Source organism: Flavobacterium sp. Leaf82, assembly GCF_001422725.1.
In the GTDB taxonomy this organism is placed as follows: domain Bacteria; phylum Bacteroidota; class Bacteroidia; order Flavobacteriales; family Flavobacteriaceae; genus Flavobacterium.
Map to the genome: position 1 here is coordinate 403,698 of NZ_LMMA01000001.1, position 57,671 is coordinate 461,368.

Sequence of the window (57,671 nt, forward strand, 5' to 3'; positions counted from 1 at the left end):
ACCGCAATATTGGGAAAAGCCTTTCTTAACGGAAAGGCTTTTTTGCCCAAATACGGTATCTAAGATTAGTTGTGTTGTTTTGCTACGACTTTGTAACTCGTAGCTGGTTTAGTAGTTAGACCAATGAAAAGCTTTCCACTTTTGTGGATGGCTTTTTTGATTTACGACACTTTTGGTTTAACGCAAAGAGCGCTAAGATTTACGCAAAGTCCGCAAAGTTTTTTATAAGCTTTGCGGATTTTTTTTGGTTTTATACTAAGTGTAGTTTGTCATTTCGACCGAAGGAAGAAATCACACAAGAAACTCCGTAAAGTATATTTTCAATCTATCTCGATCAACTAGGGTGATTTCTCACTTCGATCGAAATGACAAGATTGTAAATCGTGTTATATTTCAATTATAGCCCAAGGTTTCAACCTTGGGAAAACGGATGATTGTAATTGTGAAAAATGTTTTTCGTCCCAATCGTTGAAACCATTGACAATGTTTTAAAAAAGATGTTATTATTTGTGTGAAAATAATTAATAAAAAAGATGAACTTTGAGAAAGCAGCCAAGATTTGATTAGAATTTTTAATTTTTATGCTTTGGAATTTATTTAAAATCAGTTCATTAAAAAATTCTCAATTTTTATTCCTAAAAACCCTTGTATAATCCAACTTCTGTTGTATTTTTGCACTCACAATAACGCAGTTGGTTTGGTAGTTCAGTTGGTTAGAATACATGCCTGTCACGCATGGGGTCGCGGGTTCGAGTCCCGTCCAGACCGCAATATTGGAAGAAGCCTTTCTTAACGGAAAGGCTTTTTTGTTTTTATAGCTATTTGAAGTTTAACCGCAAAGAGCGCTAAGATTTAATTTACTTTACGCATAGAAAATACAAAGTTCGCAAAGCTAGATCAACACAAAGCTTTGCGAACTTTGTGTTTTCTAAAAAGCATACTTTGAAAAACTTTGCGGACTTTGCGGTTAAATCACCGCTATTTTAAACCTCAAACTATTTATTTCTTCTTATATTTATATGTCACTATTACTTCAATGGAACATTCCGGTCAGAAACTAGATAAGTATTACATCAAAAAAGTAGATGCTGATAAAAAAAGCATTTATTGTCACCACGATTTAATGGGAGAATTGTTTGTGCCTACACATAAACACGACAAAGCGCAATTATTATATGCCGAAGGCGATGTGGTTTTTGTAACAACAGAAACGAAAACTTACTTTTTGCCGGCAAGACATTTTATCTGGATCCCAAGTGGTGTTGCGCACAGCATCGAACCCAAATCTGAAAGTGTGACAATGCGAAATTTATATTTTCCGGTTGAAAAAGACGAAGACGTTTTTTATAAAAGTGAAGGTATTTATCCGGTCAATAATTTATTGTTGCAAATGATGCTTTTTACGAATAGGTGGAATGGCGATCTTAAAAAAGGAAGTCCGAATTTTGCGATTGCTAAAGCGATTAAGGCAATATTACCTCAAATTTGCCTGACCAATTTGCCTTTAGAATTACCACAACCAAAAGACCCGCGTTTGGGTAAAATTTTAAGACATATCGAGAATAATTTGGGTGAAACTATTTTGTTTGCTGAGGTTGCGCATGAATTTGGATATAGCGAACGATCTCTATATCGCTTGTTTCAAAAAGATCTTAAAATGTCTTTTATTCAATATTATACTATTCGAAGAATTTTAAAAGCGATTGAACTTTTGCTTGACAGAAAACTTTCGGTCAAAGAAGTTGCGCAGGAAGTAGGATATAGTAGTGTACCAACGTTTAGTAATACTTTCTTTAAATTTCTGGGACAAAGACCTTCTGATTACTTAAATGGAGAAGATATCTTGAGAACTAAATAGAAAGTTTTTTGCCCACGGATTTTACTGATTTAAACAGATTTCCACCAGTTTATTTTATAATATCTGTAAAATCAGCTTTAATTTTTTTTAAATCTGCGTGAAACCCCAATTTATATAATTTTTTACAACTTATTGTTTTTCAATGTTTTAATATATCGTTTTCGGGAAATAAAATTTTAACATTTGTCCGAAATGAATATGTTATTGACTTTTTAGAATTATCAGTCAATGAAAAAATGCAGGAACTTTGCAGTATTAAAATATTTATATATTCATGTTCCTTAAAACAACAAATTCTACAGAAGATTGTTTTCTCAAAACCGTGTTGATATTTCTAATCATATTAACATTCAGTAATTTACAGGCTCAGGAAATTCATTCGGTTTCGTTAAGCGAAGCGGTGAAACTGGCTAAAGAAAACAATAAAAAAATCCTTAGATCTCAGTTAGAGACTACGCTCTCTGAGCAAAATATCAAAGAAAGAAAAGAACTCCGTTTGCCGGATATCGAATTAAACGGTGAATATTCCAGAATTACCAATATTACGGAATTTAAAGGAAATGGTTTCCTGAATGGAAAAGAGGTCACGAAAGCAATTCCTGAAATTTACGAGGTCAACTCGACTTTTAAAATGCCAATTTATGCCGGTAATAAGATCAACAACGCCATTAAAATTGCCAATCAGGAAAACGAAATTGCCAAAATAAAAACCGAAAAGACTCAAAATGATATCGAGCTTGAAGTTGTGGCCAATTATTTGGCGATTTATAAAATGATGGAACTTCAGAAGATTTTTGATGAAAACATTAAAGAAGAAAAAAGCCGATTAAAAGAAGTTCAGTCGTTGCAAAAACACGGAACAGTAACCAAAAACGAAGTGATTAGAGCCGAGTTGCAGCTTTCTGATCGTGAATTGAGCGCTTTGACGAATTCAAAAAACATAAAAATCGCGCTGCATGATTTAAAAACTCTGATTCAGATTCCGGAAAATGAAGAAGTGGCAATTGATACAACGGCTAATATCGATGAAATGAAAGGTCTGGATCCGTATGATTATTATTTAGAAAAAGCTTTTCAGAATGAAGAAATGCGAATGGCCAGTCAGGAGTTGAACATCAAGAAAACAGAACTAAAACTGGTTAAAGCCAATTATCTGCCAACGGTAAATTTCTTCGGGAATTATGGATTTTATTACCCGAACTATAAATTCTTTCCGCCAAATCCATACTTGTATACTTTAGGGCAAATTGGTATTGAAGCGCATTTTGATCTTTCGGCTTTATATAAAAACAAAACCAAAGTAGAACAGGCGAATACCAAAATCGAATGGCAGAAAATGCAAACCGAAATTGTAAAAGATGAAATTCAGGATAAGCTTTTTAAAGACCATACGCAATATCAGGAAATCCTCGAGAAGTTTGTGGTTGTAGACAAAGCGTTGGATCTGGCCAATGAAAATTACCGAATCGTAAAGCTGAAATACTTAAACCAATTGGTTTTAATAACAGAAATGGTCGATGCTGATAATGCTTTGCTACAGGCGAAATACAACAAAATATCGACAAGATTAGATGCGATCTTAAAACATTACGAATTGCTGCATACTGCGGGGATAATGCCGGATCAGATTTAGAAGTCTAGAAGGAAGAGAATAGAGGCAAGAAGCTAGAAGCAAGAGAATAGATTTTAGAAAATAGAACAAAGAAAATAGATATAAAGTATATGGTTAAGATAAAAAATGAAACTAGAAGAGACAGAACGTTTCATATATTAATAACAATTATCGCTTGCATATTGGTAGCAAGCGGGATCATTTTGGGAATTTGGTTTTATGTGTTTAACAGAAATCACGAAGAAACCAATGACGCTCAGGTAGAACAATATGTAACGCCTATTATGTCGAGAATTACAGGTTATGTACAAGAAGTTCGTTTTGAAGAAAATCAGTTTGTGCATAAAGGAGATACTTTGGTAATTATTGATAACAGAGAGTATCAGTCAAAATTGAATGTGGCTCTTGCCGATGTTCAAAGTGCAAAACAAAGCAGCGTTGTGGCCGAGAAAAATGTAGCTACAACTGCAAGTTCAACTGCAATTGGAGAATCACAATTGGCTGCTGCTAAAACCAACCTTTGGAAATCGAAATTAGAATACGACAGATACAAAGCTTTGGTAAAAGACGAAGCAGCGACTTCGCAACAATTAGAAAAAGTAAAAGCCGATTATGAATCAGCGCAAGCTCATTTTCAGGAAATGCAAGACAGAATTCAGTCTTCAAATTTGAGCACTTCGCAAGCGGAGGCAAATGTTCCTGCAACGCAAACTAATATTGCTTCAAAACAAGCTGTTGCAGATAATGCAGCATTGTTTCTTTCGTACACCATAATTACCGCGCCTTATGATGGCTGGGTAGCCAAAAGAACGATTCAGCCGGGACAAATGGTAAAAGAAGGTCAATCATTGCTTTCGATAGTAAGTAAAGAAAAATGGATTACGGCCAATTTTAAAGAAACGCAATTGCAATATTTAACCGTAGGACAGGAAGTAAAAATTCAGGCCGACGCTATAAATGGCAAAGAATTTACAGGAATTGTAATGTCATTATCTCCGGCAAGTGGCGCGAGATTTTCGTTATTGCCTCCGGATAATGCAACAGGAAACTTCGTGAAAATCGAACAAAGAATCCCGGTTCGTATTCAGTTAAAAGATGCCGATAAACAAGCTGATTTTTTAAGAGCCGGAATGAATATTACCGTTATTGCCGAGCACAAATAAAATGGAAGATAAAAGTATTTTTAAATCTTGGGTTCCCAAATGGGCAATCATTATTATTTTGTTTGTCTGTTTGCTACATTCCATGATTTTATTGGGAGTTTACACTTCAAACGTAACCTATGCGGCAAGTTTTCTTGACATTGAGCCAGAAGATTTGCAGTTTGCAATGTGCGTTACCTACGGAACTTTGCTGGCAACGATTTTGATCGAAAGTAGATTTTCGAGTTTTTTTCCGGCAAAAAATTACCTCATGGCGGTCTATTCCGTAATCGGGATTACTATTATTTCATCGGCGTATATTACTAATTTTTATCTTTTTTTATTGCTAAGAGTTGCCGAGGGAATCCTGATGGCGCTTCCGGTAATCACAATCAGGCAATTATTGATAGAACAGTTCAATTCTAAAAACGCCATCATAATAGGTTTTTCATTCTACTACGGTTCGTTATTATTATCAACGCCGTTTATTATGAATATTGCCGTTTGGTTTCTGGATCATTACGACTGGAAATACATGTTGTATGTATCAGGCGGACTTCAGGTTTTAAACGTCTTTTTGATCCTGATCACTTTTCGCGGACACAGAATTAACAAGAAAATCCCTTTGTATCAAATCGACTGGATCAGTTATATATTGGTTTTAACAGCGATTCTCTGTGGCGCTTACTTTTTTGTGTATGCCGAAAAAAAATATTGGTTCGAGTCTTCGCACATGGTTTTAATGCTCATGATTGCCCTGATTACAGGAGGGTTATTCATCTTTAAAGAACTCTTGGTAAAAAGACCCACTTTTGATTTCGAAGTCTTTAAATACGCCAATCTCCGAATCGGATTTTTATTATTTTTTCTCTTTTATATCAGTAGAGCAACGCTCAGTCTTTGTCACTCGGCAATGTTCTCGATCTGGAACTGGGATCCGTCCCGAGTTGCCGGAGTACAATACATCAACGGATTAGGAAACGTAATAGGATTAATTTTAGCCGCTTTTTTTCTCATGAAATCCGTTTCGACGAAAATCATTTTTATAATTGGTTTTTCGCTTATTGCGTTATTTCATTTTTGGTTTACGTTTCTTTTTGTGCCCGATGTAGCATTGTCAGATATTATCATTCCGTATGTTTTACAAGGAATCGGTGTTGGATTTTTATTTGTGCCTTTAATATTATTTACTACATCATCTGTTCCGGCAAAAATGGCAGTTTCTTCGGGAATTGTTGGCGTTTCCGGACGTTTTTGGGGAAGCACAATTGGATTTTGTGTGATGCAGAATGCGATGGTTTTTCTAAATAAAAAACACTTTCTGAAACTTTGCCAATTTGTAACCGGCGATAATCCCGAAGCACAGCAAACAATCGCTTCAACAGCGCAGAGTTTTATGGCCAAAGGATATTCGGCAGATAATGCGAATACTTTGGCTCTCAAAAAACTTTTTGGAACCATCACCAAACAATCAACTTTATTGGCCGATATGGAAATTTATACCATCGTAGGTTACGGTCTTGTGGTTTTGATTATTCTCATTGCATGTAATCAGCATTTGAGACAAACAATGACTTTGGTTAAAAGTAAAATTTGGATTGGGTAAAGGTTTTTGTTTCAGGTTTCAAGTTTCAGGTTAAAGGTTGATCGCGCAGAGTTTTTGTTGTCAATCTTTGTCGGTTTTAATCTCGCGAAGTCGCAGAGTTTTTATTTTTAAAGCCACAGATTAATAAGATTTTAAGGATTTTTTTCTCGCAGATTTGGCAGATTGAGCAGATTTAATTTTAATAATTATCTGCGTTTATCTGCTTAAATTTTTTTAAATCTGCGTGAAACAAAAACTTTGCGACTCTGCGACTTTGCGAGATTCTATAAAAAATCCTCCGCAGAAAAACTTATCTTGCAATCGTTAAAAAACAAAATACAATGAAGCAGCAATGTGTTATTTTTGATATGGATGGAGTGATTTCTCACACGAATCCGCATCATGTGAAGGCTTTCGAGGCGTTTTTCGATAAATATCAAATTCCCTATACTAATGAAGAATTTGAAGAACATATGTACGGAAAACACAATAGTTATATTATGACGCATTTCTTCAAGTGCCCAATTGCTGGAGAAGAACTTATAAAACTTGAAGACGAAAAAGAAGCAATGTTTCGCGAAATTTACAAAGACAAAGTCGATACGATTCCGCATTATTTGGACTTTTTAAGCGAGTTGAAATCTCGAGGATTTAAAACTGCTGTTGCAACATCGGCGCCACGTGCGAATCTTGATTTGATTATAAGCACCTTAAAAATAGCTGACAAAATGGATTCTATGATGTCAAGCGAAGACGTAACGTTTCATAAACCGAATCCCGAAGTATATCTAAAATCTGCAGAACGTGTTGGAGTTTCTCCGTCGGATTGTGTGGTTTTCGAAGATTCTTTTTCGGGCGTTACAGCGGGACTAAATGCTGGAATGAAAGTCGTTGGCGTATTAAGTACACATACAAAAGAATATTTGCCTCCGTGTAGTTTTTATATCAACGATTATAGCGAAATTAATGTCGATAAAGTTTTAGAGCTTTTGGGTGAAAAGTAAAATGTGAATTGTGAAGATTTAAACCATACAAGTAATATAAGTTCATTTAAATAAAATGTGCATAATTTGAATAGCCTTCAGTTTTAACTGGAGGTTTTTTTGTGTTTTGAAAGAAAGGCTTTAGCCGAAATTTAAAATTATCTATTCTTTATCTTCAAAAACACTTCGTTTCTAAACCAATTTTCATCTTCTGGAGTTTCAAAAATTCGTTTTGGAAGGAATAATGTTTGACCTTTTGAAATGTATAAAAGATAAAGATCTTTTAATTCGAAAACTTTTACAAAATTTTGTATGGGAATTGTACTGTTAGATATTTTTCCCATTCCAGAAATAATTCTATCTGGAAATATTTCATGTTGCCTTTCGTAGAAAATAACCTTATTATCTTTTGAATTTGCAAAATTCCAATATTTATAAATCGTAAGAACAGGATACATAAATCCAACAACTATAATAAAAATGCTAAAAGAATCTTTCTTTCCAGTAAAAAGAACGAAAGTAGAAAACATCCACATAAAAGCAAAGAACCATCCTCGTCTTTTTAATTCAAGTCTAACAAGGAAGATGAAATATTCTTTTTTGGTAAGATGAAATTTTTTGGTTTTAATCATTGTTGTTTAATGGAAAATGGATTTTTAAGTTTTTTATTTTAAAGGAAAATCAAACAATTCTTTAGGTTCGACATGTAAAGCATTGGCAATTTTCACAAGAGTTTTTACAGTAGTATTTACTTTTGCTCTTTCTATTCTTGCTACTTGGGATTTAGGAATGCCTGAGTCATTAGCTAAGTCTTGTTGGGACATATTTTTCTTTTCACGCATTTGTCTGACGTGAATCCCAAGATTTGCAATAAAAGTTTCTTCCGAAATATCCATATTTCAAAAGTCACAAGATTTATTTTTCATTTGGGTTCATATATGAGCCCAAAAGTATTATATTTGACGGATCTAAAAAATAAGACAATGACTACAGAAATCCTTTCGAAGGAAGAAGAAAAAAGACTGATAGATTTTTTTAATAAAACTGTAAATGCAAAAGATCTGGCAAAGACAATACGACGCCTAAATTATATAATTGCTTTAGGAATAATGAGAAAAGATGAAACTCTAAAATTAGAAGTTGTCAAGATAGAAGAGGGTTTTTACTGGCTAAATGAATTTGCAGAAATTTTAGATCCTTATTTGGAGGTTGATTCGAAATAAGGATTGCGTTAAACCCGACAGGTTTTTTAAAACCTGTCGGGTTTAGAACTACATTGTGGTTACGTTGTGTTCAATGGATTGAAATCCCTTGCTACAAAATAAATCATTCCTCCGGAATTTTATAAAGCGTTCCAGAGGAACAAAATATATTGTAGGGATGGATTTTAATCCATTCTACGCAATTATAATCAAATTTTTGCTTTTCGACTAAAGGAGAATTTCAATTTTATTCTAAATCAGGAATATTACTTTTTATATCTTCGGGTAAAAATTCACGAATTACTTTATAACCGTCTTTTAGTAGTGTGCGGTTTTCAGAATCTTTTGTCCACTTGAATACCTTAGTTGTAAAACTTTTTAACCATCCTTTTTTCTTAAATGAATGTATGGTTTGTTTTAAAGTGTCAATGTCATTATGAAGATTTTCAAATTGCTTTTCAAATTCCTTTTTGTTATCTTGATTTTGTTTAATTTGTTCTTTTAGAGTTTCTTCTAATTTATCAAGTTTTTTACGCAATTCTTTTGCTTCGTCTTCTGAAAAATATTCATCTTTTATTGATTCAAATCTTTCAAATATTTCCTCAATCTGTTGCTGTTGAAATTCTACTTTCTTTACTATTGGGTTTGAAGAGAGTTCTTCCCAGATACAGTTTAGCCAAGTTGTAATTTGTGTAAAAATTCCTGTATCTCCTTTAAAAGAAAAATTTTCTTCATATGCTAATGGACCAGGACAAACGTTTCCGGAAATAGCATAATATACACTATAGCCTTCTTTATCACTAGTTTTTGAAGTCGGAATTTGAAAAATAATTTTATACTTTGGTTCCATACTATATGTAATAGTTAGCAAAGTGTATGAACTTGATTTGTCCTTATTAGGCTCTATTTTAAAGTCTGAGCTTTCAAATCTTGAATGTTTATCTAGAGTATTATTAATGTCTTTATAAACCTTTTCTCTTATCATGATTTTTAATTTTTAAATATGGAATTATCAAATATAGAAAGAATCCTGTTAATTGGTTGAAATAATATTTACAATACTTTTTTGACTATAAGATTTAGAAGTTTTTTAAAAGTCAAGATAAAAATAGCTGTAAAAACAAAAAAGCTTCTGATTTCTCAGAAGCTTTTTTAGTGCGGATAATAGGACTCGAACCTACACGCCTTGCGGCACCAGATCCTAAGTCTGGCATGTCTACCAATTTCACCATATCCGCTCAATTGTGGGTGCAAAGATAAACATAACTTCTAGATTTCAAAACATTTTTTGCAAAAAAATATTAATTCTCTTTTTTGTATTTTTGAATTTCTATAAAAATAATTTAAATGGAAAACATTAAGTCATACGTTCAACAACATAAAGATCGGTTTATCAATGAATTGATCGAATTATTGAAAATTCCGTCGGTAAGTGCCGACACTGCATATTCGCAAGATGTGATCGATACTGCAGAAGCTGTTAAGGAAAGTTTAACAAATGCAGGGTGTGATTTTGTCGAAATTTGCGATACTCCGGGGTATCCAATCATTTATGGAGAGAAAATAATCGACCCAAATTTACCTACAGTTCTAGTTTACGGACATTATGATGTTCAACCACCAGATCCTATCGAATTATGGACATCGCCACCATTCGAACCCGTAATCAAAAAAACAGAAATTCACCCAGAAGGCGCAATTTTTGCTCGTGGAGCATGCGATGACAAAGGACAAATGTACATGCACGTAAAAGCACTTGAACTTATGGTGCAAACCAATACTTTGCCTTGTAACGTAAAATTCATGATCGAAGGCGAAGAAGAAGTAGGTTCAGCAAGTTTGGCTTGGTTTGTAGAACGCAACCAAGAGAAACTGAAAAACGACGTAATCCTAATTTCAGATACCGGAATGATCTCTAACCAACAACCGTCGATCACGACAGGTTTACGTGGTTTGAGTTATGTAGAGGTAGAAGTTACAGGTCCAAATCGTGATTTGCATTCAGGATTATACGGTGGAGCAGTGGCAAACCCAATAAATGTTTTGGCAAAAATGATCGCTTCTTTGCATGACGAAGACAATCATATTACCATTCCTGGTTTTTACGATAATGTACAGGAATTATCTCTTGAAGAAAGAGCCGAAATGGCAAAAGCGCCTTTCAGCCTAGAAAAATATAAAAAAGCCTTAGACCTAAACGATGTTTATGGCGAAAAAGGATATGTAACCAACGAACGCAACTCGATTCGTCCAACACTAGATGTGAACGGAATCTGGGGCGGATATCAAGGCGAAGGAGCAAAAACGGTTATTGCGAGCAAAGCTTTTGCTAAAATCTCAATGCGTTTGGTTCCTAATCAGGATTGGCATGAAATCACGGAGCTTTTTACTAAACATTTCACAAGTATTGCGCCATCTGGAGTTACTGTAAAAGTAACGCCACATCACGGTGGTCAAGGTTATGTTACGCCAATTGATAGCGTTGGATATCAGGCAGCAAACAAAGCTTACACAGAGACTTTTGGAGTTCCTGCAATTCCGGTTCGTTCAGGCGGAAGTATTCCAATTGTAGCGTTGTTCGAAAAAGAATTAAAAAGCAAAACCATCCTTATGGGCTTCGGTTTAGACAGCGACGCGATTCACTCGCCAAACGAGCACTTCGGAATCTTCAATTTCTTAAAAGGAATCGAAACTATTCCGTTGTTTTACAAATATTTTGTAGAGCTTTCTAAGTAAATTCTATTATCCTAACAGGTTTTCAAAACCTGTTAGGTATAAAATACAATCCGTTTATTCTTTTTAGAGTAAGCGGATTTTTTTTTGGAATTTGGAGTTTAATTAGAATATTAAAACTTTGGAATTTAATATGTTTTTGGGCGTTCCCTTCGGTCGGGCTTTCGGCTATATTCCCGATTAACAAAAACTACGGCTAAAAAGCCTTGTTTTTCTAAATCGGGAGATACCGCCTCTATCCCTAACGCTTAAAAAAGGTTCAAAGGTTTCTTGTAGAGACGCAAATTAGTGCGTTTAAAGGTTCAAAGGGACAAAGGTTTTTTACATTAGAATTGAATAGCCTCCAGCTTCAGCTGGAGTTTTTTGTGAAAAGAGTAATTGGCTTTAGCCGAATTCTTTAATGTTTTATAAGCGTATTTATTCGGCTAAAGCCATTTCCTAAACATTTATTCTAAACCCCAGCTAAAGCTGGAGCCTATTGAAAACCTTTGCCGCTTTGCATCTCTGCACCTTTGAACCTAAAAAAATCGGCTAAAGCCATTTGCTTCGCATTAATTCTAAACCCCAGTTAAAGCTGAAGCCTATTCAAAACCTTTGTCCCTTTGTATCTCTGCACCTTTGAACCTGAAAAAAAGAAACCTCAGAACCTCAGCAACTTAGAATCTTAGTAACTTTTTTTTGGTTATTAAAAAAATAACTCTACATTTGTAGAGCAACATCTATAATTGTAGAGTTAATTCGAAAAATATGAAAAACCTTCTTTTGCTGTTTTTTTGCGGAATCATGCTTTTAAGTTGTAAAAGCAAACCCATCAATCAAAAAATTGATAAAAAGAAAGAAGGTCTTTGGATTGATAATTACCAACAGGATAGTATTACATACAAATCATTAGAATATTACAAAAGCGATCAACCCATAAAAAAATGGAAATCCTACATTAACGGAAAAATCTACAAAACCGAAAAATACAAAAACGGAATCTGCATCGTAAAATATTATTATGAAAACGGAAAACTACAATCAAAAGGAAAAACAAAGATCGAAGTCGATGCAGTCGAAACACATTGGTTTTATTTTGGAGTCTGGAAATTTTACTCTGATAAAGGAAAACTAACAGAAATCAAGAACTATAAAAATGGCGATTTAATTTCAGAAGAAGAAATACAGTAGTTTACTTTTTTTAGAATATAGAATATAGAATATAGAATATAGAATATAGAATATAGAATATAGAATATAGATTGTTCTTAATCATAAAAAAAACTCAGCAACTTAGAATCTCAGAACCTTAGCACCTTAAAAATAAAAACATGCAACTATCAAACTCAGAAGAACAATTAATGGAACATCTTTGGAAGCTTGAAAAAGCTTTTATGAAAGATTTACTCGAAGCATATCCGGAACCGAAACCGGCAACAACAACTGTTGCCACGCTTTTGAAACGAATGATCGATAAGAAATTTGTAGCTTATAACGAATTCGGAAATTCGAGAGAATATTATCCTTTGGTCGAAAAAACTGTTTATTTTTCGAAACACGTAAACGGATTAATCAGCAGTTTTTTTAATAATTCGGCATCACAATTTGCTTCCTTTTTTACGAAAGAAACTAATTTAACCACTTCAGAATTAGAAGAACTTAGAAAAATAATTGATTCAGAAATTCAAAAAAAGAAAAAATGATACTCTATCTTTTAAAATCAGGAATACTGCTTTTAATTTTTTATGCAGTATATAAAATGTGGTTAGAAAACGAAAAAATGTTTCGTTTTAATCGTGCTTATTTGTTAGCGAGTTTGGTTTTTAGTTTTGTGATTCCGCTGCAAATTATTTCGTTCCAAACAACTTTGTCCAATAAAATAGGATTGATTCAATTGAACGAATTAGTCATCCGGAAAAGCAATGAAAATCTATCAGCAATTTCGTTTAATGATTTTTTGATGGTTTTAATTACAATAGTGTATGCTTTTGGAATTTTATTTTTAACGACAAGGTTTCTTTACGGCTTGTTTTCATTTTATAAGAAAACAAAAAATAGTGAAATTCAATTTATTAAAGGAGAAAAAATAGTTTTAGTTGAAGAAGCTATTTTACCTCATTCTTTTTGGAAATCAATTTTTATAAATGAAAAAGAGTTCGAAAACGGTAAAATTCCATCTGAATTAATTGCACATGAAAAAGCGCATTTACAACAAAAACATACCTTGGATATTCTTTTTATAGAAGTTTTACAAATTGCTTTTTGGTTTAATCCAATGCTTTTGCTTTACAAAAAAGCCATTAAACTTAATCATGAATTTCTGGCTGATGAAGCTGTAAATAAACAGTTTGGTTCTGTTAAGAGTTATCAAGCTCTATTATTAGATTTTGTTTCAAATAAAAATACGATTGCTCTGGCGAGTAATATCAATTATTTAATAACTAAAAAACGTTTACTTATGATGACCAAAAAAGAATCTCCAGTTAAAATTGTTCTAAAAGTATTTTCTGTAGGTGTAGTTTATGCTTTACTATTGTTTGTTTTTAGTACAAATGCAATGGCTCAAAAAGTCTCTAATAAAGCCGATGTAAAAGAAAATGATCTTTATGTATTAAAAGATGTCGAAAAATTGCCTGAGTTTCCGGGTGGCATGAATGAGTTCTATAAATTTATTGGTACAAATTTTAAAATGCCCGCAGCAGTTGGCAAAAATAAAATAGAAGGAAAAGCATATATTCAGTTTATCATTGAAAAAGATGGAAGCTTGTCAGATATCATTACGATAAAAGATCCCGGTTACGGAATAGGTGACGAGGCAATTCGCGTTTTAAAACTTTCTCCCAAATGGACTGCTGCTACTCAAAGAGGAAAAACTGTTCGAGTAATGTACAGCTTGCCAATTACGCTTCAGGCAGAAAAATAGGTTTTTTTGAAGGTTCAAAGGTTCAAAGTGGCAAAGGTTCAGAGGTTTCTTTTGGACATGAATATCTGAACTTATTTGAACACGTTTGAAATTTTGCACTTTCTTAACTTAAAAAAAAAATCCGCTTCTAAATTTAGAAGCGGATAAAATAAAAAACTAAAAAAAAATTCTAAAAAACAAATAAATCCCAACCTAAAACAAGTCTGGATTATATCCAAAATAGGGCATATTTTGTTCGTTAAAAATCACCCCATATTCTTCTAACTCTTTTAAAATGGGTAGATATACTTCTTTCTTTATAGGAAGCTGTACGCCGGGAGTTGTAATTTTTCCGTTCAAAATCAATAATGTTGCCATTGCAACAGGTAATCCAACTGTTTTTGCCATTGCAGTATACGTTTGATCGTCGCCAGTGCAAACCATTTTTGAATCTATTTGCTGTTTTTTGCCATTTAGTTCGTATCCAAATTTGTGATACATAACAATCATATCTTTATCGTTGGGTTCCAGAGTCCAACTGTCTGATAATATTTTCTCTAATATTTGAGCAGGAGTTGCATTTGGTAAATTCACTTTTTTGTCCGGATTAAATAAATCCAATTCCAGAAGTTTATCCCACATAATGTCGTCCTGATCAATTTTTAAAATCAATCTCGTTTTAATTTCTACAGAATCCGTTGGATGATATGGCAAAAAAGAATTCACGAACTCACGGTAACTCATGTTTTCTGAACCTTCCATGATGTAACTATCATCAGTCATACCTAATTGCACAAACATATTCCATGCTTTCGAGTAACCTACTCTTCTAATTGTTCCTCGATATAACGTCAGGATATCATCTAAACCGTAAATCGATCTGTATTTGAGTGAGTCTCTATTAGAATATGCTTCGAATTTTCCGTAACCTTCAACTTCCAGAAATTCGGTTCTACGAAATACAGTTCCGTATGGGATATATTTGTAAGTACCTTCCTGAATAAATTTTGCTGCGCCTCCTTGTCCCGCCAGAACTACATTTCTGGGAGCCCAGGTAAATTTGTAATTCCATAAATTATTATCGCATTCCGGAGCGACTAATCCTCCGCAAAATGATTCAAAAAGCAACATATTGCCTCCTTTTGCTCTAATCTCGTCAATAACTTTCATGGCACTCATATGATCGATTCCGGGATCAAGGCCAATTTCGTTCATGAAAATCAAATTATTTTTCTTGGCCTCTTCATCTAAGGCTTGCATAGCATCACTTATATAAGATGCTGTAACAAGGTGTTTTTTAAATTCAAGGCAATCTTTGGCAATTTCGATATGTAAATGAGCAGGTAGCATCGAGATCACGATAGACGCTTTTTCTATAGCAGCTTTTCTTTCATCAGTTTCAAAAATATTTAAGGCAATTGGAGTTGCATTGGGGTGATTCTGTGTCTTTTTTTCGGCTAATGCCAAAGACAAGTCAGCTACAACAAGATGTAGGTTTTCGCTTTCTGATTTTGATAATAAATAACGTATCAGCGACGATGCAGATCTCCCGGCTCCAATGATTAAAATACTTCTCATGTTTTTAAATATATAACACAAATATATTAAATTGTTAAATATGTAACAATTTAAATTTCTAAAAAATACATTATTTTTTATTTTGAAGCCAAATTGTAGTGAAAATCGATTTCTGGAAAAGATTTTAGAAATCTAAAATGCTTTTTAAAATGTATTGAAGTATTTTTGTTGGAGAATAAAAAAGTATAGAAAATATGAAAAGAAGAATTGTATTAGCAGGAGCTTTTATTGGGATGTTAGCCATCATTTTGGGGGCTTTTGGTGCACATTTACTAAAAAAATATTTATCTGTAGACGAATTGAATACTTTTGAAGTTGGGGTTCGTTACCAAATGTATCATGCTTTGTTTTTACTGTTTCTATCGACCAGAAAAGATATAGCTGAAAAAACCTTAAAAACAATCTATAATCTAGTTGTTGCCGGTGTATTACTTTTTAGCGGTTCGATCTATTTATTAGCGACAAAAAGTCTTACAGTTTTTGATTTTAAAATTATCGTATTCGCAACTCCTTTGGGAGGTTTTCTATTAATTATTGCTTGGGCGGTATTATTTGTTACTATTTTGAGGAGAAAATCATAAAATCCCGAATAAAAAATTCTATCTAAAAATTAATCTTTAATTTTGTCTCATAAATAACATATAATCTTATTTATGTGAATTTATCTTGTTTTTTACTTTAATACGTAAATTATATAACAAATTCATTTAGTGGATTATAAGAAAACAAATTAGAAGCTGTTATTTTTTACTTTATTGAATTTTAAGATCAAATTTTACTTTATTGATATAAATAAAAGTGAAATTTAAATATTTTAAAGGTTTGATAATAAATTTATAATTTTGCTTTTTAAATCAATATCACACACAACTAAAAATTTATGGACAGTCACACAGTTTTCACGCAATCGATTTCGTTAAATGAATTAGGAATTGAAAATGCAAAAGTTCGCTACCAATTATCTGCTGATGAATTGCATGCGATCACTTTGCAAACAGGCCAAGGTGTTGAGAACTCTACAGGCGCATTGGCAATTAATACAGGCGAATTTACAGGACGTTCTCCTCAAGATCGTTTTATTGTAAAAGACAGTATTACAGAAGACAAAGTTTGGTGGGGGAATGTAAATATTCCGTTTTCATCAGAAGCTTTTGATAAACTATACAATAAGGTAACTCAGTTTTTATCAAATAAAGAAGTTTTTGTTCGTGATTCTTATGTTTGTTCTGATGACAATTATAGATTAAATGTTCGCGTTGTTACAGAAACTGCATGGTCTAATTTGTTTTGCTACAATATGTTTTTAAGACCCGAAGAATCTGAATTAGCCAACTTTACTCCGGAATGGACTGTAATTTGTATACCTAGTTTTATGGCAGATCCTGCTGTAGACGGAACACGTCAGTCTAATTTTGCGATTTTAGATTTTACTAAAAAAGTTGCACTTATTGGAGGAACGGGTTATACAGGAGAAATGAAAAAAGGAATTTTCTCGGCTTTAAATTTCATCTTACCGGTTTTCAAAAATACTTTACCAATGCATTGTAGTGCCAATGTTGGTGAAGCCGGAGATACTGCGATTTTCTTTGGATTATCAGGAACCGGAAAAACAACTTTATCAGCAGATCCTGCACGTAAATTAATTGGAGATGATGAGCACGGTTGGACAGCAGAAAATACAGTTTTTAACTTTGAAGGTGGTTGTTATGCAAAGGTGATTAATTTGACTGAAGAGAATGAACCGGACATTTTTAGAGCAATCAAAAAAGGAGCACTTTTAGAAAATGTGGTTTTCAAAGCAGGAACAAACGAAGTTGACTATGATGATGTTTCAATCACTCAAAATACGCGTGTAAGTTATCCAATAACACACATCGATAATATTCAACCAGGTTCTATTGGTCATAATCCTAAAAATATATTTTTCTTAACGGCAGATTCTTTCGGAATTTTGCCTCCAATCTCAAAACTAACTCCGGGTCAGGCAGCTTACCATTTTATCTCAGGATATACTGCTAAAGTTGCAGGAACAGAAGCAGGAGTTACAGAACCACAACCTAATTTCTCAGCTTGTTTTGGAGCACCATTTATGCCATTACACCCAACACGTTATGCCGAAATGCTAACGAAAAAAATGAAAGACGCAGACGTAAAAGTTTGGTTAATCAATACAGGTTGGACAGGCGGAGCATACGGAACAGGAACTCGTATGAAACTAAAATATACTCGTGCCATGATTACCGCTGCGTTAAACGGAGAATTGGATAATGTAGAATATAAAAATCATGCAGTATTTGGAATCGCAAAACCACAATCTTGCCCAAATGTTCCAACCGAAATTTTAAATCCTAGAAATACTTGGGAAGACAAAGATTTATACGATAAAAAAGCAATCGAATTGGCTCAGAAATTCAAAGCTAATTTCGCCAAATTTGAAGAGTTTGCAAACGCTGAAATTTTAGCCGGAGCACCGATTACAGAATAAGGAAGATTACTAATTCAAACTAAAAAAAGCTGTTCAGTGATGAACAGCTTTTTTGTTTTAAGTTTTTTGTTCCAGGTTTCAAGTTTCAAGTTCAAACTAAAACTTGAAACCTGAAACAAAAAAGCAACTATTTCTTATCGTCGATACGTTTCTGGATTAAATCCCAGGCATAATAATGAAACGTCATTCCGTTGCTCATGGCTACGAAAAGTCCGTTTTTAAAATTTCCGCCTAAATTTACACTGGTAACATCTGCACCATCACATTCAATAGTCGATGTTGGAATTTCTGCCAATAAAGGATAATCGTTTGGATTGCCCTTTGAGCCTTCTCTAGGATAAACCATAAAAGTATTGGCTTGTTGGTTAGATACTAAAATATAACCGGTAGAATCTGTTTTTTTGTAGATTGCAATTCCTTCATTATCGGCTTTGAAACCTGTTTTTCCAAAAAGAGCCATTTCTTTATTATCATTTAAAGCAGGATCGGCTTTGTATTTTCTAATTCCGAATTGTTCGTCACAATATAAAACAGTTCCTAACTCGTTGTCAACTGCAATGGCTTCGATTTCTTTTTTTCCGCTGTAAGCGCCAAACTTTCTAACCACTTTTGCTGAGGCAAATTTGCCGTTTCCTGAAAGTTCGTATTGCCATAAATAGCTTCCTGATGGTCCTGATTTTCTACCTACAATAGCAAAGATTTTTCCATCACTTTTTCGAGTGTACAAAGCAATTCCCATTGGGTCGCGTAATTCTTCACCTTCAAAAACAGCAATTCCGCCGTTGTCAATTGCTTTTAAATCAGGTAAACTAAAAATTCTTATTTTATTCGATTCACGTTCTGTCGTAACGGCAACGTCAACTTTTTTTCCGTCGATTAGTAAACCGTAAGCGATATCAACATTGTTTGGGCGTTTTAAAACTTCAGATTTTGCAACGATCTTTCCTTTTAAGTCAAAAGCATATAATGCTCCGTCTGTATCTTTATCTGTTCCCACAACAATACTTTTAGAAGAATCTGTTGGATGAATCCATATCGACGGATCATCTGTATCGTGAGGTAAAGCTTCAGTAACAATTGTTGGTTTTACTGCATTTGCAGCAACTGGTGCTAGTTTATCATCTTTACAAGCTATGAATAAAGTACTTAAAAGTAAAAAAGCTATTATAGATTTATTTTTCATTATAGATTTCATTTTAATAAAATTAGACAGAACCGCTAAGTTCTGTCTAATTTAAGAATTTTATAAATGTATTATTACAAGTCAAGTTTCAGACCAAAATTGTATCGTGCCTGATAGTATTCTGCTTGTTTAGTATGTGCTTCAACACCTTGGTAATAGCGTAATGGCTGATTTGTTAAGTTATTGGCTTCGGCAAAAACGCGAAGTTTTTTTGTAATTTTGTAAGAAGCATTTGCATCTAAGAAAAATTGTTTATCGTAATAACTGTCCTTGTAAGATTCTGAACCTAATTCATCTAAATAATCTGAAGTGAAATTAGTTGAAACTCTGGCAGAAAAACGTTTGTTCTCCCACGATAAAGATCCATTAAACATATGCGGAGTTGTTCCCGGAAGACTAATGTTATTTCTTTCGTTTCCGTCGTCGTCGGCAATTCCTTTTGCTTTAGATTTTGTGTAAGTATAGTTCAAATAGATACCAAATCCTTTCAGAAATTTACCAGGAAGAAAATCTAACTGACGTTGAAACGCAACTTCAAAACCATAAACATCAACTGTATCTCCGTTTCTGGATTGCAGGAATGACCAGTTTTCTCCAGCTGGAATTGGGTTTACCTGATTAGGGAAATCAGCGGCAAATTTTGCATCTGTATATTGATTATCGCTATAATTGTAAATGAAATTATCTAATCTTTTATAGAAAACCCCTCCAGAAATCAAACCAACAGATTTAAAATAGTTTTCGGCCATGAAATCATAATTGTAAGAGTAGGTTGCATCAAGATCCGGATTTCCGGCTGTAATTTCTTTATCAGCAGCAATGTTATTTACGTAAGGAGCCAATGCATAATAATTTGGTCTTGCCAATGCAGTCGTAACAGCAGCTCTTAAAACTAAATCTTTTGTAGCATTATATTGAAACGAAATACTAGGCAATAAATTAGTATATGAATTTGTCGTGTTGATCTCGCTCTCTAATTCTTCTTCATCTAAAACGCGATTTCCGGTGTAATCAATATGAGTATTTTCTACACGAAAACCCAAAACCATAGAAAGTTTGTCATTAAAATCCTGATCCCATCTTACGTAAGCAGCAGAGATTCTTTCTTTAGCATTATAATTTACGGCTAAAAATTCTGCAGGATCTGATGATTTATCAAATAATGCAGCATTATTTAAATCTAAACTTCCTAAAAAGTTTGCCGAAGCAAAACTTCCCGGAACATATTTACTTCCCGGATTAAAGTTTTTCCCGTCATAATAACTGTTAGGAACTTCAGATAATAATTCCATTCCGTCGTTGATTGGCTCGTAAGAATAGAAGCTGTTATTTCTTTCTTTTTCTTTCAATCGAAGTCTAAGTCCGGTTCTTAATCTTCCTTTTTCAGAAGGAATAATAGTAAATGGAAAACGGATATTAACTTTTGCTCCAAATTCACTTTCGCTCGTTTCATCTGTATTTTCGGTAACCGAATCAAATTTGAATTCATCTGTAGATTCTCCGGTTGTTGTCATTAAAGGAAATCTGATATCAGATAAATCTTCGGTCATTTCCAGTCCTTTCTGACGGTATTCGATATAACGTTCCTGCGGACGATATTCTCTGGCTTTTGCATAATTAGCAGACCAGTCTAAATCTAGTTTAGAGTTGATTAAATGTTCTCCGCGAATCGAATAATTCTGAACACGCTGATCTTCTAATCTTCTGTTTTTATTACGATTATTATCAACTCCGCCTTTTGTCTGACGTTTTACACGACCTTCAAAGCCTGTAATTTGTTCCCCGTTATAAATAGGTTCGATATCATCATAAGTGGTTCTGAAACGGTTTTCTCTATCGTCTCTCCAGTTGTAAATAGCGTTGGCAAAAATGGTGTTGTTTTCGTCAAATTTATAGTCTAACGCTACAGATCCGCTACGGCGAATACGCTGTACATCGTATTTTCTAATTTCTGAAGCTTGCAGATATTCATTTCCAAATTCATCTTTTACCCATTCGTTTTCGATATTATCAGATCCGTAATCTACATTATTATACGATCCGCTAAAAACGGCGCCAAGTTTATTGTCTAAAAAGCGATTTCCGTAAACTAAACCTGCAGTATAGGTAGCGTGTTCGCGAATTGGCATATAACCGCCAGCAAGAGTTGCTGAAATTCTTTCACCATTTGGCGTCGCTCTTGTAACTAAGTTTACAGAACCTCCAATCGCATCAGCATCCATGTCTGAGGTTAAGGTTTTGTTGACTTCGATGGTAGAAATCATATCAGACGGAATCAAATCCATTTGTACGTTTCTATTATCTCCCTCTGCAGAAGGGATTCTGTCACCATTTAAAGTTACTGAGTTTAAAGATGGAGCCAAACCTCTAATAATAATGTTACGGGCTTCACCCTGATCGTTTTGCATCGTGATACCCGGAACACGTTTTAAGGCGTCTCCAACATTGGCATCCGGAAAACGTCCCATTTGATCAGATGAAATTATGTTTCCAATATTTTTGCTGTTTTTTTGTTGATTCAAAGCTTTCGCCTGACCTTTTAGAATGTCTCCAACAACTACTTCGTTCAGCTCTGTTCCTGAAGTTTTAAGGCTAAAATCCAGTACATTGTTTTTGCCTTGCTCAACTGTAATTTCATGAGTTATGGCAGTATATCCTATATATTTTACTTCTACTTTATAAGTTCCAACATTAATATTAAGTAATTCAAAACGACCATTGTAATCTGAAACCGTGTATTTATTTTCACCTACTATTTGAATCATCGCTCCCGGTAGCGGAAGTTTGTCGTCAATATCTAATACTTTTCCTGAAATTATGGCTTTTTGAGCATAACCCGAAAAGGCTAATAGCATGAATGTTACTACTAAATAAATTTTTTTCATTGTGTTTTAATTTGATTTCCTGCGAAACTAGAACCTTAATGTTACTAAAGCCGTTAGAAAAAATTAACATAGTGTTATGATTCCTCTTTTATATTTAAAATTGATTAATGTTTAAATAACGTTTAATGAAAAAAGAATTTTTATAAGCCGCAACTAAAAACAAATCAACTATTTACCTCAGAATTAAATTTTTGGCGCTAAATTTGCCCTATCAATCACAATCAAAAATCATCAATCATGTTAAAACAATTTTTTATCGTATGTTCCGGGGCAGATCGGGATTTACTCGAAGGCTGCTCAGAAGGCGAGCAAACCAAATATGTAGGTATTGGCGCCACCGTTTTTTTTACCGCAGTTATGGCTTTCCTTGCCAGTGCTTATGCACTTTTTACTGTTTTTGACTCTATTTATCCCGCTTTAATTTTTGGGTTTGTATGGAGTTTACTTATTTTTAACCTGGACCGATTTATTGTTTCTACAATCAAAAAAAGAGATCGTTTTTTTGATGAATTTCTACAAGCAACGCCTCGTATTATGTTGGCGGTTATTATTGCAATTGTAATTTCGAAACCTTTAGAAATTAAAATTTTCGAAAAAGAAATCAATACCGTTTTATTGAAAGAGAAAAACGAAATGGAATTGGCGAATAAAAAGCAAGTTGGCAATTATTTCAAATCAGATTTAGATAAAAATAAAGCAGAGATTGCCGCTTTAAAAGCTGATATCCTTAAGAAAGAAAAAGAAGTAAATGCTCTTTACTCAACTTATATTACAGAAGCCGAAGGAACTACAGGAACTAAAAAACTGGGTAAAGGTCCGGTTTATAAAGAGAAACGCGAGAAACACGATGCATCTTTACAAGAATTGGCAACTTTAAAAACGACAAACGAAGCTAAAATCGCTGAAAAAGAAAAAGCAGGTCAAAAATTACAAGCCGATTTAGATAAAAAAGTAACACAAACCCAACCTATTATCGAAGGATTTGATGGATTGATGGCGCGTATAAATGCATTAGATAAATTGCCTTGGCTGCCGTCATTTTTTATAATGTTGTTGTTTTTGGCAATCGAAACTTCTCCAATTATTGCAAAACTATTGGCTCCAAAAGGGGAATTTGATTTCAAGCAGGAAGAAGCCGAAACTGCGATGAAGGCAACTTTAACCCAGAACAAATACCAACGTGAATTATTGGTGAAAACCAGTGCATCAATGCATGATAAAGTATATGCTGATATTGCCGAAGATAAAAATCTATACGATCTGCAACGAAAGAAAGCAACAGAATTATTAGAACTTCAGGCACATAGTTTTGTAGAAAAACAAAAAGCGACTCTTTAAGTCTTAAAGCACGAAGGTCGAAAGTCAAAAAGAATAGAAATGAGAAAGCCAGAAATAGAAAATTCTATTCTGGCTTTTTTTATTTTGTCATCGAAAACGTTAAGACTTTATGACTTTAGACTTTCAGACTAAATTACATATAACTCAATATTTCTTTTTTGTAAGCGTCATATTCGCCTTGCATGATTAATCCGTTATCAAGCAATTTTTTGTAGTTTTGTAATTTATCAAAAAGTTCTTCTTTAGATAATTCACTTAATTTACGATCTCCTGTTGAAGGTTGAGCTTGTTGAATAGGTTCAAAAGTTTCGTAAGGAGTTGTAGCAGGTATAATTTCTGCATAATTCGTTACTTCTTCAGTTTCAACCTCTTCAACTTCTTCTTCAAAATCATCTTCTGGCTGAATAGTTTGAACTGGTTCTGCAACCGGAGTTTCAGCAACAATAGGATTTTTAATTAAATCTAATTGTTCTTTAGCATATGTATAAATTTTTCTTGCCTGCGTTTTCGGAATATAATCTATCGAAATAGTAAGGTCAGTTGTAGTTCCAAAAGAAAATTCAGAACCCAAAATATTCTCTTTTACAAAAGTGCTCGTAATATCATCCCACGTATAATCTGTAAAATCCATTGAAAGACCTAAGTTTTTAGGTTTACAAATAATGATACGTTTGTTGGTTAAGATAATACTATCTGGAAAAACAGTAATTGCTGGTTTTTTTTGAACCGCGATATAACCAATTTCTTCGTTTTTCATCAATAAATCATTGAGTTTCGAAGTGATTTTTTCAATCGCTTTTGGATCTTGTTCTTCGTTCAGAAATTTTTTAAATTGTTCTTTCATGTTCTATAAGTTGCTAAGTTGCAAATTAATTGAGTTGTTCAGTTATATGATTTGTTGCAAATGTAATGCCTAATTTTCTAATTCAATAATTTCATTCTGAATTTTCTTTGTCAAACTTTTGAAAACCAATTCATACGAATGATCGATCAATTCTTTTACAAAAGCAGTCGATAAATTCCCGTTTAGTGCAATCGTATTCCAATGTACCTTACTCATATGAAACCCTGGTTTTATCTCATCATATTCTGCCCTTAGTTCCTGTGCGCGTTCCGGATCGCACTTTAAATTTACAGATGGTTCATTTTTCTCCCATTGAGATAAGGAAGATAATGCAAACATTTTTCCTCCAACTTTAAAAACCAATGTGTCTTCATCAAAAGGAAAATGTTCGCTAACGCCTTTTTTCGAAAGACAATATTCGTAATACGTTTCTAGATTCATATCATTTTCTATTTACCAATTTCGCCTAAATGAGTATACTTAAAACCTTTTTCATATTTTAAACCGTAGCCAAAAATCCGATCCATTGCCGAATGTGAAAATAAAATAATTCCGGCTAATTGTATACTTTCAATACTTAAATAACATCCTAAAGCATAAATTAAAAGTGCAATTGCTTTATGATGAAATACGTTATAAAAAAATGCACCGCTTTTATTTCCAAATAAATATCCCAACATTGAGAAATCCGGTGCCAAAATTAAAAGAGGACACCACCACCAATCAAAATTTAAACGATTGAATAAATAGATTCCCAAAATGAATAAGCTTAATTCTTCGAGTTTAATAATTGTTTTCATTATAGTTTTTTCTCCATTAATTTTTCAGGATGTTCTAATGCTGTAAAACCAAATTTACGATATAAAAAATGAGCATCAGTTGTAGCTAATCTCCATATTTGAATATTTTTGAGAATGGGTTCGTTCATCATATTTTCAATTAAAATAGATGAATATCCTTTTCCGCGATGTTCTTCTGTGATAAAAACATCCATCACGTAACCAAAAACGACATAATCGGTAATTACTCTTGCAAACCCAATTTGTTTGTCGTTCAGGTAAATTCCAAAACAAACAGAAGCGTCAATTGTAGTCTGAACTTCTTCAATAGTTCTTCCTGCAGCCCAATAAATATCTTTTAAAAAGTTTTGTATAAACGGAATGTCAAGTTTAGTTTTATCAGTCGAAACATTAATCATAGTATTCAGTCTCAGTTTTAAGTATTCAGTAAATCTAAAATCTACCCTCTAAAATCTACAATTTTGTATAATATTGGTTTACTAGGGCTTGCATCATTTTCAAACGAAGCGATTTGAAGATTTAGTATATATTCACCATCTTCGATTTCAGCTGGAGCATAAATCATTTCGGTAATTGTAGCGTTTAATCTTGCATCAGGATTTAGATTTAAAGTGTCTTTCACATTCCAAAATGCTTTGTGTGCTAATAATTTCCCTTCATCATGTTCTTTGTCAACACTTGGCAAATCGATTAATAAATGTTGAATTTCGCTTTCGCGGATGAAAACCGCAGCTTCTTCAGATAAATAAGGTGGATTTGTATTCGAGTATTTTCTTGATTTTTTGTCTTTTTGATTTGGAAGTGTTCTAATAATTAAAGCTTCAATTGTCTTGCTGAGCGAAGTCGAAGCGTTTGTCACACTGAGCGAAGTCGAAATGCTTTCTTTCGTAATCACCAAATCATCACCAATTTTTTCAGGCTCAACCGTAATTAGTTTCGCGTAAAAGAAAAACTGTTTCAAAGATTGGTTGATACTATAAAAATCGTTCGTAATATGTCCCAAACATTCCGTGTGAGTTCCATGCCCATGCGGATTGAAGAAAATATTGTTGAAATTAGTCGATGATTTTCCTTCTGAAACTTTCCCGATCCAATCGCCAAAAACTACCGGTTCAATAACTGGTTTTTCGATATACCAGGCAATCGGGTTTTCGTCTGTATTCGTTAACGGAATCGAGATATCAATTGGTTTTGATAAGTCTATTTCGAAGTTGTTTATTTTTGCTTTCATTTTACCGCAAGGTTCGCTAAGGTTTACGCAAAGACCGCAAAGTTTTTTGCTTAAAATTATTGCGTTTTTAATTTTTATTCATGAATACTAAAGATTATTTACAACTCTACGTATTCCATTTTTTATTAAAACTACATTAAAGTTTATTAATAAACCTAATTTACAATTTGTTAATTTTAAATAGGTCAATAGTTGAGCGAAATGAATTTCATTTAAAGCATCGACGGACTTTATTTCCAAAATTAATTTATTTTCAATTATTATATCTAGTCGATAACCAATATCAAGTTTTACTTTTTCATAAATTAAAGGTAAAGACTTTTGTTTTTCAATTTCTAAACCAGTATTTTTTAATTCATAAAAGAGACATTCTTCATAAGCACTTTCCAAAAGTCCGGGACCTAAAGTTTGATGAACTTTTAAAGCACAATTAAATACAATTCTTGATAATTCATTTTCTGACATGAGTTTTAATTATAAATATTAAAACTCAAATGTAATATTTAAAAGCAAATTACATAATTTTATTCTTACAAAAAAAAACAGAATTGCGACCTTTGCGTAAACCTTAGCGAACCTTGCGGTTAAACTTTTTACTCCGCATTTAGATAAAATAAGTCTGAAGCAATTCCATCTGTCAAAAATTTTCCTTTGGCCGTAGGTTTAATAATATTATTTTCGATTGAAAGTAAACCATCATTCAAAAATTTCTGAGATTGTTTTTTCAGGTAATTTAAATATTCCAAACCAAATTCAGTTTCAATTCTTTCTAGCGAAACACCCCAAATCGTTCGCAATCCCGTCATAATATATTCGTTATAACGATCACAAATAGTTAGGATTTCTGTTTCTATAGGAAGTTCATCATTTTGAATTGCTTTTATATAAAGCGAATTATTGGCAATATTCCAGCCTCTTTTTTCTCCATCGTAACTATGTGCGGAAGGACCAATCCCGATATATTTTTTCCCCAACCAATAAGCCGAATTATTTTTAGAAAAGTAATTCTCTTTCCCGAAATTCGATAATTCATAATGAATAAAGCCATTTTTTTGAAGCGTTTCGACCAGGATCATAAAATGATTCGAAGCAACTTCGTCTTGTGGTTCAGGAATTTTTCCGGTATCGATTAATTTTTTTAAAGCTGTTTTTGGTTCAACCGTTAAAGCATAACTTGAAATATGCGGAATACCAAAACTCAACGCCGTTTCAATATTTTGTTTCCACATTTCATCAGTTAAACCCGGAATTCCGTAAATTAAATCGAGTGAAATATTATCAAAGTATTTAGTTGCTTCTCTCAAGCAATTTATAGCTTCTGCCGAATTATGAGCGCGATTCATCATCTTCAAATCTTCTTCATAAAAAGACTGAATCCCTATGCTTAAACGATTTATAGGACTTTTAGATAATTCAATAATTCGTTCTGTAGATAAATCATCCGGATTCGCTTCCAGAGTAATTTCCGGATTATCTGCAACGTTATAATTATCGTATACTGTATTTATTAGAAAATTTATTTCGTCAGTAGTTAAAACAGAAGGTGTTCCGCCACCAAAATAAATGGTTTCTATAATTTCAGTTGAAAACTCATTCTTGCGCATGACAATTTCTTTGGCTAAAGCCAAAACCATATCATCTTTCTTTTTCATCGAAGTAGAAAAATGAAAGTCGCAATAATGGCAAGCCTGCTTGCAAAATGGAATATGAATGTAGATACCGCTCATTTTTAATTAGATAATTAGAGAATGTGTCAATTAGATAATTTATTCGTCGTCTACAGAATTATCTAATTTTCTAATTGACACATTTTCTCATTTACGGATTTTGTCTTCGTTTTGTTTTACAAAAGCATCCCAACCCGTATAACTTTTCCCGGCAACGATTTTTCCGGAATTAAAGAAATGACAAACTGCTGCTGCCAAACCATCTGTTGAATCCAGATTTTTAGGTAATTCTTTCAAGCCTAAAAGTTGTTGTAACATTTTAGCAACTTGTTCTTTACTGGCATTTCCGTTTCCGGTAATCGCCATTTTTATCTTTTTTGGCTCGTATTCCGTAATTGGGATATCTCTGGAAAGTCCCGCCGCCATTGCAACGCCTTGTGCGCGACCTAATTTTAGCATAGACTGTACGTTCTTACCAAAGAAAGGAGCTTCGATTGCTATTTCGTCTGGATGGTGCGTTTCTATTAATTCGATAGTTCGCTCAAAAATGATTTTTAGTTTTTGGTAATGATTGTCATATTTAGAGAGTTGCAATTCATTTAATTGCAAAAACTCCATTTTTTTATTAATGACTTTTATCAATCCAAAACCCATAATTGTGGTTCCGGGGTCAATACCTAATATGATGCGTTCTTTTGTCAAGTGATTTTTTGTTTCAGGTTTCAGGCTTCAAGTTTTTTGAAGCACGAAACTATTCATTTTCTAATTTTCAAATTGGTACATTTTCATTGCCACACTGTCAAATTGATTACTTTTGCGACATGATTTCAATTCCTCACAAAGCTAAACAATTCCTTGTTCTTCTGGTCAAACTTTTGATTGTAGGTGGTGCATTTTATTTTATTTATAATCAGTTAGCGAATAATGACAAACTCGATTGGCAAAAGTTTATTACGCTGTTTCGCAAAAATCAATCGGTTTTAGGAATTGGGTTTATATTGCTTTTAAGTGTTTTGAATCGTTATTTCGAGATTTTGAAATGGAAGAATCTAGCCAAAGTTATTCATGAAATTTCATTGGGAGAAGCAACGAAACAAGTTCTTGCGGCACTTACGGCAGGAATTTTTACGCCAAACGGAGTAGGGGAATATGCGGGAAAAGCATTGTATTACCAAAAATCAGAAGCTAAAAAAGTAGTCTTCCTGAACTTGATCTGTAACGGAATCCAAATGATTTTAACGGTTATTTTCGGGATTTTCGGGATGCTTTATTTTAATACAAAATATGAAGTACTTACAACCCAAACGATCGCTGTTTTGTTTGGAATTTTTATATTGCTTTTTGTTGTTTTATTTTCGGTCAAGAAAATAAAAATCAAAGGATATTCACTCGAAAAATTAGTTCATAAAATCAATGAAATTCCGAAACCAATTCATCGTAAAAATATTCTTTTAGGAGTTTTGCGTTATTTGGTTTTCTCGCACCAATACTATTTTTTGTTTTTAGCTTTTGATGTCGATTTACCTTATTTTACTTTAATTGCTACAATTGCTGCAGTTTACTTTTTAGCATCTTCATTGCCTACTTTTCAGTTTTTAGATTTTGCCGTAAAAGGAAGTGTAGCCATTTATTTCTTCGGAAAGTTGGGTGTAAATGAATGGATTGTTGTTTTTATCAGTACTTTGATGTGGTTTCTTAATGTAGTATTACCCGTAATTATGGGAGCTTATTATGTGTTGAATTTTAAAACGAAAACGAAAGAATGAGTTGGGTTTTATTCTCAATATTAGGAATTTATATAATTGCTATTGGAGCACTTATTTATGGTTTTTCCAAAGTAAAAAAGTACAGAAATGAAAATCTAAAACCACAAACTAATTTTACAATTATTGTTCCGTTCCGGAATGAAGCTGAAAATCTGCCGAATCTTTTAAAGAGTTTTTCGAACTTAAATTATCCTCAGGATTTGTTTAGAGTGATTTTGGTTGATGATAATTCTAGTGAAAAGTTTCAAGTTCCAAGTTTCAGGTTTCAGGTTTCAATAATAGAAAATATTCGGGTTTCGAATTCGCCTAAAAAAGATGCTATTTCTACTGCAATACAACATGTAAAAACTGATTGGATAATTACGACAGATGCTGATTGTTTAGTTTCTGAAAACTGGCTTTTGACATTTGATAATTATATTCAGCAAAATAATGTTTCTATGCTTGCGGGCGCAGTAACTTATAAATGCGAGAATTCGTTTCTGGATCATTTTCAACAATTAGATTTAACAAGTTTGCAAGGTGCAACAATAGGAAGTTTTGGACTTAAAAAAGCTTTTATGTGCAACGGAGCCAATTTTGCTTATAAAAAATCCTTGTTCGAAAACTTAAACGGATTTGAAGGAAATAATAAAATAGCCAGTGGCGATGATGTTTTTTTATTGCAAAAAGCCGCCAATTTATATCCAACAGAAGTTCATTATTTAAAGGCAAAAGATGCAATTGTCAGTACAAAACCAACTGATAACTGGAAAGATTTATTTTATCAAAGAGTGCGTTGGGCAAGTAAAACAACTTCGTATCAAAGTAATTTTGGAAAGGTTTTGGGATTGATGGTTTTTGGAGGAAACCTCAATTTTGTAATTGGATTTTTCTTTTTTATTTTCGGAATCTGGCCTTATCCGTTTTTTATTTTATTCGTCTTTTTTAAGTTTATAATCGACTTTGTTTTGCTTTATATCACAAATCAATTTATATCAAAAAGCAGAATAAAAAGCTTGGTGCTGAGTAGTTTATTGTATCCTTTTTTTAGTACAACTGTGGCTTTTTATAGTTTGTTTGGGACGTATGAATGGAAGGGAAGAAGGTTTGGAAAATAATTATTCCTTACCTTTTGCTTTAAGAATAACAGGCAGAATAAACTGAGTTTTTACCGGAAGCCCGCGTTTTAAAGCAGGATTTATTTTTGGAAAATCAACTAAACGGGCATGCAGTATGCTGTCGATTTTGATCGTGTCATAAGCGACAGAATCTTTAGGAAATTGCGGTTCGAATTTCATCGTAGCATTTGGGAAAACGGTCACTTTTACTTCAATTGTATCCAGTTCCGGGTATAATATTGAAAGCGTATCGATGTCTAGTTTTTCCTGAATAAGCTGCGCCATAACTGCAAAAAAACATTGTTGTCGTTGTTTTTTATCAGCGATTTTTTCGCAATTTACTACTGACGGATATTCGTCGACTTCTTTCCAGTTGATTGATTTTAATTCTTTTTGAAGTAACTCTTTTTCAGATGGAACCTGCTTCTCAAAATATTGACAAGAATTGAAAAATAGGATAATAAAAAAAAGGAGAAACTGCTTCAAGGTTTTTATGTTGATTGAATAAAATAATTAAAGTATAAAAATACGATTATTTTTTTTGAGAACCTTTGTATTGCAGATAATCTTCATAGCTTTCTGACATCCATTTCTCTTTATTTTGTGCAGCAACTTCCTTTTGTTCGGGATATAAAGATGATAATCTGTCAGAAAAAGTGGCGATTTGAACCGTATAAGTATAAAATTCTTGTTTAGTTAAAACAACATTTGGGTCATTTTTGCGATTAAAGTATTCAAAGAAAAGTGTATCAAATTCTTTCATGGAAAAATTTAGAACTTTTTTCTTCTTACTTTTATAAATACTATCCTGCATTAACTGATCGTCGACAGACAGTTTTTTAGTTTGTGCATAGGTGGTATCGTTGATCAAAATGATCAAAAATATAAATAATACAAATTGTAAAAGTCTGCGCATTGACTGGCTTTTTTTAAAAGTTTGTAAGTACAAAATTACAAAAAAATATATGGATTTACTATTGTTATTACTGGGTTTTATATGCATGATTGTGGGGATTTTTGGGAGCTTTTTACCCGTTTTACCAGGTTTGTCAAGTTGTTGGGTTGGTTTATTGTTGTTGTATATGACAAAAGCAGTCGAGAATAATTATTGGGTTTTGGGCATTACACTTTTAATCACGATTATTATCACGGTTCTGGATTATGTAATTCCTGCAAAAGGAACGAAGAAATTTGGCGGAAGTTCCTATGGAATTTGGGGTACAAATATTGGGTTAATTGTTGGTATTCTGGCCCCTATACCTTTTGGTGTTATTATTGGTCCTTTTGTTGGAGCATTTGTAGGTGAATTAATTTATGATTCTACAAACCATAAACGTGCACTAAAAGCGGCTACCGGATCTTTGCTTGGTTTTCTTGCTTCAAGTTTTATTAATTTTATGTTTTGTGTCGTTTTTCTAGGCATATTTTTAAGTGTCACATGGGAATATCGAAACCTTTTGTTTTAATTATGTAACAATTATTAAGCTTTTTTCTTATTTTTTGTTTTAAATGTAAAATTTACAAAAAAATAATTTTACTTTCATTTGATAACTAAGGGGTTATATTTACTGGCTAGAGCAGATTTTTTACTTAAACAACTGTTAATTGAACTCCCAAGTATTTAACTTGTTTTTTGGAAATGTTAAAATATTTTATATTTTTATCCTGATAAACGATAAAAAGCCTCACTTTGTCGATTATTTTGAACTGATTTAAATAATTTTAAACAATTTAAGTATGACTCCTAACCTACAAATCGAACTTAGACGTTTTATTTCTTCTAATGTTGTTTCAAAGTTGAACAAGTTTTATTTTGAAAATGATGCTCTTTTAATCAAGGGAATTGATGTTTCAATTGGTACAGTTTTAATGGGTTTGTATAATAGGGCCGAGGATTCGGATTTTTGTAAAGAGATTATTTCACAAATACAGGAAGACTCCACCTTTTATCAGGAAGTCGATTTTACATCCGGTCGAATTTTATCAGTAGATGATTGTTATCGTTTAGAAGGAAACGCTTTACTGAAAGAAATTTTCACCAATAAAAAAGGAAGAATTTCAGAAATGATTTCAAACGAAGTCGGAATCAAAAGTGAAACAGCAAGAGAGATCCTTAATTTTTCAGCCTTATTAGTTGCCTCTTATCTTAAAAACAATCTTCAATTACTAGAAAGTCTAAAATTACTTCTGGACGATCAAAAAAGAGATATTTTGAACAGTATTCCACCAGGAATCAAAATTATCCTTGGTTTTTCATGTTATGAATCAGTCGAAGAAAAAAACCAATCTATTGGCAGATCTATCTTCACTCTTTTTGGTCATAATTTTTTCAGTTTCTAAAATAAAAAAATCCCATCTTACAAAGTAAAACAGGATTTTATATTTAAATCAATTTTGAGACGTTTCTTAAACGTTTTTCAAATTGATAATTTCTTGCTCGGTCAAAAAACGCCAGTTACCTCTTGGTAAATTCTTTTTTGTTAAGCCGGCAAATGATACACGATCTATACGTAAAACATCGTAGTCAAAGCTTTCGAAAATCGCACGAACCACTTTTACATTCGATGAACGCAATTTAAGACCTACTTCGCTTTTTGCTTCTTTCTCGATATAACTAACCTCTTCAACAAACACTCGGTGCCCGTCAAGAACAAGACCTTTGCTTATTTTTTCTAAATCCTCAAATTTTAGATTTTTATCTAGAGAAACCTGGTAGATTTTTGATGATTTCTGACTCGGTAAAGTAAATTTACGAATCATATCCGTATCATTCGTAAACAACAACAAACCAGTTGTGTTTTTGTCCATTCTTCCAATTGGGGCAATTTTTGCCGTTGTAGAACCACGAACAAGTTCAAGAACGTTACGATATTCCTGACCTTCGTCAAGAGCTGTAGTAAAGTTTTTAGGTTTGTTCAGTAAGATGTATTCTTTCTTTTCAGGAGTCAGAACAACGCCATCAAAATTAATAACATCGTTTAATTTAACTAAATAGCCCATTTCAGTTACCGGTACGCCATTTACTTTAACGTTTCCAGACTGAATGTATATATCAGCATCACGACGGGAACAAACACCAGAATTAGAGATGTATTTGTTCAAACGAATTTCGTCTGCAGCTTTTTGTCTTTTTGGAGCCTGATTCTGTTTTTTAAGTTTTTGCGCCGCTTCTTCTTCCGCAGCCTTAACAGCAGGTTTCACTTTTTTTGGCCCTTGAGCGCGCTTCGCCATAGGAGGTTTTGGCTTGTTAGAGTTTGGTCTAGAGCTATTTGGCCTAGAACCACCTCTTTTATTATTGCCTTCCTTATTGTTCATAAATTCTGTAATTTGTGCAAAGATAGTTTATTCTTGCTAAATAATCCTAAGTTCATTGTTCTTAGATTAATAGCTATTATTTTTTGGACTTGCAGGAGCAGTACAATTGGCTTTTTTTAGGCATGTTTCCCCGCTTTTGTTCCAATCTTTTGTTTTTTTAAAGGAAAAAAACAAAAGGATTTCCACGCAATCGGGGCTATTTTTCAGGCAATTGGCTTTTTTTAGACATTTTTAAAGGAGGATTTTACCACAAAGATTCACAAATAATTTCATAAAGATTCACTGGGTTTTTTTAAGCTTTGTGTAATTCTGTTATCAGTCCTTTCAAACAAAAAAACAGCGAAAACCAGTAAAACCAATAAAATCCTTGGGCAATTATCTAAGACTTTAAAAGTAAATTCTTTCCGTGCCACAAAACACTCGGATTAATTAAAACGATGCAGCAAACACCTGAAACAATCAAAAATTTCAACACATTGTGCAAAAGTAAAAATTGTTGTTTTGAGTTTGATCCCCATAAATAGATTAAGAAAAATAATAAAACCCCAAAACATACATAAAAGTAAATGTCCATGTAGCCCACATCATAAATATTGATTAAGATATAAACCGGAATTACGGTTAAAATGGTCAAAACGGTAATGATTTGTTTAGAAACTGTTTCGTTATAAATTATCGGAATCGTTCTGTAATTGTTAACCAAATCACCTTTAAGATTCTCAAGATCTTTTATCATTTCCCGAATTAGTAATAGCAAGAACAAGAAAACAGCATGTGCTGAAATTACCATGAAATGGCTCATATGATCTTCAATCTCTTCAAATGAAATCTTATTATAGAAATATAAAAGAATTGCAAAAAAAGGAATTACAGCCATAAAAGCAGCCGTTAAATTGCCAACAATTGGATATTTCTTTATTTTATGGGAGTAAAACCAAATCAGAAAAATATATGCTGAAAAGAATATAAAAGCTCTCCAGGAAACAATTAAAGCCATCAAAGCGGCAATAAAATTTAATGTAAAATAAACTGAAAGTTTTGTTTTTTGACTAACTAACCTGTCCAGCATTGATTTGTTGGGTCTATTGATTAAATCTTTCTGGCTGTCATAAAAGTTATTGATAATATATCCTGAAGCAATCGTAATCGCCGAAGCAAAAACGATTAAGAATAAATTGAAATCTAGTAAAATATCAAGCGCTCTTTTTTCCGGAGCCAATATAAAAATAGCAGATAAATATTGTGCCAAAACAATAATCGGAATATTATAGCCTCTCACTACTGAGAACAGACTAACAATTTTCATTACTAAAAGTTTGTGCTGTCTGCTTAACATTTTTTGAAGTTAGTTTGGGATTTTAATTAAAGGCTTGTTTAAAAATAGGGTTTGAAGCAAACATTAAAGTTTGTCATTTAGTAATGCTGCAGAACCAAGGCCAAGTTTTCGAATGCAAGCTAAGGCTTCTTTTTGAGAAATTCCTACTTCTGTGATATCTTTTTTTTCTACAAAACAAACAGAACCACTCCACGGACTTGGTGCGTCCGGAATAAAAACCGCAAAATTGTTTTCGTTTATTTGCTCAATCAAAAAAGCAAATTGCAGTCCTGCATCTGTAGGAACGAGGATAACTTTTAAGTTTTCATTAGATTCAAAACCCATTATACTTTCATTTATGCCTTTCATAAATGAATATCCGGGAACGAAACTTAAAATTCCGTTTTCCAGTTTTTGAATCAATTTTTTTGCATGAGCTGTTCTGGCAATTAATCCGGCAGTTATACAAATAATAAATATGATTAAGATCGCGACAATTTCTTCAATTGTCAATCCCAGAATTTTCACTTTCGGAAAATAATTTATTATCGGAAGTGTAATCTTCTGAATGATATGGTATCCTTTTTCAAGAATAACCAATAATAAAACAAGTGGAGCTAAAAACAGAATTCCTCCTAAAAAAGTTGTTTTGATAATCTTTAAAATACTTTTCATATTAAATAACTTTTACGGTGATAATTCTAAGAAAGCATATTCAATAGGCTAGTTTTTTAGCAATTTAACTTTAGAATTGGTAAACAACCTCTAATTTATAGTCTTTTAGAGATATTTTAGCACGTTCTAGATCCTCAGTAAAACCTAGAATATAACCACCTCCGCCAGAACCACAAAGTTTTAAATAGTAATCATTTGTGTCGATTCCGTTTTGCCAGATACCATGAAATTGTTCCGGTATCATTGGCTTAAAGTTGTTTAAAACTACTTTTGATAGCTTTTTAGTATTCATAAACAACGATTTCATGTCGCCATGTAAAAAGTTTTCTACGCAAGCATCAGTATACTTAACGAATTGGTTCTTAAGCATCGCACGGAAACCTTTGTCTTTTAGGTTTTCCATGAAAATGTTTACCATTGGTGCAGTTTCTCCAACAATTCCAGAATCTAATAAAAACACAGCACCTTTTCCGTCAAAACTTTGAGTCGGGATTCCGGTTGCTTCGATATTATCTTTAGAATTAATTAATATTGGAATACTCAAATAACTGTTTAAAGGATCTAAACCAGAGCTTTTTCCGTGGAAAAAACTCTCCATTTGAGCAAAAATATTTTTAAGTTGTAACAGTTTTTCACGAGTTAAATTCTCTAAAACTGTTATTTTGTATGTAGCATATTTATCGTAAATAGCAGCAACAAGAGCGCCACTACTACCAACTCCGTATCCTTGCGGAATACTTGAGTCAAAATACATTCCGGCTTCAACATCATTCTTTAAACTTACCAAATCAAAAGCAACCAATTCCGGTTGTTCCGTTTGTAAATTTTCAAGGTAAGTTGTATAACGTCTTAAACTTGCGTTTGATGCGATTGCTTCTGCCGAAGGTTCTTCGGATTTCTTCAATGCACCATTATAAAAATTATAAGGAATAGAAAGTCCTTTCGAGTCGCGGATGATTCCGTATTCTCCAAAGAGTAATATTTTTGAGTAAAATAATGGTCCTTTCATGTTTATTTAATGTCTTTCTTTAATTTGGGGAAGAAGTTTTTCTTCGTTTATTAACCTTTAATGTATAATCCGATAATCATCATGGCCAGAGCAAAAAACAGACCAACAAACCATTTTATCATGTCATTTTTTGCTTCTGTAATTTCTTTTTTTACGAAATCTTTGGTAGCAATTTCATTTTTGTCTTGTCTAATTTCTTCGCTAATGGTTCTGTCAATTGCTTCAACAAATTCTTTAGCCTTTGCCTCGTCGAGATTAAGTTCTTTTCTAAATAAATCGTAAAGTTTTATAGTTGCACTATTCATAATTTTTTAGCTAAAAAAGGTATTCTGACATATAAAGATACGGAAAATTATAATGCAATTGCACCGTCTCCAATTTGGTCGCAAATGTACTGACGATTCTGACAAAATACAACTAATTCGTCCTGAATAAATTGTAATACTTTCCCGCTAACGTTTTCGGGATAAAGTACATGAACATTTGCTCCGGCATCAAGCGTAAAACAAACCGGAATTTGTGTTTCATTTCTGAATTTCCAGATTGCATTTATGATCTGTAATGTGTTTGGTTTCATTAAAATAAAATACGGCATCGATGTCATCATCATAGCGTGTAATGTCAAAGCTTCACTTTCGACCACTTTAATGAATTCGTCTAAATTTCCGTTTTCGAAAATAGCAATCAATTGATCGAGATTTTCGTGTGCCTGAGCAAAACGTCTTTCGGCATATGGATGATTGTGCATCAAATCATGTCCAACGGTACTCGAAACTTGTTTTTCGCCTTTGTCTACCAATAAAATGGTATCCTGATAGTTCTTGAAATTTTCATGAATAGCATATGGAAATTCAACTCCGTATAAATCTGAACTTCCTTTTATATTTGCTTGATTTCCCCAGGCAACAACATTTCCTTTCACGCTTCGGCAAGCGCTTCCTGAGCCTAAACGAGCCAGAAAAGATGCTTTTTGATAGAAATAATCTTCTGTCATTTCAGGGTTTAGCACTTTTTCTAAACTCATAAAATTCATTGCCAAAGCTGCCATTCCTGAAGCCGAAGAAGCAATTCCGGAACTGTGTGGGAATGTGTTTTGTGTGTCGATTGTAAAATGATAGGCTTTCAAAAAAGGCAAATAAACTTCAATTCGTTCTAAAAACTTCTGAATTTTAGGTTTAAAATCTTCTTTTGGTTTTCCTTCAAATAATAAATCAAAACAGAAGCCATTATTTGTTTCGCTTAAAGGAGCTGCGGTGTATCGTTTAGAGAAAACCAACTTTGTAATGGTTTTACAATTATTAAGTGTAAAACTTACCGAAGGATTTGCCGGAATTTGATTGTCTTTTTTTCCCCAATATTTTACTAATGCAATATTGCTGGGAGCGCTCCATTCAAAGTTTCCGTTTTCGATCGTTGAAGTATATTTTTTTGGAATAAAATCAGTTGCTTTAAACATGAATTATAAAATTTTGGCAAAGATAGTTTTTAAATATTTTCACCATATAAGTTATATAAGAAAATATAAACTAAAATGAACTTGTAGTGTTTATATGGTTTAACCTTTCTTTTTAACTATTTTTGGATAAAATTTAATAGAATGAATAAGGTAGTCAAAATCATAATAGCGCTAGTAATTTGTTTAATGGTTGGGTATTCTGCAAGTGTCGTAACAAGACCAAGTGTTGAAAGTTGGTATCCAACGCTTGTAAAACCTGCTTTTAATCCGCCAAATTGGATTTTTATGCCGGTTTGGACACTATTATACATATTAATGGCGGTTGCTGCCGGATTAGTTTGGGATAAAATAAAGGAACAAAACCAAGAAGTAAAAGTTGCACTAGGATTCTTTTTGATTCAATTGACATTGAATGCTATTTGGTCGTATATATTCTTTGGACTAAAAAATCCAATGTTGGCTTTAATCGAAATTGCATTATTATGGCTGATGATTTATGAAACTTATTTAAAGTTTACCAAAATAAACAAAACTGCGGGATATTTATTAATTCCTTACATGGCATGGGTTGCTTTTGCAGGGATTTTGAATGCAAGTATTTGGTGGTTGAACAGGTAGTTTTTTAATTTCCGGATTCTGCCTTTGCTTTTTTGAACATCTCATTTTTAGCATACAAAAAATCCATTGTGGTCAATATATTATTGTTTTCTAAAAGTTTTGCAGATCTTGGGTCAGCATCGCAGAAATCAATAAAGAGATCTTTTTCTTCGGGCTTTAATTTTAATTCCTGAGTGAAAAAGGCATAAGGAATCGATGCTGCTACTAATTTTTTGAAACCAGTTTCTGAAGTTTTCTTTTTGAGTTCTTGTTGTTTGTCTTTTTTAAATAAATTAAAAAGTCCGGTTCCCATTCGGGCAAAGTCCATACCATTTGCAATTGTTCCGTCGTTTACGCCAGTATATTTTTGTAAAGATTGGTTGTCTTTTGTAAATTTTATATTATCGATATCTTTTTGAGAAGTGCTTATTTTATCAAATTTTATATTGGTTACTATTACTTCTTTTAATTCTTCGGCTTTGATAGTCATATTTACAGTAAGATTGTCCTGATCAATAACTTGAGGAGTTATTTTTAATCTTGTAAAAAAATAATCTTTAGAGAAAAATAACAAACTGTCGTTTGCCTGAACCAGAATAGCAAATCCTCCCAGATCATTTGTTCTTGTGCTGGTTTTTGCCGTTTTATTGATAACCTCAACTTTATTAAGCGGATTATTATTGGAAAGAACTTTTCCGTGAAGTAATTTTTCTGTTTGAGAAATAGAAATTTGGTAGGCAAGAAGGGAAATTGTAGTAAGTAATTTTACTTTCATTTAATGGCATTTAGTTCAGTAAAATTATTAGAATAGTCTTAATGAAAACTTAGCGAATCTGTAAATTCTTGTTAATTCGATTTTGGATATTTTATAGTCTGTTATTGCGATTTATAATCTCAATCGCAGAAACTTTTCTTTTTTATATTATTTCAATTAGTTCCAAGGCGTTGTTCAGTACCAGCTTTGCACCATTTGTTTTCAATTCTTCTTCGGTTCTGTAACCCCAGGAAACTCCAACCGGAAACATATTAGCATTTATAGCGGTCTGCATATCAATATCTGAATCGCCAACAAAAAGGATTTCTTCGGGTTTTAAATTCCAGTTTTTACTTATTGCTACCGCTTCAAACGGATTTGGTTTTTTAAGTTCTTCTGTACTTAAACCAATTGCAGTATCAAAATAATCAGGAAATATTTCTGCCGCAATCTTTTTGGTCAACTCATCGGCTTTGTTTGAAAATACTGCTAATTTGATATTTCGTGAAAGTAAATTATCTAATAATTCGATAATACCTTCGTATGGTTTCGTTTTTAACGTACAGATTTTTCGGTATTCATTAACCATGCAATCAAAACAAATTGCAATTTGATCTTCAGAATTGTTTGATGCCGGCAACGCTTTGCTAACAAGATTGCGTAAACCGCTTCCAATAAAATATTGATAAGTGTCGTAAGTATGAGTAGGGTAATTTAAACCTGTAAGAACAGTATTCATTGCATCTGAAATGTCTTCTAATGAATTTACTAACGTTCCGTCTAAATCAAAAATAATTCCTTTGTATTTCATTCTATTAAATATTATTAGCTAAAATAAACCCGCTTGTCCAGGCATTCTGAAAATTAAAACCTCCGGTAATCGCATCAATATTAACAATTTCTCCGGCAAAATATAAGTTTTGATGCAGTTTGCTTTCCATGGTTTTAAAATTGATTTCTTTTAAATCAATTCCTCCGGCAGTTACAAATTCTTCTTTAAAAGTACTTTTCCCATTTACTTTAAACTCGGCTTTTGTGAGTTGAGCCGCTAAGTTTTGTAATTGAATTTTAGACAAATCTGCCCATTTTGTTTCGGCTTCAATTGCTGATGCCAAAACCAAACTTTCCCACAAACGATTTGGGAAGTCAAAAGGAGATTTTTTAGAAACGGCTTTTTTAGCGTGTTCTTGTTTCAGGTCTTTTAGGACTTTCTCTGCATCTTCGGTTTCAACATCATTTAACCAATTTACATAAATCGTAAACTGATAGTTTTTATCAAATAAAGTACGAGCGCCCCAAGCCGAAAGTTTTAAAATCGCAGGACCGCTCATTCCCCAATGTGTGATCAATAAAGGTCCGGTCGATTCGAGTTTGGTATCTTTTACGTTTATGGTAACTTGTGCCGCAACGCCGGGTAATTCTTTTATTCTTGAATCTTTTATGTTAAAGGTAAATAGGGAAGGGACAGGGCTTACAATGGCGTGTCCTTGTGTTTGCAGCATTTCCCAAATTTTAGGATTACTTCCTGTTGCAAGCACTAATTTTTCAGTAGCATAATTTTCATCTTGTGTATCAATTTTCCAATGATTCTCAGCTTTAAAGATCGATTGTACGCTTTGACCTGTTAATACTTTAATGCCTAGTTTTCCGGTTGCTTCCAGAAAACAATCAATAATAGTTTGTGATGAATTAGAAACTGGAAACATTCGTCCGTCGTCTTCGATTTTAAGTTCAACGCCATGTTTTTCGAACCATTCGATTGTATCTCCGGAACAAAACTGATGAAAAGGACCGCGAAGTTCTTTTTCGCCACGTGGATAAAATTTCACCAATTCGTTAGGTTCAAAACAAGCGTGAGTTACATTACATCTTCCGCCGCCGGAAACACGAACTTTAGAGAGTACTTCTTTTCCTCTTTCTAAAATGGCAATTTTAAGTTTTGGATTTTTCTCTGCAATATTAATAGCGGTAAAAAAACCTGCAGCGCCTCCGCCAACAATGATTATATCGAAATTTTTGATCATATTTTATTTTTTGTCACAAGAGTTTTGGCCACGAATTCACGAATTTTTATTCTCAAACATTGTCAAAAAATAATTCGTGAATTCGTGGCTATTACACTTTATAGTTTATCCGGAAAATCAGAGATAATTCCGTCTACGTTATAGTTTTTTATTTTTTGAATGTCTTCTGTTGTATTTACTGTCCAGGGTAAAACCATAAAACCTTTTTCTTGTATTTCCTCAACATTTTCAGGATTCAATAATTGATAATCCGGATGAATGGCGTGTGCTTCTATTGATTCGGCGAAAGCCAAAGCTTTGTTCAGATCTTCTTCTGTCAAAACTCCAATTGCAATATTTGAATTTAGATTTGATGTTTCCTGTAGTAAATCCCAATCAAAACTTGAAACGATAAAATGTCCGTAATTCCAGTTTTTATCAGCAATATATTCTTCGATCAAAGCAGCGACTTTACTGGCAGTTCCTAAACCTTTTAGTTCTATATTGATTAGGCATTTTTTGTCGACTAAATCAAAAACCTCATTTAAAGTTGGTATTTGATATTTTCCATCAATCAAAAATGTCTTTAATTCAGACAAAGAAAAAGCATTTACAGAACCTTTTCCGTTGGCTGTTCTGTCGATTGTTTCGTCATGAATTACTATAATATGTCCGTCAGAGCTAAGGTGAACATCCAGTTCAATTCCGTCAGCATTTAAGTCCAATGCTTTTTGAAAGGACTTTAGAGTATTCTCAGGTTCATATCCTTTTGCACCGCGATGAGCTATTTTTAGCATGTGTGAAGATTTTAACCGCAAAGGTCGCAAAGTTTTAGGCAAAGGCCGCTAGGATTACAAAAAAAGTTAGTTACAGATTAAAAAGATTAGCACAGATTTTAAAAATCCTTTTAATCTGTGGCTAAAAACTTTTCGAATAAATTTCTCTGCGTTTAAATGCTTTCTAATAAAACAAGTCCAAATTCAGAATCAACAATTGCTTTGCCATTTTGAACTTCTGTTTCTTTTCCTGAGAAAGCATCTTTTAATTTGGTACCGTCTTTAAAAATAGATTCTACCGGAAGTTCTTTTAAACCAATACCAAGATCTAAACCAATTATGACTTCATCTTTATAATTTTGATTGGTATAACTTCTGGAGAAAATATAAGGTTTTTCAGAGATCATATTATGTATTCCTGCGCCAACAGAGGGATGATTTCTGCGGAATTGTCCTAATTTTTGCCAATGCAAAAGTATACTTTGTGTTTCAGGATTGTTTTGAACATCATCCCAATTCATGAAAGATCGCAGAGTAGCATCGCCTTCTGCGCCTTCGATTACGAGAGAACGTCCGGATTCATCACCATAATAAACCTGAGATATTCCGGGAGAAAGTAATAATTTGGTTCCGGATTCAAAGGTTCTTTTACGATCAGCATCAAAAGGATCCGGATCATCATGTGAGGATATATAATTAAGAATACTGTAACCGTTTAATTCATTTTGAAGTTTGTTCGAATACTTCGAAAATATAACTTCATAATCATTTTGAGTATCTAGTTTAAACTCAAAATTGATCATACTATTAAACCCATTCTGAAAATAATTTACTTTTCTGTCTCCAAAATCATAATCTTGTCCGCCGCTTATTCCGTAACCGTAAACTTCTGCAATTGTATAAAACGGATTTTGATCTAAAATTTCTAAAGGATGGTGTTTTTTCCAGGTTTCGAATGCATAATCACATTCTTTTTTAAAATCTAGCCAAACATTTTCTTCTGTATGTTTTACTGTATCAGCTCTGTATCCATCAATTCCAAATTCCAGAATATAATCGGTTAGCCATTTTATAATGTAATATTTAGGGGATCGGGGATATTTTGTTCTCTCGAAAAACTCGTTTAATGAGGCAACTTCTTTATCATAGCAACCTTCATTTTTCCATTTTTCGATTAAAAAAGAAGGCAATGCAACATTCTGATTACTTTCGGTTCTTACGTCCGGAAGATTGTCTACTAAAGTACACATTGTTGTATTTTCGAATGATTTGTAATCACAAACAACACCTGTTCGAACCCATTCTTCCGGCCAGATAGGATCTTCAGGAGTTACTGGTCCGGTATGGTTGATAACGCCATCAAGCATAATTCGGATTCCTTTTTCATGGGCTTTTTTGACCAGATTTGCCAGATCTTCTTTGGTTCCAAAATTTGGATCTAATGATGTCCAGTCTCTGGCCCAATAACCATGATATCCATAACTAAGTCCGGTTCCTTCATCAACGCCATCGTGAATTTGCTCTACAATTGGTGTAAGCCAAATTACATTTATTCCTAATTGATCAAAGTAACCTTCGTCGATTTTTTTAATGATTCCGATGATATCGCCACCTTCAAAACCACGTAATTTTCCCGGAGTTTTATTTCGGTTAAAATGGATATCGTTCGAAGAATTTCCATTATAAAAACGGTCTGTAAGTAAAAAATATATGTTTGCGCCTTCCCAAACGAAAGGGTTTTTTGAAGTATTGTCTTTATTCATTCAGATTTATTTATTGTCGAGGCACAGCGTAGTGCGTCTTTACATGCAAAGAATCTTAAAGATAAAGAAAGGAAAGCATATAATTTTAAAAACCGCCACGAATTCACGAATTATTGTTTGATATAGTTGTTGAATTTGTGGCGGAAAATGTATAGTGTAAAATTTAAACACATAGAAACATAGATTTATTCTCTTTGAAAAGGTGAAAATAAATGATACATCATTTACACATAGCTATCAAAAAAAACCGCCACGAATTCACTAATTATTGTTTTATATAGTTCTTGAATTTGTGGCGGAAATTCTGAGTGTAAATTTTGAACACATAGAAATATAGATTTTATTCTCTTTGAAAAGGTGAAAAATAAATGATACATCATTTACACATAGTTATCAAAAAAAACCGCCACGAATTCACGAATTTTTCTAAAACATAATTCGTGAATTCATGGCGGAAAATATTATTTTTAAATTTATTCTAATTCTAAAACAATAGCTGATTTTGGTTCTAAAGAAATTTCAGATGATAAATCGAATGTTTTTCCAGTCAAAATATCTTTTCCTGATTTAAAGTTTTTGATGTTTTCTTTAAAGCGATTTGTTTTAACTACTTGTTGCGTTGTATTGTTATTAAAAACGACCATAACCGTTTTAGCATCTGTATATCTAAAATATACATAAATGTTATTTTCCGGAATGTAATGTGTCATTTTCCCGAAATGAACGGCTTCATTCGATTTTCTCCAAGTGAATAATTTTGATGTAAAATCGAAGAATTTAGCTTGTTCAGCAGTTCTTCCACCTGCGGTTAACGCATTGTTTTTGTCTCCGGCCCATCCGCCTGGAAAATCCTGACGAATATCAGCATCGCCACTTTTGCCTTTATCACCGCCCATTCCAATTTCTGAGCCGTAATACAATTGTGGAATTCCGCGAACGGTTGCCAATAAAGTCATGACCATTTTGTATTTCGTAAAATCGTATTTATAAGTATGATTGATGCGGTCTGTGTCGTGATTTTCAGCAAAAACTAAAATGTTATTTGTATTTGGATACAAATAATCTAATGCAAAATTGTTGTAGAATTTAATCATTCCGTTATCCCAGGTTGCATTATCGTCATTAAAAGCGGAACCAATCTGATCTTGCAGCGTAAAATCCATTACGCTTGGTAAATTCGAATTGTAGTTTTCGATTGCTCCAATTTTACTGTCTTTTTGCCAATAGGCTAAATTCGCCTGATTGTGCATCCAGATTTCTCCAACAATATTAAAGTTTGGATATTCATTCGTAATAGATTTTGCCCAATTTGCCATTGCAGCAGCATCAGAATAGTTATAAGTATCTACTCTAAAACCGTCAAGATTGGCAAATTCAATCCACCAAATTGCATTTTGAGTTAAATATTTTGCTACCAAAGGATTTCTTAAATTCAAATCCGGCATCGAAGGCACGAACCATCCGTCTACACAAACTTCCTGATCTAATTTTGAGGCGTGAATATCTGTAATAACTTCACGACGGTGATGTGTTTGGGTATAATTTTCGAATTGATTGATCCATGATTTTGTTGGTAAATCTTTGATCATCCAGTGTGTAATTCCCCAGTGATTGGTTACGTAATCCATAACAAGTTTCATGTCTTTTTTATGCATTTCTGCAGAAAGGCGAGCATAATCGTCGTTTGTTCCGTAACGCGGGTCTATTTTGTAAACATCAGATTGTCCGTAAGTATGATACGAATGTTGTTTGTCATTGTCTTCGCATAAAGGCGTACTCCAAATTGTAGTTGCGCCAAGAGATGAAATATAATCCAGGTTTTTGATAATTCCTTCGATATCTCCGCCGTGACGTCCGCTTGGATCCTGACGATTTCCTTTTTCGGTTAAACTGGCATCGCTGTCGTTTTTAGGATTTCCGTTAGCAAAACGATCCGGCATAATCAGGTACATCATATCTGATGCATCGTAACTTTTTCTGTTAGCCGAATTTGCTCTTCTTTCTTTAAGAGAATATTTCTGCGTAAAGGCAACTTTGTTTTTGGTTTTGAAAGAGAAAACCAATTCTGAAGCTTTTAAGTTTTGTGTATCAATAGTAACGAAAAGGTAATTAGGATTCTCTGTTTTTTCAACATTTTTAATCACCACATTATTTGAAACCGAAGTTTCATATTGTGCAATGTTTTTTCCGTAGAACATAATTTGTAGTTCCGGATTTTTCATTCCTGCGTACCAAAATGGCGGTTCTACTTTCTGGATTTGCGCTTTCGCGGAAGCGGAAAATAACAGAACCAATAAAAGTATTATATAGAATGAATGGTTTATCTGAAATGATATTTTAGGAGTATTCATAATTTGTATGGATTAATAAATATAATTTAAAATCGCGAGTGAGATTGTTAGTATTGAAAAAAAACAAGCTAATCCAAGAGCAGAATTTCGTAAGATTATAGCGTTCTTTTTATTAAACTTGTTAGCTTCATTTAAAACAAAAAGTAATGAAATGATTGTGAATGCCAGACTCATTTTGAAAAATGAATCAATCTCTTCAATAAAACCATATCCGTCTTCTCGAATACGTTTTGGCAAAGTATAATATGCCATTTCTGATAATAAAATCAGTATAATTATAAAGGCAATAATTCTTATCGATAAGTATTTAATCATTAGACTTGAATAAGTATTATTAAAGGGCATTCAGATAAAGTAAAAGCCAGAGTGATAATAGTGTTATTGCTCTGGCTTTTAAAGTGTTATTTAGTTTCGATAATGCTTATTGCATAACCTCCGCCTGGAACAGATAATTGTGATAATTTTGATTTGTTTGTTACAGCAATTTTCTTGATTGTATAAGCTTGCGGATTTGTTTTGTAATGCGCATCTTTTGCATCAGCATAAATTGTAGCGGTGTATTTTTTACCTTTTTCAAGGAAACTGAAATCAATGTTTGAGGTACGAGCTGTTTCTCCGTTTACGTTTCCAACAAACCAGTTGTTTGTTCCTTTTGCTTTACGGGCAACTGTGATGAAATCTCCTGGTTCAGCCTCAATATATTTACTTTCTGACCAATCTACAGCTACATCTTTAATAAATTGAAATGCATCTGGAAAACGGTTGTAGTTCTCCGGAGTATCAGCTGCCATTTGCAATGGGCTGTACATGGTAACGTATAATGCCAATTGGTTTGCAATTGTACTGTTTACATGCGATTTGTTATCAGGATTCATTTTGCTGATATCCATTTCGAAGATTCCAGGCGTGTAATCCATAGGTCCACCAATTAAACGTGTAAATGGTAAAACGGTAACGTGATTTGGTTTAGAACCTCCAAAAGCCTGGTATTCTGTTCCTCTTGCAGCTTCGTTTCCTATTAAGTTAGGATATGTTCTTGCGATTCCGGTTGGGCGAACTGCTTCGTGCGCGTTTACCATAATTTTATAATCAGCTGCTTTTTCAATCGCATATTGATAATGGTTTACAATCCATTGATCGTAATGATTTTCTCCGCGAGGTAAAATATCTCCAACATATCCGCTTTTTACAGCATCATATCCGTTGTCTTTCATGAATTGATACGCTTTATCCATATGGCGCTCATAGTTACGAACAGAACCTGAAGTTTCGTGGTGCATGATAATTTTTACACCTTTTGATTTTGCGTATTCGTGCAAACCTTTTACATCAAAATCAGGATAAGGTGTTACGAAATCAAAAACATAATCTTTTGAATGTCCAAACCAATCTTCCCAACCTTCGTTCCAGCCTTCAACTAAAACAGCATCGAAACCATTTGCAGCAGCAAAATCAATGTATTTTTTTACGTTAGCATTGTTTGCTCCGTGAGTTCCGCTTGGTTTTGCTTTCGAGAAATCAGAAACTCCCAATTGTACTGTTGGAAAATCGTTTGTGTACGACCAAGAGCTTTTTCCTGTAATCATTTCCCACCAAACACCAATATATTTTACGGGTTTGATCCATGAAGTATTCTCGATTTTTGATGGATCATTTAAGTTATAAGTCATTTTTGACGCTAAGATTTCTCTCGCGTCGTCACTAACCATAATTGTTCTCCAAGGCGAATGACTTGGCGCTTGCATGTATCCTTTATCACCTTTTGCATCAGGAGTTAACCAAGAAGTGAAAGTCATGTTTTTGTCATCAAGATTCAAATGCATGCAGGAATAGTTGATCAAAGCTGCTTCGTGTAAGTTGATGTATAAACCATCATTTGTTTTTAACATCAAAGAAGTCTGAACTCCTGTTGGTGAAAAGTTTTTTTGCGAAACATTTGCAGTATATGCTTTTTCAGATAACCCTCTGATTTCTGATAATTTAGATTTTGTATAATCATATTCCTGAGTATCATAATCTCCGGGAATCCAGAAAGCGGTGTGATCTCCGGTCATGGCAAATTGAGATCTTTCTTCTTTAATTACGAAATAAGTAAGATTTTTTTGTGCCGGAAATTCATATCTAAATCCTAAACCGTCATCGAATAAACGGAAACGGATAATAATATGTCTGTCCGTTCCTTTTTGATTTAAAGTAACAGCCAATTCATTATAATGATTTCTAATATTGTCTACTTCTCCCCAAACTGGTTTCCAGGTTTCATCAAAAGTGGAAGTTTTAGAATCAACAACAGTAAAATCATTCAATAAAGATTTTTTGTCATCTTTAAGTTCAAGACCTAATTTACTTGTTTTTACAACTTCTTTATTTTTGTACTTTAGATTATAAGTTGGAGTTCCGTCGTTTTGAAGCGAAAATTCCATTACGAACTTGCCTTCGGGTGACTTTAATTGTTGCGCTTCTGCAATAGTGCTAAAAGCAAACAAGATTAAACTTGCGAAAAATAAGTTTTTCATGTTTTTTAGTTTTAAGGGTATTATAATTTAATTAATTTGCACAAATTTACTTACAGTTACAGGATTTCCGTTCACTACGATTGTTAAATCCTGATCGCCATCTACAGTAAAATTAGTTTCATTATGATTTACATCTACTGTTAGAATTTGATTTCTAAAGTTGATTTTAAAAGAATAGCCTTTCCATTCTTTTGGAATTTTAGGCGAAAAATGAAGCTGGTCATTTTTAACACGCATTCCGCCAAAACCTTCTACAATACTCATCCATGTTCCGGCCATTGAGGTAATATGACAACCTTCTTCGACTTCTTTATTATAATCATCAAGATCAAGACGTGAAGTTCTTAAGTAGAATGTATACGCCATATCCATTTTGTCTAAATGAGCAGCCTGAATAGAGTGTACACAAGGCGAAAGTGAACTTTCATGAACGGTAAAGGATTCGTAAAATTCGAAATTGCGTTTTAATTCTTCTTTAGAGAAATGATCTTCAAAGAAATAAAAACACTGTAAAACATCGGCTTGTTTGATATAAGGCGAACGTAAAACACGATCCCAAGACCATTTCTGGTTGATTGGTCTTTGCGAACGATCTAGGTCTTTTACCGGAACTAAATCTTTGTCTAAGAAACCGTCTTGTTGCAGATAAACGCCTAATTCTTTCGAAGTTGGGAAATACATATTATCAGCCACTTTTTTCCATTCCTGAATTTCAGCAGCGGCAAGATTTACTTTTTCTAAGATTCGTTTGTGATCTGCAGGATATTCTGAAGCTACTTTTTTAATTTGTTCTTCGGCATAATCAATACACCATTTTGCAATATAATTGGTGTAGAAATTATTGTTGATATTGTTTTCGTATTCGTTTGGACCTGTAACGCCCAGAATTACGTATTGATTTTTTTCTTTAGAGAAAGAAGCTCTTTGATGCCAGAAACGCGCAATCCCAATTAAAACTTCCAATCCTTTTTCAGGAATATAAGAGTAATCTCCGGTGAAACGGTAATAGTTATAAATTGCAAAAGCAATCGCACCATTTCTGTGAATTTCTTCGTGTGTGATTTCCCATTCGTTGTGGCATTCTTCACCATTCATGGTAACCATTGGGTACAATGCTGCTCCGTTTTTGAAACCTAAATTATCCTTCGCATTTTCGATCGCTTTGTCTAATTGGTTGAAACGGTACGTCAATAAATTACGCGCAACTTGTTGGTCTTTTGTCGCCATATAAAACGGAATACAATACGCCTCAGTATCCCAATAAGTCGATCCGCCGTATTTTTCTCCGGTGAAACCTTTTGGTCCAATATTTAAACGAGAATCTTTTCCTAAATAGGTTTGGTTTAATTGGAAGATATTGAAACGAATTCCTTGTTGCGCTTTTACATCGCCATCAATGGTAATATCTGACATTTCCCAGATTTTTGCCCATGCATCAATTTGATTTTGAAGCAAAGTATTGTATCCTAAATTAAGGGCAGTTTTAATTACTTTTTCGGCTGCAGCCAAAGTATTATCGTGGTTTAAAGAAACGGTATATCCACCAATTTTCTGAATAGATGAGGTTTGTCCTTTTGCGATAATAGTGCCGTAAGTAAACTGAACTTTATCTGATGTTGAATCGATTGTAGAAGGCGAAATATTTACATTTTCTCCGTTTGCAAAAATCGTATTGTGCATGAAAGTCGTAACTTTAAAATGCGTTTTAAACGTTTGAGCAGTTACAAAAGCTTCGTTTGTACCTTTTTTTACTTCAAGAGGTTCCCAGAATTTTTCTTCCCAGTTGGCATCTTCATTGGTTACACCTGCATCAACATACGGTTTGTAAACAATTTTTGCGTCTTTGTTTAAAGGCGTAATATCAAATTTGATGATTCCTGTTTCATCCAGATCCAAAGAAAGAAAACGACGAACATTTACGGCAATTTCAGTTCCGTTTTTCAACGTAGCTTCAAAAGAACGATTGTACCATCCTTCTTTCATATTCAGTTCTCTGCGGAAGTTTCTAACCTCTGTACAGGTATTTAAATCAAGGTTTTCTTCATTGATTTCAACGTCAATTCCAATCCAGTTAGGAGCATTTAATACTTTTGCAAAATATTTTGGATATCCGTTTTTCCACCAGCCCACTTTAGTTTTATCCGGATAATAAATTCCGGCAATGTAACTTCCCTGAAAAGTTTCGCCAGAGTATGTTTCTTCAAAATTGGCACGTTGTCCCATAGCACCGTTCCCGATACTAAAAAGACTTTCAGACGATTTTACTCTCTCTACATCAAATCCTTCTTCTATGATGGACCAATTGTCTGGTTTTATATAATCTTGATTCATTTCTTCTTTAATTAGATAATTGGGCAATTAGAAAAATGTGTCAATTAGAAAATGTGCCAATTTGATAATTACTTGTCTTCGGCTGCTTCTGATTTTATTCTATCTTAATTGCTCGTTGTTGTACTATTTTACTTTTTAATTGATGATTTTATTTTTAAAAATTGCTTTCTTTAATTAGATAATTCAAAATTGTGTGAATTATCTAATTATCAAATTGCCAGATTTTAAATTAGCCAATTAGATAATTAGTTAAACAGATAATTCAAGTTTGTAGAATTATCTCATTTTCTAATTGACACATTGCCACATTCTTCACTAACCGATTAGTTTCTCGATAAAACTTGAGTCGATTTCGGTAAAATCTTTAAAAATATAATCAGCTTCATGTAAAATTGTTTCCTCACCAATTCCTACACTTACCATTTCTGCTATGTTTGCCGCCTGAATTCCGGCAACAGAATCTTCGAATACTATTGCATTTTTTGGATCAATGTTTAATAATTGAGCCGCTTTCAGGAAAACTTCAGGATCTGGTTTTGCATTGGTAACGTCATTTCCGTCAACAATAACATCGAAATACGAAAGAATTCCTGTTTTTTCAAGAATTGGTCGGGCATTTTTACTCGCAGATCCCAACGCAATTCCCTGATTTTTTTCTTTTAATAGTTGTAGGGTTTTAAAAACTCCAGGAAGAATCTCGCTTTCGTCCATGTCAACTAAATAAGATAAATAATCTTCGTTTTTTTGAATCAGCCATTTGTCTTTCTCTTCCTGCGAAGCCTGAACATTTCCTAATTCAAGAATTATATCTAACGAACGCACGCGACTTACACCTTTAAGTAATTCGTTATGTTCGTGTGTAAAATTTATATTTAATGATTGAGCGATTTTTTGCCACGCTAAAAAGTGGTATTTAGCGGTATCGACAATTACGCCATCAAGGTCGAAGATGAATGCTTTTTTGTTCATTATTTGAGAAATTCTTCTTTATTATTTTTGAATAGTATCGTCTACATCTTTTACTTTGTAGACTAAAAGAGCAGCGATTAAAAAGCTGACTCCACTTGTAATTAAGGCGTAAATAGCATCGCCATTATAAAGGTATTTTACAATTGGACCTCCAATAAGTGCATTTACAATTTGCGGAATTACAACAAAAAAATTGAAAATACCCATGTAAACGCCCATTTTTTTAGGTGCAATTGATCCCGCAAGAATTGCATAAGGCATAGCCAGAATACTTGCCCAGGCAACTCCTATTAAAATCATTGGCAATACTACCCAGTCTTCATTTGGCATGAAATAAATAGAGATTAATCCAATTCCTCCAATGATTAATGAAAATGCGTGAGTTGATTTTCGTCCGATTTTTTTAGCGATATAAGGCAGGAAAAACAGTGCAATGATAGCAGAAACTAAGTTGTATACTCCAAACAGAATTCCCACCCAATCTCCGGCATCTTGATATTGCTGGCTTGAAGTGTCGCTTAAAGGCAATCCGTAAATGTGATGTGCAATAGCCGGAGTTGTAAAAACCCACATACCAAATAATCCAAACCAGGAGAAAAATTGTACCCAACTTAGCTGACGCATTGTTGTTGGCATTTTTGCAAAGTCTGTAAAAATGTCTGTCAGTTTCGATTTTTCTTCAGTAGGAACATCAACTTCACTTTGAGGATCTTCAAAATTAGCCAATTCTTCTGGTGAATATTCTTTTGTTGTAAACAGGGTTACCAGAATAGAACCTATTAAAACAGCAGCTCCAATGATAAAAGAAAGTGTTAAATTTAGCGGTACACTTCCCGGAACTGTACTGTTTGAGACATGAAAATACTTGGTTAAAACATAAGGCAAAGCGGAACCAATTACAGCACCAAAACCAATTAATGAAGTTTGAATGCTAAAACCGGCAGTACGCTGATCTGTTCTTAAATTATCACCAACCAAAGCACGAAAAGGCTCCATGGCAATATTAAAAGAGGCATCCATGATCATTAACATTCCGGCTCCAACCCACAAGGCAGGTAATACTGAAATGAAAATATTAGCTTGTGGCATTAAAATTAATCCTACAGATGCTAAAATAGCGCCCACTAGAAAAAACGGTTTTCGTCTGCCAAATCGTCCCCAGGTTTTATCGCTGTAATGACCAATAACCGGTTGCACTATTAATCCCATAAGAGGAGCAATAATCCAGAACCATGATAATTCATGTACGTCGGCACCAAAAATTTGAAGAATTCTGCTGGCATTTGCATTTTGAAGTGCGAACCCCATTTGTATTCCCAGGAACCCGAAACTCATGTTCCAAATTTCCCAGAAACTTAATTTACGCTTTTCCATTATCGTAATTAAAGAATTAATTAGACGATAAGCGCTTTGCTTATCAAAACTTACTGTTTTTTTCGAAGTAAAAGTAAAAGCTTTGACGGCGGTAAAAGTATAAATTATTTTTAGATATATGCTAACAAAAAAGCCACAAATATTATTTATGGCTTTAGAATGTGTTTGATTTTAAGAAAATTAGTCAGTAGATTCTCTTTTTATAAGATGCGTTTCTATAACTTCGGTAGTATAGTTTTCGTTTTCTTCTTCGTCGTCATTGTGTTCTTCTTCGAGTCTTTCTATCAGCATTTTAGCTGCTTTATTTCCCATTTTTTCCCCACTCTGGCTTACTGTTGTAATACTTGGCGTTGAATATTTAGAGATGATTCCGTCAGTAAAAGCAATTACGGCAAGATCTTCTGGAACTTTAAGCCCCATTTTATTGGCAGTTTTGATAATTGTTACGGCAAAAAGCTCATTTACAGCAAAAACAGCATCAAAAGCCCGGTCGTGTAAAAGTTGGCTAATAGTGATTTCGCAAGTATCTACATCTTCAATTTTGATAATTAAATCTTCATTAAATGGTAATCCGTTGTCTAATAGTGCTTTTTCGTAACCATCTGTTCTCAGTTTTCCAACACTTACATAATCAACAGTGGTAACTAGAGCAATTTTTTTTCGACCATTGTCAATCAAACTCTGAACCGCTTCATATGCAGCCGCTTTATCATCGATAATAACTTTGTCGCATAAAATATCATTGGTTACACGATCAAACATTACAACCGGCATTCCTTGATTTATGACTTCGGTAATGTGGTGGAAATCACCTTTGTATTGGGTTTCTTTAGAGAGTGACATGATAAAGCCATCGATACTTCCGTTGGCTAACATTTCCATGTTTAGGACTTCCTTATCAAATGAATCGTCAGATAAACATATGACAACGCTGTAGCCATGTTCGTTCGCAACCTGTTCGATTCCGTTGATTACTGTGGAGAAAAAATAATGTACAATTTCCGGAATAATAATACCGATACTTTTGGTTTTTCGATTTTTTAAACTAAGAGCAATATTGTTGGGTTTGTAGTTGTAAAACTTTGCGAAAGCTTGCACTTTAAGACGGGTTTCTTCTCCTATTTCGAGGCTGTTTCTAAGTGATTTTGAGACAGTTGAAATAGACACGTCAAGTTCCTTCGCAATCTGTTTTAAGGTTATTTTGCGTTTCATAGTTATTATTGAAAAAAATCTAATTATTAATAAAGGTATCTTTTATTTTTTGATTTGTCATTTTTTGACTGAAAAGATTACAAAATATAGAAAGTTTTCAACACTATCACGTTTTCGTAATCCAATATAAATTGTAACTGGTTGGTCGTGTTAATAAATTCCTAATTTTGAAATTCGAAGTAAAATTAAAAACTTAACTAACAATCAAAAACTCAAACTAATTTAAACAAAAAGTATGAAAACAATTTATAAAAAGTTGTTATTTTTATTCTTACTGTTACCGTTTACTGTACTAGCTCAAAGTACTTTAAAAGGAACAGTTGCCGACCAGGCAACGGGACAACCAATCCCGGGGGTAAATGTAAGTGTACAAGGTGCTCCAGGCGGAACATCAACAGATTTTGACGGTAAATTTCAGTTATCTAATTTAAAAAATGGAGACAAAATCCTTGTTTCTTTTATTGGATACAAAACGTCAACTGTAACTTTTAACGGTCAACAAACATTAAGCGTTTCTTTAGAAGAAGATACGAATCAACTTAAGGAAGTTGTGGTACAAGTAGGTTACGGTACTGTTAAGAAAAAAGATGCTACAGGATCTGTATCTCAAATTGCAGCAAAAGACTTTAATAAAGGAATCAATGTTACTCCTGAGAGTTTAATTAGCGGTCGTATTTCGGGTGTTAATGTTACTGGAGGAGGTGCTCCGGGTGCTAAAGCAGATATCAGGATTCGTGGAGGATCTTCTTTAAATGCTTCAAACGAACCATTAATTGTATTAGACGGACTTCCGTTAAGTAATGCTGTACCAAGTGGTGCTACAAGTATTTTATCTACAATTGATCCTAATGATATTGAATCTTTTACAGTTCTTAAAGATGCATCTGCTGCTGCGATCTACGGGTCACGTGCTGCAAATGGTGTAATCGTAATTACTACTAAAAAAGGATCAAAAGGTGGTGTAAAAGTAAACTTTAGTTCTCAGGTTGGTATTAATACAGTAGCAAATACAGTTGATGTAATGAATGCTGATCAATACAGAGAGTTAGTAAAAACTAAAGGTTCTGCAGCTCAACTGGCTTTATTGGGGAATGCAAATACAAACTGGCAAGATGAAATTTTTCATACAGCCTTGACAACAAACAATAATATATCTGTAAGCGGTTCTTTGTTTAACAAATTGCCTGTACGTTTATCTGTTGGAAATGTTGATAATCCAGGAATCCTTAGAAACACTTCTTTTGAAAGAACTACGACATCGATATCGTTAAATCCGGTTCTTTTTGATAATCACTTAAAAATTGATATTAGCGGAAATTTATCTTTTGGTAAAAACCAATTTCAGGATGAAGGTGCAGTTATTGGAAGCGCAATTGGGTTTGACCCAACACAACCTGTTTATCAGGCGGGTTCTCGTTATGGAGGATATTTTGAATGGTTAGAGCCAAGCGGAAACTTACCTTTATTACCGGCAAGAAATCCTGTGGCAAGATTAAACCAGGATAACAGAAGAGCTACTTCTACCAGAAAATGGGGGAATGTTAGAGTAGATTATAAACTTCATTTCTTTGAAGATTTAAGAGTTGTTGCTGAGGCAGGTATCGATAGATTTGACAGTAGCGGATATACTGAAGTAAGTACTCAAAGTGCTTTAGGATATCAGCCAAAAGCATTTAGCGATCCGGGTTATGTAAATTTAGGAAACTACTCTAATTATACTGATGCGCTTCAGAATAAAAACTTAAATGCTTATTTTAATTATACTAAAGATATTGGGAAAATTAAAATTGATGCAACTGCAGGTTATAACTACCAATTGTTTCAAAAAGAAAAATATTCATCTGGAGAAATCAGACAGCCAAATCCTAATGAGGATGTTGCTACAGATCCGGATGTTAATTTACAATCGTTCTTCGGACGTTTGAATTTAGGGTATGACAGTAGATATTTATTGACTTTAAATTACAGAAGAGACGGAACTTCTCGTTTTTCTGAAGATAACAGATGGGGAAATTTTGCAGGAGGTGCTTTTGCATGGAATTTGTCTGAAGAAGCTTTCTTAAAAGGTAATTCAACTGTTTCTACTTTAAAATTAAGAGTTGGTTACGGAACTACCGGACAACAAGATATCTCGGCTCAGTATGATTATTTACGCAGAGTAACTTTAGGAACAATTAATTCGCAATATATTTTTGGTAACACAATATATTCAACTGCAAGACCAGAAGGATATAACGAAAATATTAAATGGGAAGAATTGACTGAATCTAACGTTGGTATCGATTACGGATTCTTCAATGACAGAATTACTGGATCTATTAACTATTTTGATAAAAAATCATCAGATTTATTAGCTGATATTGCAGTTCCTGATGGTGCGAA

At 33.4% G+C, this 57,671-nt stretch carries 53 protein-coding genes and 3 tRNA genes (2 of these 56 cut by a window edge); 21 read left to right on the top strand and 35 right to left on the bottom strand.

The genetic code is table 11. The features are described from left to right. From ASF10_RS01685 to ASF10_RS01715, 7 genes are all read left to right on the top strand, one after another. Nucleotides 1-4: transfer RNA gene (locus tag ASF10_RS01685), tRNA-Asp, on the top strand (it extends 70 nt beyond the left edge of the window). Nucleotides 5-694: 690 nt separating this feature from the next. Continuing rightward, nucleotides 695-768: transfer RNA gene (locus tag ASF10_RS01690), tRNA-Asp, on the top strand. Between the two features lie 268 nt (nt 769-1,036). After that, nucleotides 1,037-1,858: an AraC family transcriptional regulator gene (locus ASF10_RS01695; RefSeq protein WP_056244548.1), complete on the top strand. Its 822-nt coding sequence runs from the start codon at nt 1,037-1,039 to the stop codon at nt 1,856-1,858. A 274-nt stretch (nt 1,859-2,132) separates the two neighbouring features. Beyond that, nucleotides 2,133-3,491, top strand: a complete 1,359-nt coding sequence (locus ASF10_RS01700; protein WP_056244551.1) for a TolC family protein — start codon at nt 2,133-2,135, stop codon at nt 3,489-3,491. Between the two features lie 89 nt (nt 3,492-3,580). Continuing rightward, on the top strand, nt 3,581-4,633 hold the full coding sequence (locus ASF10_RS01705; RefSeq protein WP_056244554.1) for an HlyD family secretion protein: 1,053 nt from the start codon (nt 3,581-3,583) through the stop codon (nt 4,631-4,633). 1 nt (nt 4,634) lies between these two features. Beyond that, a complete protein-coding gene (locus ASF10_RS01710; RefSeq protein ID WP_056244559.1) occupies nt 4,635-6,218 on the top strand; it encodes an MFS transporter in 1,584 nt (527 codons plus the stop codon). A gap of 320 nt (nt 6,219-6,538) precedes the next feature. Beyond that, nucleotides 6,539-7,201 (top strand): HAD family hydrolase, encoded by a 663-nt coding sequence (locus ASF10_RS01715; RefSeq protein ID WP_056244562.1) that lies wholly within the window; start codon nt 6,539-6,541, stop codon nt 7,199-7,201. A gap of 137 nt (nt 7,202-7,338) precedes the next feature. Here ASF10_RS01715 and ASF10_RS01720 read toward each other — a convergent pair whose 3' ends face one another. Together ASF10_RS01720 and ASF10_RS01725 are read right to left on the bottom strand one after the other, a co-directional pair. Continuing rightward, entirely contained in the window at nt 7,339-7,812 is a 474-nt protein-coding gene (locus ASF10_RS01720; protein ID WP_056244565.1) for a YcxB family protein, read from the bottom strand. A 33-nt stretch (nt 7,813-7,845) separates the two neighbouring features. Next, nucleotides 7,846-8,076 (bottom strand): helix-turn-helix domain-containing protein, encoded by a 231-nt coding sequence (locus tag ASF10_RS01725; RefSeq protein WP_056244568.1) that lies wholly within the window; start codon nt 8,074-8,076, stop codon nt 7,846-7,848. 87 nt (nt 8,077-8,163) lie between these two features. Here ASF10_RS01725 and ASF10_RS01730 point away from each other — a divergent pair, with 87 nt between their 5' ends. Then, nucleotides 8,164-8,403 carry a hypothetical protein gene (locus ASF10_RS01730; protein WP_056244572.1) on the top strand — a complete coding sequence of 80 codons (240 nt, stop codon included), beginning with the start codon at nt 8,164-8,166 and terminating at the stop codon, nt 8,401-8,403. A 226-nt stretch (nt 8,404-8,629) separates the two neighbouring features. Here ASF10_RS01730 and ASF10_RS01735 read toward each other — a convergent pair whose 3' ends face one another. Both ASF10_RS01735 and ASF10_RS01740 read right to left on the bottom strand, forming a co-directional pair. Continuing rightward, nucleotides 8,630-9,367, bottom strand: a complete 738-nt coding sequence (locus ASF10_RS01735; protein ID WP_131726497.1) for a hypothetical protein — start codon at nt 9,365-9,367, stop codon at nt 8,630-8,632. Between the two features lie 171 nt (nt 9,368-9,538). Next, a tRNA-Leu gene (locus ASF10_RS01740) sits at nt 9,539-9,620 on the bottom strand. A gap of 109 nt (nt 9,621-9,729) precedes the next feature. Here ASF10_RS01740 and ASF10_RS01745 point away from each other — a divergent pair. The 4 genes from ASF10_RS01745 (at nt 9,730) to ASF10_RS01760 (ending at nt 14,017) form a co-directional block, all read left to right on the top strand. Beyond that, nucleotides 9,730-11,118: a dipeptidase gene (locus ASF10_RS01745; RefSeq protein WP_056244578.1), complete on the top strand. Its 1,389-nt coding sequence runs from the start codon at nt 9,730-9,732 to the stop codon at nt 11,116-11,118. A gap of 744 nt (nt 11,119-11,862) precedes the next feature. Then, nucleotides 11,863-12,285, top strand: coding sequence for a hypothetical protein (locus ASF10_RS01750; protein WP_056244581.1), 423 nt, complete (start codon nt 11,863-11,865; stop codon nt 12,283-12,285). A gap of 140 nt (nt 12,286-12,425) precedes the next feature. Next, nucleotides 12,426-12,797: a BlaI/MecI/CopY family transcriptional regulator gene (locus ASF10_RS01755; protein ID WP_056244584.1), complete on the top strand. Its 372-nt coding sequence runs from the start codon at nt 12,426-12,428 to the stop codon at nt 12,795-12,797. Beyond that, nucleotides 12,794-14,017 carry a M56 family metallopeptidase gene (locus ASF10_RS01760; RefSeq protein ID WP_056244587.1) on the top strand — a complete coding sequence of 408 codons (1,224 nt, stop codon included), beginning with the start codon at nt 12,794-12,796 and terminating at the stop codon, nt 14,015-14,017. The genes ASF10_RS01755 and ASF10_RS01760 overlap by 4 nt, the downstream gene beginning before the upstream one ends. Nucleotides 14,018-14,209: 192 nt before the next feature. Here ASF10_RS01760 and ASF10_RS01765 read toward each other — a convergent pair whose 3' ends face one another. Continuing rightward, the gene (locus ASF10_RS01765; RefSeq protein ID WP_056244591.1) at nt 14,210-15,574 is read right to left on the bottom strand and encodes a saccharopine dehydrogenase family protein; all 1,365 of its coding nucleotides are present in this window, start codon (nt 15,572-15,574) and stop codon (nt 14,210-14,212) included. A 194-nt stretch (nt 15,575-15,768) separates the two neighbouring features. On the opposite strand from ASF10_RS01765, the gene ASF10_RS01770 reads away from it, so the two are divergent. After that, nucleotides 15,769-16,155 carry a DUF423 domain-containing protein gene (locus ASF10_RS01770; RefSeq protein ID WP_056244595.1) on the top strand — a complete coding sequence of 129 codons (387 nt, stop codon included), beginning with the start codon at nt 15,769-15,771 and terminating at the stop codon, nt 16,153-16,155. Nucleotides 16,156-16,454: 299 nt separating this feature from the next. After that, entirely contained in the window at nt 16,455-18,059 is a 1,605-nt protein-coding gene (gene pckA / locus ASF10_RS01775; protein WP_056244598.1) for a phosphoenolpyruvate carboxykinase (ATP), read from the top strand. A 127-nt stretch (nt 18,060-18,186) separates the two neighbouring features. Here pckA and ASF10_RS01780 read toward each other — a convergent pair whose 3' ends face one another. Next, nucleotides 18,187-19,242, bottom strand: a complete 1,056-nt coding sequence (locus tag ASF10_RS01780) for a phytase (protein ID WP_056244602.1) — start codon at nt 19,240-19,242, stop codon at nt 18,187-18,189. Between the two features lie 74 nt (nt 19,243-19,316). Beyond that, nucleotides 19,317-22,127 (bottom strand): TonB-dependent receptor, encoded by a 2,811-nt coding sequence (locus tag ASF10_RS01785; RefSeq protein ID WP_056244607.1) that lies wholly within the window; start codon nt 22,125-22,127, stop codon nt 19,317-19,319. Nucleotides 22,128-22,364: 237 nt separating this feature from the next. Between ASF10_RS01785 and ASF10_RS01790 the strand changes: the two genes are divergently transcribed. Further along, nucleotides 22,365-23,465, top strand: a complete 1,101-nt coding sequence (locus tag ASF10_RS01790) for a DUF4407 domain-containing protein (protein WP_056244613.1) — start codon at nt 22,365-22,367, stop codon at nt 23,463-23,465. 133 nt (nt 23,466-23,598) lie between these two features. On the opposite strand, the gene ASF10_RS01795 is transcribed toward ASF10_RS01790, so the two are convergent. From ASF10_RS01795 to ruvC, 8 genes are all read right to left on the bottom strand, one after another. Continuing rightward, on the bottom strand, nt 23,599-24,309 hold the full coding sequence (locus tag ASF10_RS01795) for a PH domain-containing protein (protein ID WP_056244615.1): 711 nt from the start codon (nt 24,307-24,309) through the stop codon (nt 23,599-23,601). Nucleotides 24,310-24,378: 69 nt separating this feature from the next. Further along, nucleotides 24,379-24,750 carry an MmcQ/YjbR family DNA-binding protein gene (locus ASF10_RS01800; RefSeq protein WP_056189993.1) on the bottom strand — a complete coding sequence of 124 codons (372 nt, stop codon included), beginning with the start codon at nt 24,748-24,750 and terminating at the stop codon, nt 24,379-24,381. Between the two features lie 8 nt (nt 24,751-24,758). After that, a complete protein-coding gene (locus tag ASF10_RS01805; protein WP_056244618.1) occupies nt 24,759-25,109 on the bottom strand; it encodes a DUF4260 domain-containing protein in 351 nt (116 codons plus the stop codon). Continuing rightward, nucleotides 25,109-25,507, bottom strand: a complete 399-nt coding sequence (locus ASF10_RS01810; RefSeq protein ID WP_056244621.1) for a GNAT family N-acetyltransferase — start codon at nt 25,505-25,507, stop codon at nt 25,109-25,111. Before ASF10_RS01810 ends, ASF10_RS01805 begins: the two co-directional genes overlap by 1 nt. Before the next feature lie 41 nt (nt 25,508-25,548). Further along, the gene (locus tag ASF10_RS01815) at nt 25,549-26,340 is read right to left on the bottom strand and encodes a cyclase family protein (protein WP_056244624.1); all 792 of its coding nucleotides are present in this window, start codon (nt 26,338-26,340) and stop codon (nt 25,549-25,551) included. 87 nt (nt 26,341-26,427) lie between these two features. After that, a complete protein-coding gene (locus tag ASF10_RS01820; protein ID WP_056244627.1) occupies nt 26,428-26,805 on the bottom strand; it encodes a GxxExxY protein in 378 nt (125 codons plus the stop codon). 128 nt (nt 26,806-26,933) lie between these two features. Then, nucleotides 26,934-28,067: a radical SAM family heme chaperone HemW gene (hemW, locus tag ASF10_RS01825; RefSeq protein WP_056244630.1), complete on the bottom strand. Its 1,134-nt coding sequence runs from the start codon at nt 28,065-28,067 to the stop codon at nt 26,934-26,936. A gap of 87 nt (nt 28,068-28,154) precedes the next feature. Then, a complete protein-coding gene (gene ruvC / locus ASF10_RS01830) occupies nt 28,155-28,709 on the bottom strand; it encodes a crossover junction endodeoxyribonuclease RuvC (RefSeq protein WP_029271706.1) in 555 nt (184 codons plus the stop codon). A 119-nt stretch (nt 28,710-28,828) separates the two neighbouring features. Here ruvC and ASF10_RS01835 point away from each other — a divergent pair, with 119 nt between their 5' ends. Then, nucleotides 28,829-29,773 (top strand): lysylphosphatidylglycerol synthase domain-containing protein, encoded by a 945-nt coding sequence (locus ASF10_RS01835; protein WP_056244634.1) that lies wholly within the window; start codon nt 28,829-28,831, stop codon nt 29,771-29,773. Further along, a complete protein-coding gene (locus tag ASF10_RS01840) occupies nt 29,770-30,873 on the top strand; it encodes a glycosyltransferase family 2 protein (protein ID WP_056244635.1) in 1,104 nt (367 codons plus the stop codon). The genes ASF10_RS01835 and ASF10_RS01840 overlap by 4 nt, the downstream gene beginning before the upstream one ends. On the opposite strand, the gene ASF10_RS01845 is transcribed toward ASF10_RS01840, so the two are convergent. Both ASF10_RS01845 and ASF10_RS01850 read right to left on the bottom strand, forming a co-directional pair. Beyond that, nucleotides 30,874-31,359: a hypothetical protein gene (locus ASF10_RS01845; RefSeq protein ID WP_056244637.1), complete on the bottom strand. Its 486-nt coding sequence runs from the start codon at nt 31,357-31,359 to the stop codon at nt 30,874-30,876. It abuts the gene before it with no gap. 46 nt (nt 31,360-31,405) lie between these two features. After that, nucleotides 31,406-31,789: a hypothetical protein gene (locus tag ASF10_RS01850; RefSeq protein WP_131726498.1), complete on the bottom strand. Its 384-nt coding sequence runs from the start codon at nt 31,787-31,789 to the stop codon at nt 31,406-31,408. A gap of 49 nt (nt 31,790-31,838) precedes the next feature. Here ASF10_RS01850 and ASF10_RS01855 point away from each other — a divergent pair, with 49 nt between their 5' ends. Next, entirely contained in the window at nt 31,839-32,339 is a 501-nt protein-coding gene (locus tag ASF10_RS01855) for a DUF456 domain-containing protein (protein ID WP_056245551.1), read from the top strand. Nucleotides 32,340-32,610: 271 nt separating this feature from the next. Next, entirely contained in the window at nt 32,611-33,213 is a 603-nt protein-coding gene (locus ASF10_RS01860; RefSeq protein ID WP_056244643.1) for a DUF937 domain-containing protein, read from the top strand. Between the two features lie 66 nt (nt 33,214-33,279). Here the strand turns inward: ASF10_RS01860 and ASF10_RS01865 are convergent, their stop codons facing one another. From ASF10_RS01865 to ASF10_RS01890, 6 genes are all read right to left on the bottom strand, one after another. Beyond that, nucleotides 33,280-34,188 (bottom strand): pseudouridine synthase, encoded by a 909-nt coding sequence (locus tag ASF10_RS01865; RefSeq protein ID WP_056244646.1) that lies wholly within the window; start codon nt 34,186-34,188, stop codon nt 33,280-33,282. A 379-nt stretch (nt 34,189-34,567) separates the two neighbouring features. After that, entirely contained in the window at nt 34,568-35,524 is a 957-nt protein-coding gene (locus ASF10_RS01870; protein WP_056244649.1) for a geranylgeranylglycerol-phosphate geranylgeranyltransferase, read from the bottom strand. Nucleotides 35,525-35,587: 63 nt separating this feature from the next. Beyond that, nucleotides 35,588-36,178 (bottom strand): hypothetical protein, encoded by a 591-nt coding sequence (locus ASF10_RS01875; RefSeq protein ID WP_056244651.1) that lies wholly within the window; start codon nt 36,176-36,178, stop codon nt 35,588-35,590. 70 nt (nt 36,179-36,248) lie between these two features. Beyond that, nucleotides 36,249-37,187 carry a mevalonate kinase gene (locus tag ASF10_RS01880; protein ID WP_056244655.1) on the bottom strand — a complete coding sequence of 313 codons (939 nt, stop codon included), beginning with the start codon at nt 37,185-37,187 and terminating at the stop codon, nt 36,249-36,251. A 50-nt stretch (nt 37,188-37,237) separates the two neighbouring features. Next, nucleotides 37,238-37,492, bottom strand: a complete 255-nt coding sequence (locus ASF10_RS01885) for a hypothetical protein (protein ID WP_056244659.1) — start codon at nt 37,490-37,492, stop codon at nt 37,238-37,240. A gap of 47 nt (nt 37,493-37,539) precedes the next feature. Continuing rightward, nucleotides 37,540-38,643 (bottom strand): diphosphomevalonate/mevalonate 3,5-bisphosphate decarboxylase family protein, encoded by a 1,104-nt coding sequence (locus ASF10_RS01890; RefSeq protein ID WP_056244662.1) that lies wholly within the window; start codon nt 38,641-38,643, stop codon nt 37,540-37,542. Between the two features lie 141 nt (nt 38,644-38,784). Here ASF10_RS01890 and ASF10_RS01895 point away from each other — a divergent pair, with 141 nt between their 5' ends. Beyond that, nucleotides 38,785-39,261, top strand: a complete 477-nt coding sequence (locus tag ASF10_RS01895; RefSeq protein WP_056244665.1) for a TspO/MBR family protein — start codon at nt 38,785-38,787, stop codon at nt 39,259-39,261. A gap of 4 nt (nt 39,262-39,265) precedes the next feature. Here ASF10_RS01895 and ASF10_RS01900 read toward each other — a convergent pair whose 3' ends face one another. The 12 genes from ASF10_RS01900 to ASF10_RS01955 all read right to left on the bottom strand — a co-directional run bounded on the left by ASF10_RS01900 (nt 39,266) and on the right by ASF10_RS01955 (nt 55,289). Continuing rightward, entirely contained in the window at nt 39,266-40,015 is a 750-nt protein-coding gene (locus tag ASF10_RS01900; RefSeq protein WP_056244668.1) for a hypothetical protein, read from the bottom strand. 142 nt (nt 40,016-40,157) lie between these two features. Next, entirely contained in the window at nt 40,158-40,805 is a 648-nt protein-coding gene (locus ASF10_RS01905; RefSeq protein ID WP_056244671.1) for an HAD family hydrolase, read from the bottom strand. Nucleotides 40,806-40,809: 4 nt separating this feature from the next. Next, entirely contained in the window at nt 40,810-42,018 is a 1,209-nt protein-coding gene (locus ASF10_RS01910) for an NAD(P)/FAD-dependent oxidoreductase (RefSeq protein WP_056244674.1), read from the bottom strand. A gap of 98 nt (nt 42,019-42,116) precedes the next feature. Then, nucleotides 42,117-42,794, bottom strand: coding sequence for a glycerophosphodiester phosphodiesterase (locus ASF10_RS01915; protein ID WP_056244675.1), 678 nt, complete (start codon nt 42,792-42,794; stop codon nt 42,117-42,119). A gap of 152 nt (nt 42,795-42,946) precedes the next feature. Beyond that, a complete protein-coding gene (locus ASF10_RS01920; protein ID WP_082472366.1) occupies nt 42,947-44,536 on the bottom strand; it encodes an alpha-amylase family glycosyl hydrolase in 1,590 nt (529 codons plus the stop codon). 473 nt (nt 44,537-45,009) lie between these two features. Next, complete coding sequence (locus ASF10_RS01925; protein ID WP_056244678.1) at nt 45,010-46,887, bottom strand: glycoside hydrolase family 13 protein; 1,878 nt, start codon at nt 46,885-46,887, stop codon at nt 45,010-45,012. Nucleotides 46,888-46,899: 12 nt separating this feature from the next. After that, nucleotides 46,900-47,202, bottom strand: coding sequence for a hypothetical protein (locus tag ASF10_RS01930; RefSeq protein WP_131726499.1), 303 nt, complete (start codon nt 47,200-47,202; stop codon nt 46,900-46,902). 86 nt (nt 47,203-47,288) lie between these two features. Further along, nucleotides 47,289-49,403 (bottom strand): glycoside hydrolase family 97 protein, encoded by a 2,115-nt coding sequence (locus ASF10_RS01935; protein WP_056244684.1) that lies wholly within the window; start codon nt 49,401-49,403, stop codon nt 47,289-47,291. A 27-nt stretch (nt 49,404-49,430) separates the two neighbouring features. Continuing rightward, complete coding sequence (locus tag ASF10_RS01940; RefSeq protein WP_056244687.1) at nt 49,431-51,734, bottom strand: glycoside hydrolase family 65 protein; 2,304 nt, start codon at nt 51,732-51,734, stop codon at nt 49,431-49,433. Nucleotides 51,735-52,049: 315 nt separating this feature from the next. Beyond that, a complete protein-coding gene (gene pgmB / locus ASF10_RS01945) occupies nt 52,050-52,703 on the bottom strand; it encodes a beta-phosphoglucomutase (protein ID WP_056244690.1) in 654 nt (217 codons plus the stop codon). A gap of 21 nt (nt 52,704-52,724) precedes the next feature. After that, nucleotides 52,725-54,077 (bottom strand): MFS transporter, encoded by a 1,353-nt coding sequence (locus ASF10_RS01950; RefSeq protein WP_056244692.1) that lies wholly within the window; start codon nt 54,075-54,077, stop codon nt 52,725-52,727. Between the two features lie 180 nt (nt 54,078-54,257). Next, nucleotides 54,258-55,289 carry a LacI family DNA-binding transcriptional regulator gene (locus ASF10_RS01955; protein WP_056244695.1) on the bottom strand — a complete coding sequence of 344 codons (1,032 nt, stop codon included), beginning with the start codon at nt 55,287-55,289 and terminating at the stop codon, nt 54,258-54,260. A 235-nt stretch (nt 55,290-55,524) separates the two neighbouring features. Here ASF10_RS01955 and ASF10_RS01960 point away from each other — a divergent pair, with 235 nt between their 5' ends. Continuing rightward, nucleotides 55,525-57,671: the 5' portion of a SusC/RagA family TonB-linked outer membrane protein gene (locus ASF10_RS01960; protein ID WP_056244698.1), read on the top strand. 829 nt of this gene lie beyond the right edge of the window; only the first 2,147 of its 2,976 coding nucleotides appear in the window; its start codon is at nt 55,525-55,527; its stop codon lies beyond the right edge, outside the window.

Bases quoted from the DNA above. Each gene is read 5' to 3' on its own strand.
- ASF10_RS01720 (WP_056244565.1), bottom strand. From the start codon at position 7,812: ATGATTAAAACCAAAAAATTTCATCTTACCAAAAAAGAATATTTCATC.
- ASF10_RS01925 (WP_056244678.1), bottom strand. From the start codon at position 46,887: ATGAATACTCCTAAAATATCATTTCAGATAAACCATTCATTCTATATA.
- ASF10_RS01850 (WP_131726498.1), bottom strand. From the start codon at position 31,789: ATGCGCAGACTTTTACAATTTGTATTATTTATATTTTTGATCATTTTG.
- ASF10_RS01905 (WP_056244671.1), bottom strand. From the start codon at position 40,805: ATGAAATACAAAGGAATTATTTTTGATTTAGACGGAACGTTAGTAAAT.
- ASF10_RS01865 (WP_056244646.1), bottom strand. From the start codon at position 34,188: ATGAACAATAAGGAAGGCAATAATAAAAGAGGTGGTTCTAGGCCAAAT.
- ASF10_RS01795 (WP_056244615.1), bottom strand. From the start codon at position 24,309: ATGAAAGAACAATTTAAAAAATTTCTGAACGAAGAACAAGATCCAAAA.
- ASF10_RS01875 (WP_056244651.1), bottom strand. From the start codon at position 36,178: ATGAAAAGTATTTTAAAGATTATCAAAACAACTTTTTTAGGAGGAATT.
- ASF10_RS01765 (WP_056244591.1), bottom strand. From the start codon at position 15,574: ATGAGAAGTATTTTAATCATTGGAGCCGGGAGATCTGCATCGTCGCTG.
- ASF10_RS01710 (WP_056244559.1), top strand. From the start codon at position 4,635: ATGGAAGATAAAAGTATTTTTAAATCTTGGGTTCCCAAATGGGCAATC.
- ASF10_RS01705 (WP_056244554.1), top strand. From the start codon at position 3,581: ATGGTTAAGATAAAAAATGAAACTAGAAGAGACAGAACGTTTCATATA.
- ASF10_RS01935 (WP_056244684.1), bottom strand. From the start codon at position 49,403: ATGAAAAACTTATTTTTCGCAAGTTTAATCTTGTTTGCTTTTAGCACT.
- ASF10_RS01860 (WP_056244643.1), top strand. From the start codon at position 32,611: ATGACTCCTAACCTACAAATCGAACTTAGACGTTTTATTTCTTCTAAT.
- ASF10_RS01885 (WP_056244659.1), bottom strand. From the start codon at position 37,492: ATGAATAGTGCAACTATAAAACTTTACGATTTATTTAGAAAAGAACTT.
- ASF10_RS01770 (WP_056244595.1), top strand. From the start codon at position 15,769: ATGAAAAGAAGAATTGTATTAGCAGGAGCTTTTATTGGGATGTTAGCC.
- ASF10_RS01760 (WP_056244587.1), top strand. From the start codon at position 12,794: ATGATACTCTATCTTTTAAAATCAGGAATACTGCTTTTAATTTTTTAT.
- ASF10_RS01915 (WP_056244675.1), bottom strand. From the start codon at position 42,794: ATGCTAAAAATAGCTCATCGCGGTGCAAAAGGATATGAACCTGAGAAT.
- ASF10_RS01730 (WP_056244572.1), top strand. From the start codon at position 8,164: ATGACTACAGAAATCCTTTCGAAGGAAGAAGAAAAAAGACTGATAGAT.
- ASF10_RS01725 (WP_056244568.1), bottom strand. From the start codon at position 8,076: ATGGATATTTCGGAAGAAACTTTTATTGCAAATCTTGGGATTCACGTC.
- ASF10_RS01815 (WP_056244624.1), bottom strand. From the start codon at position 26,340: ATGAAAGCAAAAATAAACAACTTCGAAATAGACTTATCAAAACCAATT.
- ASF10_RS01890 (WP_056244662.1), bottom strand. From the start codon at position 38,643: ATGTTTAAAGCAACTGATTTTATTCCAAAAAAATATACTTCAACGATC.
- ASF10_RS01805 (WP_056244618.1), bottom strand. From the start codon at position 25,109: ATGAAAACAATTATTAAACTCGAAGAATTAAGCTTATTCATTTTGGGA.
- ASF10_RS01800 (WP_056189993.1), bottom strand. From the start codon at position 24,750: ATGAATCTAGAAACGTATTACGAATATTGTCTTTCGAAAAAAGGCGTT.
- ASF10_RS01870 (WP_056244649.1), bottom strand. From the start codon at position 35,524: ATGTTAAGCAGACAGCACAAACTTTTAGTAATGAAAATTGTTAGTCTG.
- ASF10_RS01855 (WP_056245551.1), top strand. From the start codon at position 31,839: ATGGATTTACTATTGTTATTACTGGGTTTTATATGCATGATTGTGGGG.
- pgmB (WP_056244690.1), bottom strand. From the start codon at position 52,703: ATGAACAAAAAAGCATTCATCTTCGACCTTGATGGCGTAATTGTCGAT.
- ASF10_RS01840 (WP_056244635.1), top strand. From the start codon at position 29,770: ATGAGTTGGGTTTTATTCTCAATATTAGGAATTTATATAATTGCTATT.
- ASF10_RS01920 (WP_082472366.1), bottom strand. From the start codon at position 44,536: ATGAATAAAGACAATACTTCAAAAAACCCTTTCGTTTGGGAAGGCGCA.
- ASF10_RS01835 (WP_056244634.1), top strand. From the start codon at position 28,829: ATGATTTCAATTCCTCACAAAGCTAAACAATTCCTTGTTCTTCTGGTC.
- ASF10_RS01750 (WP_056244581.1), top strand. From the start codon at position 11,863: ATGAAAAACCTTCTTTTGCTGTTTTTTTGCGGAATCATGCTTTTAAGT.
- pckA (WP_056244598.1), top strand. From the start codon at position 16,455: ATGGACAGTCACACAGTTTTCACGCAATCGATTTCGTTAAATGAATTA.
- ASF10_RS01940 (WP_056244687.1), bottom strand. From the start codon at position 51,734: ATGAATCAAGATTATATAAAACCAGACAATTGGTCCATCATAGAAGAA.
- ASF10_RS01745 (WP_056244578.1), top strand. From the start codon at position 9,730: ATGGAAAACATTAAGTCATACGTTCAACAACATAAAGATCGGTTTATC.
- ASF10_RS01810 (WP_056244621.1), bottom strand. From the start codon at position 25,507: ATGATTAATGTTTCGACTGATAAAACTAAACTTGACATTCCGTTTATA.
- ASF10_RS01880 (WP_056244655.1), bottom strand. From the start codon at position 37,187: ATGAAAGGACCATTATTTTACTCAAAAATATTACTCTTTGGAGAATAC.
- ASF10_RS01735 (WP_131726497.1), bottom strand. From the start codon at position 9,367: ATGATAAGAGAAAAGGTTTATAAAGACATTAATAATACTCTAGATAAA.
- ASF10_RS01715 (WP_056244562.1), top strand. From the start codon at position 6,539: ATGAAGCAGCAATGTGTTATTTTTGATATGGATGGAGTGATTTCTCAC.
- ASF10_RS01955 (WP_056244695.1), bottom strand. From the start codon at position 55,289: ATGAAACGCAAAATAACCTTAAAACAGATTGCGAAGGAACTTGACGTG.
- ASF10_RS01700 (WP_056244551.1), top strand. From the start codon at position 2,133: ATGTTCCTTAAAACAACAAATTCTACAGAAGATTGTTTTCTCAAAACC.
- ASF10_RS01785 (WP_056244607.1), bottom strand. From the start codon at position 22,127: ATGAAAAAAATTTATTTAGTAGTAACATTCATGCTATTAGCCTTTTCG.
- ASF10_RS01900 (WP_056244668.1), bottom strand. From the start codon at position 40,015: ATGAAAGTAAAATTACTTACTACAATTTCCCTTCTTGCCTACCAAATT.
- ASF10_RS01790 (WP_056244613.1), top strand. From the start codon at position 22,365: ATGTTAAAACAATTTTTTATCGTATGTTCCGGGGCAGATCGGGATTTA.
- ASF10_RS01930 (WP_131726499.1), bottom strand. From the start codon at position 47,202: ATGATTAAATACTTATCGATAAGAATTATTGCCTTTATAATTATACTG.
- ASF10_RS01755 (WP_056244584.1), top strand. From the start codon at position 12,426: ATGCAACTATCAAACTCAGAAGAACAATTAATGGAACATCTTTGGAAG.
- hemW (WP_056244630.1), bottom strand. From the start codon at position 28,067: ATGAGCGGTATCTACATTCATATTCCATTTTGCAAGCAGGCTTGCCAT.
- ASF10_RS01820 (WP_056244627.1), bottom strand. From the start codon at position 26,805: ATGTCAGAAAATGAATTATCAAGAATTGTATTTAATTGTGCTTTAAAA.
- ASF10_RS01910 (WP_056244674.1), bottom strand. From the start codon at position 42,018: ATGATCAAAAATTTCGATATAATCATTGTTGGCGGAGGCGCTGCAGGT.
- ASF10_RS01780 (WP_056244602.1), bottom strand. From the start codon at position 19,242: ATGAAAAATAAATCTATAATAGCTTTTTTACTTTTAAGTACTTTATTC.
- ASF10_RS01895 (WP_056244665.1), top strand. From the start codon at position 38,785: ATGAATAAGGTAGTCAAAATCATAATAGCGCTAGTAATTTGTTTAATG.
- ASF10_RS01950 (WP_056244692.1), bottom strand. From the start codon at position 54,077: ATGGAAAAGCGTAAATTAAGTTTCTGGGAAATTTGGAACATGAGTTTC.
- ASF10_RS01695 (WP_056244548.1), top strand. From the start codon at position 1,037: ATGGAACATTCCGGTCAGAAACTAGATAAGTATTACATCAAAAAAGTA.